This window comes from Bradyrhizobium guangzhouense, assembly GCF_004114955.1.
Taxonomy (GTDB): Bacteria; Pseudomonadota; Alphaproteobacteria; order Rhizobiales; family Xanthobacteraceae; genus Bradyrhizobium; species Bradyrhizobium guangzhouense.
Genome location: NZ_CP030053.1, coordinates 6,184,256 through 6,241,470 on the forward strand (window position 1 = coordinate 6,184,256; position 57,215 = coordinate 6,241,470).

Annotated in this window: 52 protein-coding genes, 1 tRNA gene and 1 pseudogene (2 of these 54 running past the window's edge); 16 read left to right on the plus strand and 38 right to left on the minus strand. The window is 62.4% G+C overall.

Annotated features, from left to right (window positions below; translation table 11 throughout):
* Window positions 1-310, plus strand: partial view of a hypothetical protein gene (locus tag XH91_RS29465; protein WP_128953844.1) — the 3' portion only. The gene continues 38 nt to the left of window position 1, outside the view; 310 of the gene's 348 nt are visible here — the last part of the coding sequence; its start codon lies beyond the left edge, outside the window; it ends in the stop codon at window positions 308-310.
* Between the two features lie 183 nt (window positions 311-493).
* The gene (locus XH91_RS29470) at window positions 494-1,402 is read left to right on the plus strand and encodes a hypothetical protein (protein WP_128953845.1); all 909 of its coding nucleotides are present in this window, start codon (window positions 494-496) and stop codon (window positions 1,400-1,402) included.
* Window positions 1,403-1,635: 233 nt separating this feature from the next.
* Here XH91_RS29470 and XH91_RS29475 read toward each other — a convergent pair whose 3' ends face one another.
* From XH91_RS29475 to XH91_RS29500, 6 genes are all read right to left on the minus strand, one after another.
* Complete coding sequence (locus XH91_RS29475; RefSeq protein WP_206736845.1) at window positions 1,636-2,712, minus strand: DNA cytosine methyltransferase; 1,077 nt, start codon at window positions 2,710-2,712, stop codon at window positions 1,636-1,638.
* Window positions 2,709-4,490, minus strand: a complete 1,782-nt coding sequence (locus XH91_RS29480) for an ATP-dependent nuclease (RefSeq protein WP_128953846.1) — start codon at window positions 4,488-4,490, stop codon at window positions 2,709-2,711. Before XH91_RS29480 ends, XH91_RS29475 begins: the two co-directional genes overlap by 4 nt.
* A gap of 542 nt (window positions 4,491-5,032) precedes the next feature.
* A complete protein-coding gene (locus tag XH91_RS29485) occupies window positions 5,033-5,878 on the minus strand; it encodes a DUF4435 domain-containing protein (protein WP_128953847.1) in 846 nt (281 codons plus the stop codon).
* 1 nt (window position 5,879) lies between these two features.
* Window positions 5,880-7,205 (minus strand): AAA family ATPase, encoded by a 1,326-nt coding sequence (locus tag XH91_RS29490; RefSeq protein ID WP_128953848.1) that lies wholly within the window; start codon window positions 7,203-7,205, stop codon window positions 5,880-5,882.
* Window positions 7,206-7,312: 107 nt separating this feature from the next.
* Window positions 7,313-8,419 carry a pentapeptide repeat-containing protein gene (locus XH91_RS29495; protein ID WP_128953849.1) on the minus strand — a complete coding sequence of 369 codons (1,107 nt, stop codon included), beginning with the start codon at window positions 8,417-8,419 and terminating at the stop codon, window positions 7,313-7,315.
* Window positions 8,412-9,230, minus strand: coding sequence for a hypothetical protein (locus XH91_RS29500; RefSeq protein ID WP_128953850.1), 819 nt, complete (start codon window positions 9,228-9,230; stop codon window positions 8,412-8,414). Before XH91_RS29500 ends, XH91_RS29495 begins: the two co-directional genes overlap by 8 nt.
* Before the next feature lie 164 nt (window positions 9,231-9,394).
* Between XH91_RS29500 and XH91_RS29505 the strand changes: the two genes are divergently transcribed.
* Window positions 9,395-10,123, plus strand: a complete 729-nt coding sequence (locus tag XH91_RS29505; protein ID WP_128953851.1) for a recombinase family protein — start codon at window positions 9,395-9,397, stop codon at window positions 10,121-10,123.
* A gap of 283 nt (window positions 10,124-10,406) precedes the next feature.
* On the opposite strand, the gene XH91_RS29510 is transcribed toward XH91_RS29505, so the two are convergent.
* The 6 genes from XH91_RS29510 to XH91_RS29535 all read right to left on the minus strand — a co-directional run bounded on the left by XH91_RS29510 (window position 10,407) and on the right by XH91_RS29535 (window position 17,356).
* Complete coding sequence (locus XH91_RS29510) at window positions 10,407-12,362, minus strand: adenylate/guanylate cyclase domain-containing protein (protein ID WP_128953852.1); 1,956 nt, start codon at window positions 12,360-12,362, stop codon at window positions 10,407-10,409.
* Between the two features lie 45 nt (window positions 12,363-12,407).
* Window positions 12,408-13,061, minus strand: coding sequence for a hypothetical protein (locus XH91_RS29515; RefSeq protein WP_128953853.1), 654 nt, complete (start codon window positions 13,059-13,061; stop codon window positions 12,408-12,410).
* Between the two features lie 334 nt (window positions 13,062-13,395).
* Entirely contained in the window at window positions 13,396-14,808 is a 1,413-nt protein-coding gene (locus XH91_RS29520; RefSeq protein WP_128953854.1) for a hypothetical protein, read from the minus strand.
* A 1-nt stretch (window position 14,809) separates the two neighbouring features.
* A complete protein-coding gene (locus tag XH91_RS29525; protein ID WP_128953855.1) occupies window positions 14,810-16,435 on the minus strand; it encodes a tyrosine-type recombinase/integrase in 1,626 nt (541 codons plus the stop codon).
* 85 nt (window positions 16,436-16,520) lie between these two features.
* A tRNA-His gene (locus tag XH91_RS29530) sits at window positions 16,521-16,597 on the minus strand.
* Between the two features lie 327 nt (window positions 16,598-16,924).
* Window positions 16,925-17,356 carry a phasin gene (locus XH91_RS29535; protein WP_128953856.1) on the minus strand — a complete coding sequence of 144 codons (432 nt, stop codon included), beginning with the start codon at window positions 17,354-17,356 and terminating at the stop codon, window positions 16,925-16,927.
* A 605-nt stretch (window positions 17,357-17,961) separates the two neighbouring features.
* Between XH91_RS29535 and XH91_RS29540 the strand changes: the two genes are divergently transcribed.
* Window positions 17,962-21,510 (plus strand): PAS domain S-box protein, encoded by a 3,549-nt coding sequence (locus tag XH91_RS29540; protein ID WP_128953857.1) that lies wholly within the window; start codon window positions 17,962-17,964, stop codon window positions 21,508-21,510.
* Between the two features lie 197 nt (window positions 21,511-21,707).
* Here XH91_RS29540 and XH91_RS29550 read toward each other — a convergent pair whose 3' ends face one another.
* The 3 genes and pseudogenes from XH91_RS29550 to XH91_RS29565 all read right to left on the minus strand — a co-directional run bounded on the left by XH91_RS29550 (window position 21,708) and on the right by XH91_RS29565 (window position 25,293).
* On the minus strand, window positions 21,708-23,681 hold the full coding sequence (locus XH91_RS29550) for a methyl-accepting chemotaxis protein (protein ID WP_128953858.1): 1,974 nt from the start codon (window positions 23,679-23,681) through the stop codon (window positions 21,708-21,710).
* Window positions 23,682-23,809: 128 nt separating this feature from the next.
* Window positions 23,810-24,333 (minus strand): annotated as a pseudogene (locus XH91_RS29560) (aromatic-ring hydroxylase C-terminal domain-containing protein); the annotation flags it as partial.
* A gap of 6 nt (window positions 24,334-24,339) precedes the next feature.
* Window positions 24,340-25,293: a LysR family transcriptional regulator gene (locus XH91_RS29565; protein WP_128953860.1), complete on the minus strand. Its 954-nt coding sequence runs from the start codon at window positions 25,291-25,293 to the stop codon at window positions 24,340-24,342.
* Between the two features lie 318 nt (window positions 25,294-25,611).
* Here XH91_RS29565 and XH91_RS29570 point away from each other — a divergent pair, with 318 nt between their 5' ends.
* On the plus strand, window positions 25,612-26,463 hold the full coding sequence (locus XH91_RS29570; RefSeq protein ID WP_245477248.1) for an alpha/beta hydrolase: 852 nt from the start codon (window positions 25,612-25,614) through the stop codon (window positions 26,461-26,463).
* 123 nt (window positions 26,464-26,586) lie between these two features.
* Here XH91_RS29570 and XH91_RS29575 read toward each other — a convergent pair whose 3' ends face one another.
* The 11 genes from XH91_RS29575 to XH91_RS39070 form a co-directional block, all read right to left on the minus strand.
* On the minus strand, window positions 26,587-27,759 hold the full coding sequence (locus tag XH91_RS29575; protein WP_128953861.1) for a thiolase family protein: 1,173 nt from the start codon (window positions 27,757-27,759) through the stop codon (window positions 26,587-26,589).
* Between the two features lie 202 nt (window positions 27,760-27,961).
* A complete protein-coding gene (serA, locus tag XH91_RS29580; protein ID WP_128953862.1) occupies window positions 27,962-29,551 on the minus strand; it encodes a phosphoglycerate dehydrogenase in 1,590 nt (529 codons plus the stop codon).
* Between the two features lie 116 nt (window positions 29,552-29,667).
* A complete protein-coding gene (locus XH91_RS29585; RefSeq protein ID WP_128953863.1) occupies window positions 29,668-30,840 on the minus strand; it encodes a phosphoserine transaminase in 1,173 nt (390 codons plus the stop codon).
* 79 nt (window positions 30,841-30,919) lie between these two features.
* A complete protein-coding gene (locus XH91_RS29590) occupies window positions 30,920-31,126 on the minus strand; it encodes a hypothetical protein (protein WP_128953864.1) in 207 nt (68 codons plus the stop codon).
* 158 nt (window positions 31,127-31,284) lie between these two features.
* Window positions 31,285-31,749: a GNAT family N-acetyltransferase gene (locus tag XH91_RS29595; protein ID WP_128953865.1), complete on the minus strand. Its 465-nt coding sequence runs from the start codon at window positions 31,747-31,749 to the stop codon at window positions 31,285-31,287.
* Window positions 31,750-31,766: 17 nt separating this feature from the next.
* Window positions 31,767-32,357, minus strand: a complete 591-nt coding sequence (locus tag XH91_RS29600; RefSeq protein WP_128953866.1) for a glutathione S-transferase family protein — start codon at window positions 32,355-32,357, stop codon at window positions 31,767-31,769.
* 73 nt (window positions 32,358-32,430) lie between these two features.
* Complete coding sequence (locus XH91_RS29605) at window positions 32,431-33,327, minus strand: outer membrane protein (protein ID WP_128953867.1); 897 nt, start codon at window positions 33,325-33,327, stop codon at window positions 32,431-32,433.
* 184 nt (window positions 33,328-33,511) lie between these two features.
* Window positions 33,512-34,348 carry an outer membrane protein gene (locus XH91_RS29610; RefSeq protein WP_164933644.1) on the minus strand — a complete coding sequence of 279 codons (837 nt, stop codon included), beginning with the start codon at window positions 34,346-34,348 and terminating at the stop codon, window positions 33,512-33,514.
* 238 nt (window positions 34,349-34,586) lie between these two features.
* Window positions 34,587-35,837 (minus strand): MFS transporter, encoded by a 1,251-nt coding sequence (locus XH91_RS29615; RefSeq protein ID WP_128953869.1) that lies wholly within the window; start codon window positions 35,835-35,837, stop codon window positions 34,587-34,589.
* A 247-nt stretch (window positions 35,838-36,084) separates the two neighbouring features.
* Window positions 36,085-37,428, minus strand: coding sequence for a phosphoglucosamine mutase (gene glmM / locus XH91_RS29620; RefSeq protein WP_128953870.1), 1,344 nt, complete (start codon window positions 37,426-37,428; stop codon window positions 36,085-36,087).
* 220 nt (window positions 37,429-37,648) lie between these two features.
* Window positions 37,649-37,816, minus strand: a complete 168-nt coding sequence (locus tag XH91_RS39070) for a hypothetical protein (RefSeq protein ID WP_164933645.1) — start codon at window positions 37,814-37,816, stop codon at window positions 37,649-37,651.
* A gap of 116 nt (window positions 37,817-37,932) precedes the next feature.
* Between XH91_RS39070 and XH91_RS29625 the strand changes: the two genes are divergently transcribed.
* Window positions 37,933-39,069 (plus strand): alpha-hydroxy acid oxidase, encoded by a 1,137-nt coding sequence (locus XH91_RS29625; RefSeq protein ID WP_128953871.1) that lies wholly within the window; start codon window positions 37,933-37,935, stop codon window positions 39,067-39,069.
* Window positions 39,070-39,205: 136 nt separating this feature from the next.
* Here the strand turns inward: XH91_RS29625 and XH91_RS29630 are convergent, their stop codons facing one another.
* From XH91_RS29630 to XH91_RS29655, 6 genes are all read right to left on the minus strand, one after another.
* On the minus strand, window positions 39,206-39,811 hold the full coding sequence (locus XH91_RS29630; protein ID WP_430648563.1) for a single stranded DNA-binding domain-containing protein: 606 nt from the start codon (window positions 39,809-39,811) through the stop codon (window positions 39,206-39,208).
* 94 nt (window positions 39,812-39,905) lie between these two features.
* Window positions 39,906-40,532, minus strand: a complete 627-nt coding sequence (locus tag XH91_RS29635; protein WP_128953873.1) for a hypothetical protein — start codon at window positions 40,530-40,532, stop codon at window positions 39,906-39,908.
* Window positions 40,533-40,588: 56 nt separating this feature from the next.
* Window positions 40,589-41,428 carry a shikimate dehydrogenase gene (locus XH91_RS29640; RefSeq protein ID WP_128953874.1) on the minus strand — a complete coding sequence of 280 codons (840 nt, stop codon included), beginning with the start codon at window positions 41,426-41,428 and terminating at the stop codon, window positions 40,589-40,591.
* A 312-nt stretch (window positions 41,429-41,740) separates the two neighbouring features.
* Entirely contained in the window at window positions 41,741-43,789 is a 2,049-nt protein-coding gene (locus XH91_RS29645) for an elongation factor G (RefSeq protein WP_128953875.1), read from the minus strand.
* A gap of 192 nt (window positions 43,790-43,981) precedes the next feature.
* The gene (locus tag XH91_RS29650; protein WP_128953876.1) at window positions 43,982-44,464 is read right to left on the minus strand and encodes a DUF992 domain-containing protein; all 483 of its coding nucleotides are present in this window, start codon (window positions 44,462-44,464) and stop codon (window positions 43,982-43,984) included.
* Between the two features lie 163 nt (window positions 44,465-44,627).
* Window positions 44,628-45,830: a pyridoxal phosphate-dependent aminotransferase gene (locus XH91_RS29655; RefSeq protein WP_128953877.1), complete on the minus strand. Its 1,203-nt coding sequence runs from the start codon at window positions 45,828-45,830 to the stop codon at window positions 44,628-44,630.
* A gap of 543 nt (window positions 45,831-46,373) precedes the next feature.
* Between XH91_RS29655 and XH91_RS29660 the strand changes: the two genes are divergently transcribed.
* The 6 genes from XH91_RS29660 (at window position 46,374) to XH91_RS29680 (ending at window position 50,296) form a co-directional block, all read left to right on the plus strand.
* On the plus strand, window positions 46,374-47,024 hold the full coding sequence (locus XH91_RS29660; protein ID WP_128953878.1) for a glutathione S-transferase family protein: 651 nt from the start codon (window positions 46,374-46,376) through the stop codon (window positions 47,022-47,024).
* Between the two features lie 155 nt (window positions 47,025-47,179).
* Window positions 47,180-47,356 carry a hypothetical protein gene (locus XH91_RS39075; RefSeq protein WP_164933646.1) on the plus strand — a complete coding sequence of 59 codons (177 nt, stop codon included), beginning with the start codon at window positions 47,180-47,182 and terminating at the stop codon, window positions 47,354-47,356.
* 73 nt (window positions 47,357-47,429) lie between these two features.
* Window positions 47,430-47,588, plus strand: coding sequence for an HIG1 domain-containing protein (locus XH91_RS29665; RefSeq protein ID WP_128953879.1), 159 nt, complete (start codon window positions 47,430-47,432; stop codon window positions 47,586-47,588).
* Window positions 47,589-47,717: 129 nt separating this feature from the next.
* On the plus strand, window positions 47,718-48,530 hold the full coding sequence (locus XH91_RS29670; RefSeq protein ID WP_128953880.1) for a PAS domain-containing protein: 813 nt from the start codon (window positions 47,718-47,720) through the stop codon (window positions 48,528-48,530).
* 117 nt (window positions 48,531-48,647) lie between these two features.
* Window positions 48,648-49,103: a GNAT family N-acetyltransferase gene (locus XH91_RS29675; protein ID WP_128953881.1), complete on the plus strand. Its 456-nt coding sequence runs from the start codon at window positions 48,648-48,650 to the stop codon at window positions 49,101-49,103.
* 251 nt (window positions 49,104-49,354) lie between these two features.
* Window positions 49,355-50,296, plus strand: a complete 942-nt coding sequence (locus XH91_RS29680; RefSeq protein WP_128953882.1) for an aldo/keto reductase — start codon at window positions 49,355-49,357, stop codon at window positions 50,294-50,296.
* A gap of 18 nt (window positions 50,297-50,314) precedes the next feature.
* Here the strand turns inward: XH91_RS29680 and hmuQ are convergent, their stop codons facing one another.
* From hmuQ to XH91_RS29695, 3 genes are all read right to left on the minus strand, one after another.
* Window positions 50,315-50,638: a heme-degrading protein HmuQ gene (hmuQ, locus tag XH91_RS29685; RefSeq protein ID WP_128953883.1), complete on the minus strand. Its 324-nt coding sequence runs from the start codon at window positions 50,636-50,638 to the stop codon at window positions 50,315-50,317.
* Between the two features lie 85 nt (window positions 50,639-50,723).
* A complete protein-coding gene (locus XH91_RS29690; protein ID WP_164933647.1) occupies window positions 50,724-51,941 on the minus strand; it encodes a DUF1501 domain-containing protein in 1,218 nt (405 codons plus the stop codon).
* 2 nt (window positions 51,942-51,943) lie between these two features.
* Complete coding sequence (locus tag XH91_RS29695) at window positions 51,944-53,515, minus strand: DUF1800 domain-containing protein (RefSeq protein ID WP_128953885.1); 1,572 nt, start codon at window positions 53,513-53,515, stop codon at window positions 51,944-51,946.
* 114 nt (window positions 53,516-53,629) lie between these two features.
* On the opposite strand from XH91_RS29695, the gene XH91_RS39525 reads away from it, so the two are divergent.
* Entirely contained in the window at window positions 53,630-53,836 is a 207-nt protein-coding gene (locus tag XH91_RS39525; RefSeq protein WP_128953886.1) for a cysteine-rich CWC family protein, read from the plus strand.
* A 19-nt stretch (window positions 53,837-53,855) separates the two neighbouring features.
* Here the strand turns inward: XH91_RS39525 and XH91_RS29705 are convergent, their stop codons facing one another.
* The 3 genes from XH91_RS29705 to XH91_RS29715 all read right to left on the minus strand — a co-directional run bounded on the left by XH91_RS29705 (window position 53,856) and on the right by XH91_RS29715 (window position 55,677).
* The gene (locus XH91_RS29705; protein WP_164933648.1) at window positions 53,856-54,554 is read right to left on the minus strand and encodes a glutathione S-transferase family protein; all 699 of its coding nucleotides are present in this window, start codon (window positions 54,552-54,554) and stop codon (window positions 53,856-53,858) included.
* Between the two features lie 116 nt (window positions 54,555-54,670).
* The gene (locus XH91_RS29710; protein ID WP_128953888.1) at window positions 54,671-54,901 is read right to left on the minus strand and encodes a hypothetical protein; all 231 of its coding nucleotides are present in this window, start codon (window positions 54,899-54,901) and stop codon (window positions 54,671-54,673) included.
* Window positions 54,898-55,677, minus strand: coding sequence for a sulfite exporter TauE/SafE family protein (locus XH91_RS29715; RefSeq protein ID WP_128953889.1), 780 nt, complete (start codon window positions 55,675-55,677; stop codon window positions 54,898-54,900). The genes XH91_RS29710 and XH91_RS29715 overlap by 4 nt, the downstream gene beginning before the upstream one ends.
* A gap of 161 nt (window positions 55,678-55,838) precedes the next feature.
* On the opposite strand from XH91_RS29715, the gene XH91_RS29720 reads away from it, so the two are divergent.
* The 3 genes from XH91_RS29720 to XH91_RS29730 form a co-directional block, all read left to right on the plus strand.
* The gene (locus XH91_RS29720) at window positions 55,839-56,753 is read left to right on the plus strand and encodes a LysR substrate-binding domain-containing protein (RefSeq protein WP_128953890.1); all 915 of its coding nucleotides are present in this window, start codon (window positions 55,839-55,841) and stop codon (window positions 56,751-56,753) included.
* A 111-nt stretch (window positions 56,754-56,864) separates the two neighbouring features.
* Window positions 56,865-57,089, plus strand: coding sequence for a hypothetical protein (locus XH91_RS29725; RefSeq protein WP_128953891.1), 225 nt, complete (start codon window positions 56,865-56,867; stop codon window positions 57,087-57,089).
* A 59-nt stretch (window positions 57,090-57,148) separates the two neighbouring features.
* On the plus strand, window positions 57,149-57,215 hold the beginning of the coding sequence (locus XH91_RS29730) for a hypothetical protein (RefSeq protein WP_128953892.1). It continues 164 nt past the right edge of the window; only the first 67 of its 231 coding nucleotides appear in the window; its start codon is at window positions 57,149-57,151; the stop codon falls past the right edge of the window.

A 57,215-nucleotide genomic window follows, 5' to 3' on the forward strand; every position in this document is an offset into this window, starting at 1 on the left:
GCCGGTCGGCGAAGGCGCTGGTGTGGTCGAGTTCGGCCCTGACGGGACACTCGTCGGCGGCGATTCCACATTTGCCTATGCGGGACACTGGACGCAACAGGGCGAGCACTTCAAAGCCAGCCTTTCCGCCCGACGCGTATCGCCGGGGCCGCCCGGTGTCTTCGGATTGGATGAGATCGACATCGTGGTGGCGGGACGGTCGGTGGATGGCTCGTCGACGTTGTGCACGGGATTTGCGAAGCAATCGCCCGGCTTGAGGCTCGAAGTGGAGTTGGTGCGGATTGTTGGCGATCATGGCGAAGGTGCGTAAATCGGACTTAGCCGGCGTTTGCACGTGCTCGGGAGGATCGGGAGTTAAGGGTTCTCGATCCGGCAATCACGCTTGAACCGGGACTGACCTGTCGTCGACAAATTGGCTGCATACGCGCGTTGCTGATGGCACAACGCCCGCTATCTTGCGCTCGGTCGATGATTGAACGGACGGAGACGGATCTTGCGCCTGCCATGGCCGCTTCTGTTCGGATATGCCGTCGTCAACAATTGGTTCGTGACCATACCGCTGGCGCTCGCGTTGGCATTTTCGGCCTGGTATGGCTCGCCCTGGATCGACGGACTGCGCTTTGTATTGATCGCTTGCGCCGCCTTTCTGACATTGCCATTTCCCGCGGCCGGCGCCCTCTATCTCTACCAAAGCTACGACGCAACCAGATACTGGCGCACTCTCGAGACCGCCGAGACCGTCGCTGATTTGCCTTTGCCGGCCGGCAGCAAAATCCAGTTCGCCGACAAGGCGCATTCCATCGTCGTCTTGATCGAGCTGCCGCAGGTGACCGAGATTCTCGGCATGCGGCTGACAGGAACTCTCAAGCCGTGGAAGAGACAAGGCAATGACGTCACGCATTGGGGAGGCGATCTCCACGGCTATCAAATCATCGACGGATTGCCATGCAAGGGTGGACCCTACGCGAATGACCGCTTCGGCGGCGTGCTGTTCGATAAGGCCGGGACACTCCACCGCTTCACGCTCGGTGCGCCGCACGAGCTGCTCGGGCTGAAGCTGCCGGCCCACACCACGATCCGGCGCGGCAACGACATGGAGCCCTGGACCTTTCTTCTCTCGGCGGGCGAAGCCTACATCCCGTTGCTGGACACGATGGCCCCGGTCGGAGTTACGCTGGAGGTTGCGGATGACGGCCGGCTGGTTCGCATCCGCTCGGGACACGGCCAGACCATCGTCCTTCGCGGTGCGCCCTTGAACAGCGGGAGCTTCGAGGTGCGGGGCGACACCGTCGTCTCACAGCTCGCCGAACCATTCGCCGTCGCTGGAGACATGCGACCGGCCGGCACCTCGGTGCGGATCGGTTTGGATACGGGCGAGATGTCGGTCATGAGCGAGCGATGAGATCTCCCAGTGTCGGGTGCATGGCGAATAACGAATAACGGTGAACGGCACGACAGAATTTTGTGGACTGTCACCGTAATCACAATTTGTGAGGAGCGCGCCAGACAATCAGCTCAGGCTTTGTGTCCTTCCCTTTGACCCGAGACATAAGAAGGCTTCGCTTGGGATCTACCCCTTCGAGCCTCGCCGCCATGAAACTCCCCAACCTCTGGGTCGAGCGCAAATCACCGTTCTCAAGCTTTCAAACGACGCTCCACAGACTTTGGCGAGAGCAAGCTGTATTTTTTTGCATGCAGCAAGAAGCATTTGCCAATCTGCCTGGCCATTAGCGGCGGCACCGCGTTCCCTACTTGCTCGGCCTTAGATGAGGCCGTACCGACAAACCTGTACTTGCGAGGAAACGTCTGCAGGCAGGCAGCTTCGCGGATCGTGATGGCTCGGTGTTGTTCTGGATGACCAAACCGACCGTTTGAATAGCTTATACATCGCGTCGTAAGCCCGGACGCTGGACGGTCCCATGCTAGACGTCCGTAGACATCAGAGTGCCCGTCGTGCCCCCGATGGCAGTCGAGCCAAAGCTCGTCAGGCCAGCTTTCTCTCCCTCCGCCTTCAGGTGTAGCGACAATCCTCCGCATATTGGTGTCGGAGAGCGTGGCGGCCCAGTGATCAGGATCGCGAGGATGCACCGCTCCCGCATTCACTCGCGGAAGATCGCCGATCCAATCGCGAACAGTAGCATAAGGCCGACGACCTGGCCCGTGGGTTGCTTTTGGTAACGCAATTGCGCTGTGCTTGCTTGCTATAAGAATTAGGCGATCTCTCTTCTGGGGTACTCCAAACCACAGAGCCGGCAGCACTCCCATGGATGTGCTGTAGTTGTGTTGTTTGAGAAACTGAACGAACGAGTAGAGAGGTCCATCCTCCCCCTCGCTCACGCGCTGCATGCCTGGCACGTTTTCCACGAGTATAAAGTCCGGCAACCAGCGATCGACAAAGCGCTCAAACTCTGCCAAGAGCGTCCGTCGCGGATCGTCGGACGTCATATGACGATTTTGCTTAGAAAATGGCTGACATGGAGCACATCCGCTAAAAAGGATTGGGCGAGTTCGACCAACGAAAAGCGGAGCGAGTGCTTCAACAGAGATCTGGCGGATGTCTCGTTCAATAAATCTGGCGTTCGGAAAGTTGGCCCGAAAAGTAGCCGATGCGCTCGGATCATTGTCGAGCCCAAGCACGATCTGAAGGCCGGCCTGCTCCAAGCCGGTGCTGGTTCCTCCACATCCAGAGAAAAAGTCGACCACGTCAATCACGAGGATCTCTCAACAGCTTTTCTGGCCAATTCTCTAATCGCTTCGAATACCGGGTGACTCGTCGGGATCGTAGCCAATCGTCTCCTTTGCGTAGACAAGATGTCGTTCCCGTCAAGCGGCTGAAAATGCGCCAGAGCCAAATCTTGACGTGTCAAGTCATCAAATGCCTTCTTGAAGTCATTGTTTATCACCTGAGGTTCAATTCCGGTTTTTTGCATGTTTGTCCAGATGAACTCCTCTGGCGAACTGACGGGCAGATACTGAACACAATTGCGACTCCAGTCGACAATTGTGCGGACCGCATTTTCGATCTGGGTTTGATTTCCACCGCTGTCGCCCCCATCAACGTTTATCTTGATAGTCGTGCCAGCAACCTCGCGCAGCTGCTTGTGCAACTGAGGGAAATCGTGGGCCGAAACGGTGTTGGCGGGCGGGAGCGGCTTTACTGGCGATTTGTCGCCATCGAGCAACACAACAACGTCCTTTCGTCCTTCGGCCGAAAACACCGGCACGTAATGTCCCCATATCGTTTCCGCACCACCTGGAAAAAATCTAGTCTGGAATTGGCTAGCAAAGGCTTCATCGAAGGAAAGCGCTCGATGGACAAGATGCTCCGCCAAGATGTCTTCGACAACAATCTGTATGCGGCCAGCTATCGGCTCCCCAATATGGAAGAACGCCTCATTAGCGGCAGCTTTCTGACTAGGGATGATGTTCTTTCCTGTCTTGTGATCGACTAAGATTACTTTGATGGCTTCTGGTGGCAGATGCCGGATGATGGCCGGGGAGTGGGTCGAGACGACGACCTGATGCTTGTGTTTCTTGATCTGCTCGAAAACAAATTCGACCAGCCTTTCCTGCGCACCTGGGTGCAATGAGACCTCCGGTTCATCCAATAGGATCAAAGAGGTCGGCTTCGCACCTAGGATGTCAATGACGAGCCGTACAACAGCGAACTCGCCACTGCCTGCAAAAGCCTCCGTGTAATTCAGAGCAGAGGTCTTGAGCACACATGTCGCTCCGGCCACGTTAAAGAACGTGTGACGTAACCACCTAATCTCCGTATAGGTCCGACCTAGTATTTTGGAGACAGCAGCAACTTCGGCGGGACTGAGGCTCCTATTCTCCTGAATTCTCTCCGAGCCGTGCCAGCTGTACGTCGTGAGGTTGTAGGAGATCGCCCTCTTCAGAAGCGGGGATCGGCGCCTTATAAATTCTTTGCGGTCTTGAAAGTTGGAGCCTGCACCGTAGTAAAAACTTCGATCATAGGCACTCAAGGTTTGCCGAAAGTCGATGTAGACGACCGGTTTATCTATCGTATCCCATCGAGTTTTTCCTTTGTTACCCGGCGCCGCAGCGGGATCGAAAGGCTCCATATCGTAGCGCCTGATCGGACGCGATGGCTCCCAATAATCCGGATTGTTCTGAATGTTCACGCGTGTCTTTAGAACCTCGACAATTTTTTGAACGCCGGGATGAAGATAACCGTAGACGAAGCACGGCTTGTCGTTCCCTCGGTCGCTAATCTCGTCGGTGCTCGTTGAAAACCAATAGAGCCCAAGACTGCTTTGCCCTGGCGTGCTCTGGATGGCTCGCAAAACCGAACTTTTGTTCGTCCCGTTCATGCCAACGATGGCAGTAAAGGGAAACAGGAAATCGATCCGAGTATTCTGTTCCAAATTGCGGAAATAGGGGAACCTGATGTGCCGGACGAACGGCTCCAGTTTGTTCGTCAACATAAGCTGACGGACGGCTTCCCTATCCGACTCGAAGGTCATTGGTTTTCCCCCCGCGAGAAATAGCGGGAAGCAACTTAAAGCAGCAAGCCAATTTCGGTTTGTTCTGTGGATGAGCGCTCTTGTCGTAGCGGCTATCTAAATCGCTACCCAAGAGGGTCGGACAAATCAGGTACGATGCTAAGAGTTTGAAATCATTGGTACAGTTGGGTGGGTACCGCCAATAGCCAGCTTCGGCTTTGAAAAACTTGACGAATTTGCGCTCTCTCGCGCCGGCTTTGTAGCAGCCTTTTGTATTTGCGCAAGACGATGCCAACGATACCCCGACAGCGCCGACGTTGATTTCGTTCCCAATCAAGCCAACGTGGGCAGCGTTTGGGATGACAAAACTATGCAACCGGCATTCTCAATCCCGAAGCGTCAACCTTACGTCTTTCGCACGCATTGAACCTGAAATGGCTCCGACCGACGCAGGTTTTTGCCTCACGAGCCTTCACATAAGCAGCAGCCGCGGCGGCCAAAATCCAGTCTCTGAGAACGAAACGAGGGGGACGGCACGTCTTTCGCGATTTGTGAGCCCCAGCTCAATGCAAAATACGAAATGGATCGTTACGTTGCTCCCAAGCCCTAATCTCCGCGTAAACTTTTGTCTTCGAGAAATCCTCGCGTGAGAAACCTAGGCGCAACTTCGACTCAAGCTCTGGCACCGAACAGTGAACGGCGTTTCTCGAACCGATCACGGATTGAAGTGCAACCCCTAGCGCAGCGATGAGATCGTGACCGCAAACAAGGTGATTTAGGTCCACCTCTGCAAAAGTGAAGTTCGTTATGAACGCTTTCGCCTCATCGAGCCCCGTGTGCTTGTTCGAGTGATCAAATACTTCTTTGACAATTTCGTCCAAATCAATCTCGAGCTTCCTCCCGAGGAACCTATACTTCAAGCCCTTGAATTTGAGATTAGCGTTCGTCTTCTGCGAGTACAGCCTCAAGCAACCAAGTTGCGAGCAGGCGTGGATAAGAAAGGCACGAACGGTTGTCGTCTGCTGAAGCTTCTTAATTTTATCTTTCGAGCCGTCTTCAATCAGGAGTCGATCCAAGGCGGAGGAATTGAACAGAACAACTTCGAAATCGTGGAAATCACTCTGAACAATATTCGGGGACGTAAAAGTCGTTTCAAGTATAGCCGCAAAATCAGCATCAACGATTGCGAGTACACCTCGAAGACCGCTTTGATCGACCAAATCGATGGTCAGCAGAACATTTTCCTTCCCAAAACAGTTCACCAGGTTGCTTATGTCGACCTCCAGCAAACCTTCAAAGAGCCGGACATCAGAGTCGCCTTCTAGCAAGACAATTGACGACTCTGGGGTCTGTGTTCGCAGGAACAACACTTCGGCAGCCAGTGCTTCAGGCGTAATATCTTCGAACATGCTATTTCGAGGCCGGTGCTTTGAGAGTTTCGATCAAACCCAAGCTACCGCTTGCTAGTTGCGGCGAATGCGTCGCCAAAATTACGTCCATCGGAGCAAGCGAGATGATCTGCTTCAGGTCAGGCAGCACATGTTTCTGCCAAGCGATGTGAAGGGATATCTCCGGCTCATCGATCAACAGCAGAGAGTTTGGCTTAGTCTTGAAAAGCAGCTCGTAGATCAACACCAGCTCGTGCTGTTCTCCAGAGGACAGATCATTTGGCTCCAGCGACTCTCCTCTGAAGTCGATCAGCACGAAGCCCTTGTCCTTGTCCAAAGCGAGCTGCTTGAATTGAAAGCGCCTATTGATAATGCCCAAAAAGGTTTCGATTTTCGCCAATAGCTCGTTGAAGACTTCCAGCTTTTGAACGGAGTCAAACAAGTAAAGCGTCAAGATGCGACGGGTGTTGTGGTCGAACGCAACAGGGGACAACACCGTGTCTTCTTCACCTTTGTCCAGCAGACCTGCTTTCCGCAAGCGGGCACGGAGCTTTAGCAAATCTGCCAACCTCGCGCGGAGCGGGCCTTCCGGCAACGGCTTGAACGTACCCTTACCGCGAGCCAATAGGCGATTGGGGAAAGTTTGATCCAAGGATTGGGTTATGGCTGCCGATTGTTGGATTGCGTTTTTGATCGCTTGCGACACATCCTGAGAGAAGGTGAGAACAGCAGGTATGAAGTCGATTTTTGCATCCGGACGACTACTCGTGCGATCTGAACGCACCATCAAACGCTGTGTGTCTATCAGGCGGCAGTCAAATAGTTGACGCGTTTCTTCGATCCTCTTAGGCAGAGATGCCCTGTGCGCACGCGGATAAAAATGGGCGAAGCGTTCCCAAGCCTCTGCTGGGTCAAGAACCTGTCCCGTTCTAGGATCACGAAGCAGGCGACCATCGGAAACGGCGATGTCGTATCTCAGCCGCTCTGGAAGATCCTCCAAGTTTTTCTGATCCCACGGCGACCATCTTTCAAGCTCTCCGCCGTCTAAATCAAAATAAAGGTCATAGCGTCGTTCATAGGGGCGGCGCCTGTCGTTCGTCTCAACTGTAGTTTGCTCAATCCGGACGGATCTTCCATCGCTGAAGATGAAACGAGCTACAGAAAATTCGTACTGTCGAAATACGAGAAGCGAGCCTCCAAAAAAACCCGCGATCATCTTTAGAACGGCCGTTTTACCGAACCCGTTCGGCGCATGAATGATTGTTATGCGCTCTTTGGTTCTGAACGTAATGCGGTGATTGAAGAGGCCAAAAAGGCCATCGACTTCGAAATAAGAAAGCTGGATCAATTTGCAGCACCCTCAGCCCGTCCTAGAACCTTTCTTCAACACGGCACAAGAGAAAGCAAGCTGCAATGCAACCAAATCACTACGACCTTGTGAGCAGAACTTCCTCCTTACCCACCTCTAGCCACCGCCTTGCTCAGCTCTCGGGTAAGCTCCCGTTTGAACTCGACTAGCGGCTTCCCAACCCACTCTGCCATCCATTGCGTCATAGTTTCATCGATGTGAATGCGGCCACCAGACGCCACACCTATGCGCCGAACTAACCGCCCAATGTCTTCCTCGGCAGTCAAAGGCTCGCCGATAGAATAACGGGGGATCGCAACGCGCCGCCAATGAAGCCCTTTGCCGCGCAGATACTCCGGTTGCCAATTGGATGAGCAAAGAAAAATGAGGTACAGTCGGCCAGAGATGTTTTCACGGAGCTGCTCGTAAAATCGCTTCGAGATGGGTGGGAAACCAGAAAAAATGAGCATGCTCCTGTCCTTGGCCCTGCTCCCATTCAAGACACGCATCTCTAGCTCTCTCCGGAGACCCCGAACGAATTCGCTCCGCATCTGATCATAGGTGCCTGGATGAACCCCGTCGCGGATGCGCTCTATGGCAGACTGATTGGCCCTGTATGGATAGATCCCGATATCTGCGGACTTGTTACTCGAACGCAGGGTTTCGAAGAACGACTTATCTAGCGAGGCGGGGTTCAGCTTGAATTGAGAGCGCTCTGCTTTCGAGTAAAACCAAAGCAGCTTCGTCCCAGAGGCGTGAGCATTGAAGCCTTCTTGTACATGCGAACCATCGCCGAAATGGGCACACACACGCTTAGTTAGCAGATCCTGCTCCGCGGCCGTGTGGTAAAATGCCAATACTGGCGAGGCGTGATTTTCAGTGACCGACTGAAAGATTTGATTGATGGCCCAATCGGCGTTTTGGTAACGCGAGATTGCAGTGAGCACTTCTACAAGTGGGCCAACAGGACTTCCGGTCGCGGAGCCGTCCACGCCAATGATGCTTCGGCACCTCACTTTCGTGAGGTTAGCTCCACTTAGTTCGGCTCCAGTCAAATTGAGCGTATCAGCCTTCAAGGCACCAAAATCGACGCCCGTCAGATCACAATTTTGCAGATCTATAGCCGGATCGATGCCGAAACGCTCTGCGAGCCTGCCAAAATCCTCTTCTTCAGTCTCCAACAGTGCAAATAGCGCCCTCAATGAGTCAGTCATCGCTCTTCACATCGCCTGCGAGCACTGAAGTCCAGCCTACGATTGATGACACGCCGGCTTTCTCGGTTGCTTGGTTGATTTCTCGGAGATGCTTGGCCAACAACACTTTCGCAATAGCAGTTTGGTTCGGAGACTTTTTGAAGCGGTCAATGAACGAAGCAGGAGCTTCGACATCTATCAAGACAATATCCTTCGGCAAAAACGTGAGGCGTCCTTCCACCTTTACGCTTCGTGATGTAACGCGCAATTTGCAGAGTGCCTCATCGCCGGCGTAACGCGATTGCATATAGTCATCCACCACCGCAGAGAACCGCCAGCGATTTCCTGACATCGCTACGACCGGCTCCTCACGCAAATCCGCGGTTTGAGTTTCAGTTGTCGCAGCTCGGCTATCCTTCGCAGCTCCGACGCTAAAAGCTAGACTACCTTCGCCCCGCGCAGACGCCGTTCCCTTAACACCCACTCCCAGAGAGCCCTTGCCGCTGGTGTGGCTACTCGCAACAGACGCTTGCGTATGCTGAACATGGGTCTTTGCAGAACTGGGTTTTCTATCGCCGAACCGATGCGCTGCAGGATCAACTTCACAGCCGTTGAGTTCCAAACCCAACGTCGCTCGCGCCAAACCAATCTCCACCGATTTCGACCAGTCTTCCGAAGAGACTGTCATAGTGCCAAAGCGAACATCAGCACCAAGCAGAAAGTCTTGCTCATTGGCGCCTTGAGGCACAAACAGAGCGACCTCAAGCAGTTCACCGCATCCCGCTTGCGCGATTTGCTCTAGCACAATTGGTTTCGGCTTCTTCGAGGCCACTGCTGCCCCCTCGGCCACAGGTTGTGGGACATGAGAGTATAAGACCACTGCGCAAAGAAAAGAGGCCCGGAACATAGTCATCGGAACGCGGGCGTCGGCAGATTGACAGCCAAGCCGATTGTATCTATTTCTCAGGAATAAGATACGAAAGAGGCACGCAAGTCATGGTAAAATCGTCCAAATCTGTCAAGGCATTTGCCTATCTGAGGACCTCATCAGCGGCGAACATTGGCGAGGACAAGGACAGCGGCCGTAGGCAGCTCCAAGCCATCGAAGCCTTCGCAAGACGCAGCGGTATCGAGTTGGTCGGGACCTACCATGATGAGGCTGTGAAGGGTTCTGACCCTATCGACACTCGCCCCGGCTTCGCTGGTATGCTTGAGGCCTTAGAAGCTAACGGCACCAAGACCATAATCGTCGAGACGGCCAATCGCTTCGCGCGTGACCTGATGGTGCAGGAGGTTGGCTTCGCGATGCTGAAGGCCAGAGGCTTCGACTTGATCGCCGCCGATAGCCCTACGTCGTTCCTGGACGACACGCCCACCGCACGGCTTATCAGACAGGTGCTCGGAGCCATCTCAGAATTTGAGAAGGCGATGCTCGTGGCTAAACTGAAAGGTGCTCGGGATCGGAAGCGTCGCACCGGATTGAAGGTCGAGGGACGCAAGTCCATTGGCGAGGAACGCCCCGAGACGGTTGAGCTTGCCCGCAGGCTGGCCCGCACGAGGCCGAAGGGTGGCAAACGGTCACTCAGGGAAATCTCGACCGCGCTTGCAGAGGCTGGGCACACCACGAAGACAGGAAGACCGTACGCTCCAACGGCAATCAAGCTGATGCTCGCACGGGCCTCTGGACGCGTCATCAGCGACACAGCGGAGGGACAAGGCAAATGAGCCCCCTCTGGTCGCAGCGGTGTTCAGCGCGCTCAGTCTGGTCTTCCGGCCATGGCAGGCAGACGACTGAAAAGAGCGCCGTTGAGGCTCCCTTGATGAGCCTCTCCGAAGGCACTGGATCCTAAATCGGCCAAGCCGGCGCCCCCATTTCAAAATCTTCGGCTTCAAGGGGCAAGCCGCCGCCGAGGTTCACAGGGCGCGTGGTCGCCACAGGAAGCAACGTCGTCCACGGGATCACTCGGGCAAGCCCCCTATTCGAAGCCCCTGAAGCGGGGTGTAGCGGCTATTCTGGGAGCCCAACTTCTCGGAATGCTCGAGCCATGCGCTCAAGCCAAGCGGTATCCTTTGTCAGGCACAGCTGAAGAGTGTCTCTGACCGTCAAATCTGGACGAAAGCGCAGCATTTTTGACAGCGCATCGCGGGCCTCGATCATTCGTCCTGCCGGGACAGCGTTGATGACTAAGTATGCGAGCGTGTACATGAGCGGGTGTGCTTCGACGGCCTTCATGGCCCACTGAAAGCCTGTCTCGTACTGCTCCAGAGCGTTATAGGCACACGCAAGGCCAGTCCAAGCGTAGGCTTGGTGTGGGTCGAGAGGATCAAGTCTGAGAACCCTCATGAAACATTCGATAGCCGCTTCCGCCTCACCATAATTGATCGACACCCAGCCTCTCGACATCCAACAGTAGCCATGACTGGGGTTCAGGGTCACGGCACGATCAGCAAGCTCCTTCGCCAAGTCATACTGTTGGCCGATGAAAGACAGGATATGAGCCGCTCTCGCCAACGCATGAGCGTCCTCGTGAGGCAGCGTAGCTACCTTCTGGGCCAACCCGAGTGCCTCGGACCGAACTTCCGGTGGGATGGGTGAGCCGTAGGAAATGTGTTGAAAGCAGAGGGTATAGCCAGCCATCGCGTAAGCAGCCGCGTAACCGGGGTCTAAGGTAAAAGCCTGAACAAAAAGACGGTATGCCTCTTCGAAACGCCGCTCATACCGTTGCAAGGCCATGCCCTTGACGTAAAGCTCATAGGCATCAAGGTCCGTTGTCGGCTTTGTTCTTACTCGTTCGAGTTCAGCCTTCTCTACCCAAAGAGAAACTGAGTTGACAATCTTGGCGGTCAGCGCATCTTGAAGATCGAAAATATCGCCGATGTCACCATCGAGCCTTTCGGCCCAAACATGCTTGTTGTGTGCCGCGTCGATCAGTTGAGCGGTGATCCGCAGACGGCCTCCAGCTCGCCTGATACTGCCTTCGAGTACATATCGAACTCCGAGTTCGCGTCCGACATGCCGTACATCGACGGACTTGCCCTTGAATGTGAAGCTCGAATTTCGGGCAATTACGAACAAGGTCGTGAACCGGGAGAGCGCGGTGATGATGTCCTCCGCCATACCGTCAGCGAAGTATTCCTGCTCGGGATCACCGCTCATGTTCTGGAAGGGCAACACGGCCAATGAGGGCTTGTCAGGCAGCGGGAGGGTGCCTGAGTGTTCGACCGTTGGCCCGACATCCACTACTGATCCAATCTGATAAACTCTGATCGGCTCGTCGATGTTCTTCACCTGTTGCGAACCGAGGTCTGTAAAGGTCAGCGGCAGGACTTTCCTCACTTGGTCGTAAGCAGCCCCCGAAATGCACACGGTGCCCGCCTTGGCTAACGTCTGCAGCCGTGCCGCAATGTTCACGCCGTCACCGAACAGGTCCCCTGCCCGCACCATCACGTCACCAATGTGGACACCCATGCGGAAGTTGATCCGCTTGTCGAACGGGACACCTGCGTTCGCTTCAGCCAGCGCTGCCTGAGCCTCCACCGCACACTGCACCGCATCCACTGCGCTCCCGAACTCAGCAAGAACGCTGTCGCCCGCCGTGTTGGCTATGCGGCCCCTGTTGTCACCAATGAGCTTGTCGAGGATCGTGCGTCGCTCGGTGAGCCCCTTTAGCGTGCCGACCTCATCGGTGCCCATGAGCCGACTGTAGCCCTCCACGTCCGCTGCGAAGACTGCGACGAGCTTACGGCTGACCTCGCCAAGGTCTGACATTCGCTGCCCCGATGCCACCTGTGTTGCAGGTAGTATCATTTCGCAGGCGGTAGAATGGCGCAAGGGTTCCCCGGCGAGCAGATGGCTGGAAGGATCGGACCCCTGCAATGTTCGCCGCCCTTCATGAGCCTCTCCGACACACCCGGATCCTATTTTGCCGCCCTGCCGCCCCCATTTCAAAATCTTCGGCTTCAAGGGGCTCGCCGTCGCCGAGGTGACAACAGTGCGAGCCCAGTCAGGCTAAGCTGCGGAAAACAGGTCGATGGCGGGAACGCCGAACTTTTCCGGACAATCACCGCTCTGAATGGAAAGGTAAGGACTGCGGCCTTTCAGCAGTTGCTGGACCTCCTGTTCACCGTACCCCAATTGAGCCATGTAGGTGTTCAGGCGCTTCCCAGAGGCGACGGCACGCGCCAAAAGCTGCTCAATGATGTCTCTGTCCGGATGCCGCGGCTCCAAATCAACGGCCAAATCAACATCGCCGACTTCCGGTGCATCGCTCGCATACGACCCGAACGCACGAACCCGCTTGACCCGGAAGACAAGCTCGTCTCGCTCGTTGATTTCAGTCACGCGCTCCAACATCTGTGCTACCAAGGCATCCGCTTTGGCCCGAGTGATCCGCTTAACGAACCGGGCTACACACAGGCGTGAACCAAGGGCTGTCAGGGAGTACTTTCCCCCAACTCCGCCGCCCTGCACTTCCTGCTTGGCCTCAATGAACCCGGCGTCGGCAATCGCTTGAAGAACGGTCTGGGCTTGGGCGGACGTGAGCCCCAAGTCGGCTTCTGCAGAAGCAGCGGTGATGTTGTGCCCTTGAGGGTAGTTTCGCAGGAAGTCGCGTATTTTGATCAAGGGAAGTCCGGCGAGGGTATCGTTCTTGCTGACATGCATGGTCGTTACGTCACCTCTGGGGTGCTTCTCGGAGGCCTTAGGAAGGCCCGTGGTTCAATTTTGGATACTGGGAGTCAACCAGCCGGGGCCGCAGGTGGAGGCTCAGGGGGGCCCTGCTCAGGCGGCTGAGCGTAGCACCCCACCCGGTCATTGACTTCTCGGGGTGCCTCGGGTCCACCGGAGCCGCAACCGACAACACTCCCAATGGTCATAAACTGATAAAACGTTTCCAGTGTACCTGTGTAGCTCCTCTGCCTTCTCTACCATCATCAATCACCATTCCCCCTCTCCCTTGTATCCCCCCTGTGGCTTCCCCTCTTGCCCCCCTGTCTTCTCAGGGAAGAGTTGGACGGTTGATTTTTAACAGAGGTGTTGCTTCCAACTGAGACCGAAACGTTTCCTTGAGTATCTCATGTGCTGTATCGGCTTTGTGGGCCGGTACGATCAGGCTGTCGTGGACGCTCAGGCTCGGTATCTGATGTTCCCTCTTCAACTGCAACATCGTCGTAATCATCACATTGCTTTCAAACCACATCAGACCCGCCCAGCCGTTGGTGGCATGGCGAAGTGGTTGGCCCCAAGTCTCAAGAGCGGGATACTTGGCAAGAGCCGCTTTCGTGATGGTTGAGACGCGGTGTTGCTTCAGCTCCGGGAACTTCTGAAGCATGCGCGGTGGCCATCGAACGATGGGTTTCGCATTGCCGAACGTAGCAACCATCCAAGCCTTCACTGAGCTGCGGTGCTCAGGCCCAAGGCCGGGCAGCTCATAAGGATCACCTTCGGGCAGCTGGACGCCACGCAAAGACAGGAAGATTGTGAGGTAGCTTGCCCGAATGTCTATCTCCGCGACCGGCTCACCATCGATAGTCATCTTCAGCCGTTTGTGACCGCTCATAACCTGGTAGCTGTCGGAGAAGTGCTGGCTATAGAGCCGCCCGCCCATGTTCCAAAAGAAGCTGGGATCATCGCCATTGTGGAAGATCCGCACGTAGCCATGGTGCTCACCACCGCGCAGCTTGTGTTGCGCGAAGAATTCGTTCAGCTCCCGCACATTGCCTTCGATAGCGCTGGTTATGCCATCTCTCTCGAACGGCATTGGCTTTCCCGGTGGCCTACTCGTCGCCCAGTAAGAGACTTCCTTGGCCGCTCGAAGCTCCAACACCACCTTCGGGAGGTCATACTCGAACTCGAAGTGATCATGCACGCTCGCAGGATTGACAGACCGTTCCTTCGAAAAGCACAGCAGAGCGGGTGTTGCACGAAAACGAGCCGCGAACTTTCCCCTGTCATCCCTGGAGACCTTGTGGCCGTCGATGTGTTCGAGCAGCGCGAGACGCTGGAAGCCATCCACGAGCTGCACGAAGGTTCGGAAGGAAACCTTGGCTCCCGTAAAGGACTTTGCGTGCATGCTTCGATAGACCCACGGGTTGGGGTCTGGCTCATTCTGGCCGTACGGCCGAAGAAGGTCCGCCAAGAACGCCCCAACGGCATACCTGAGTTTTTCCGTGGTGCTCTGCCGCTTGTTGGTTCGTGCACCCGTCGCAAGAGCATGCTCGTCCACCATGTTCGCTAAGGAGCTAACGAGCAGCTCGGCCTCTTCTGAGATGGGATGTGCGCGCAAGCGGGCGTGTTTCGCGGCTTGAAGTTCTTCTTGGTCGATTGAAGCTGAAGTCATTTCTTCCTGTCGTCGTGGATTTTCTTTGTTTGCCTGCGGTTGGTGCGCAAGCAGCCCCTGATGGACGACCAATTCATTCCAGAGAGTAGCGCGGGAACTTCTTTAGAGCGTCTGCCATCGCGGTCACATTGGGCGTCCCGTACTTCCGCCCTTCAGTGGCTTGTGTATGACCCGTGATGGCGTCGTTCATCTTCTCCGGTATCCCGGCTTCGTCAGCAATGCGCTTGAACGTGTGACGCCAAGCATGGTTCGGGCTGATGTGAGGATCATCGACACCCAACTCACGAACCCAAGTTCCCAGATGAGCGCGCGCGGTGTCAGACCGAGGCCGCGGGGGCTTCAGCGGATCTACAATGGGCCGTTGCGGTGTCTTGTCATTGTAGAACAGTGCACCCTTCCCAACCTGCTTGATCATCTCAATGAAACCTTGAGCAATCAGGTGTTCGTGGATGGGCACAACACGCGGCTTTCCGGTCTTGATCGTGCCGGCCTCGGGCGTCAGCTTCATTACGTAGAGGCCCTTACGATCCTCAATGTCGATCCCGCGCAACTGCGTGATTTCGCCCGGTCTTGCCCCGGAGTACGCACAAAGCCAAGGCACCCAGCGGCGAGTTCTCTCTGTGGGCGTGATAGGCTTCTCAATGGCCAAGCTGGCGTTGAGGATGATCTTTGCCTCAGCGTCCGTGAAGCTCCGGCCATCTTCTCGTGTCTGCGCCTTGCGCGGAACATCGACGCGAACTTCCTTGAACGGATTTTGTCCAATTTTCTTGTGCTCGCGCGCCCAGCCGAACACACGACGGGCAGAGGACAACCAAATCTCACGAACAGTTATGGCCTGACGTTCTTCGCCGATCAGGCCCCGTATCCAGTCGCGCGCAGCGTCCTCCGTGATGCCATTTGCGCCGACCTCGGCAAACTGGCGTTGCATCTCAAGGAACACGGCACGCCATCTGATCACCGTCTTGTCGGCGGGCTTGACCGCAAGGACGAACGCTTCAAACAATTCCCAGCAGCTCACGCCCGAAGCTCTCACGGGGCCATCGGTGAATGCCGGGAAAGTGTCCGGGTTGTCATCGCGTGAGTAGTCACCGCTCGCGCGCTTTTGCAGCACTGAGATAGCGGGCATCAAGTTGTCGCTTACGGCGTCCACGAACAGCGCATAGGCGGTCGAGTTGAGCGCCATTCCTTCGCCGGCTAGGAAGGTCGCTACGCGCGCCAGCTCGGCTACTTGCGGCCTCACCGCCTCGCGCACCTCCGGCTCCTTCGCCCACTCCCAATTACGATCAGCCTTGGAATTTTCGAGGAAGCTGTCGGGCGCCTCAGGATAGAGGACATTCCACGTGAGGTGGTCACCGAATTCCTTCCAGTATTTTACTGGACCGGGATTGGCCTCGTGTTGCCTCACGAACCAAACGTACCAGCGGCCTGCAAGAGCTATAGCGTTGAGACGAGTAAGCGGTTGACCCTCACCATTCTGCTGCGCTCGAAGCGCCGCGATGCGCGTTTCAATCTCGGCCAACCACTCGCCGTGCTGAGTCTTCGCGAAGGGAGCCGGAGTGCCTGCGGGGATGCGAAGCTGTGCTTCCCATCGGACCTTGTACAGGCGCGCGTACTCATCACGGACGTCGGCAGGGATGCTCTTGCGAGCAACGAAGCCGCCACCTTTTGCTCGAACCAGACCGACCATACGCAATGCCATTTGTAGCGCCTTTTGTATTTTGCAAGGCGCAAAAACGTCAGGTCTATCAGCAAGATACTGGAACTGCAGGGTGATTTAGCAGTGGTGGTACAGTTGGGTGGGCTCGAACCACCGACCTCCTGTTCCACAGACAGGCGCTCTAACCAACTGAGCTACAACTGCATCCTTGCGAGCCGCGCCTTGGGGCTGCCTGAAAAGGCCTGACGCCTAAGGGGGCTGGACGGGGCGGAAACTAGGTGCAACGGGGGTTTTTGGCAAGGCCGCAGAGGGTCGAAAAACCGGGGTAAATTGCGGTCTGCGCGATAAAAATCGGGGTTGATGGCGGCCGTGGGGTTGTTCTGCTCGTCTCGCCTGCTTGTGGAGAAAATCCCCCAGAGGAGAGAGCCCTCACCCGCGCCTTCGGCGCGACCTCTCCCGCAGGCGGGAGAGGTAAGAAAAACCCGGGCCTTTGGGCCCGGGTTTCCTAACTTGCTCGATCCGCCGGTTTGATCAGGCGGCCGGGTAGAACTTCGAGGCGGAGGCCTTGATCGGCTCGGCGGTCGCGCTGGCGGAACGCTGGGCGATCTCGAACAGCTCCTTGGCCTGGGCCTGAAGGGTCTCGAGCTGAGTCTTGGCGTGGCCGGTCCAGAGCTGGAACGCATCGGTCGGCGACTTCATGCCGAGCAGCTCCTGGGTGAAATCCATATGGGCCGTGGTATTGGCCTTGGCGAATTCCATCAGCTTGGCGGTGTACTCGTTCGCACCCTTTTGAACGGAGGCGAACACGGCCTCGATGGTGCCGTTGTGGGTCTCAGCCGCGTCCTTGAACTTGGCGTAGTTTTCGCGGGCCTGCGAAACGCCCTTTTCGGCGAATGCGCGCACCTGCTCGGGAACCTCGAACGGGATGATCGAGGCAGAAAACGGATCAGTCGCACCTGTCATGTTGGTCCCTCACGCTAAAGAAAAATGGAGTGAGCCTTCTGGCGCGCCCGCCGGCCAACCGGGGCCATTTCTTGTTACGAGGTGGCGGGTACGACGACTGGATACGCAGAACTACCCAAGATGGCTCGTCCAGCGCCAGTATTGTGGCTCACTAACATGTCAACATTGTGCGGCGCAATGTGATCCGCGGGTGCGTTGCGAAAATTTAATCCCAGGGGTGAGGTTCCCGGGGTGGGGCACCGGGGGTTGAGGTGCGCACGTCATTCCGGGGCCTGAGCGGAGCGAGGGAGCTCGGAATCCATCGGGCCTCGGAGACAGTGGAGAAATGGATTCCGGGCTCGCGACTTCGTCGCGCCCCGCAATGACGAAGGCGTTGTGCCGCGCCTTGCTCGTGCGGCTGACGACCTGGCTCACGAATCCTGCGGATGCAACGACGGGGCGCCTTGCGGGGTCGGTCCCATTAAGGTTATCGCGGCTTTAGGACGCCCCCGTTATGGTCCGGGCGTGGACCTGCCCGCGCCCGCGGGCGATAGTAACCCTTTCTTAAGGCTGCCATTCCCGGCGGACCTGAAGCGAAGCGTGGCGCGAGAGTCAAAGCCGGTCGGATGACGAATTCGGATTTCCAGTTGCGAGGCGTCGGCGATCCCAGGCTGTCCGTGCACGCGACGTCCCCCCTGCCGGCGTGGCTGTGGTCACCAGATGGTTCGCGCGTGCTGTGGGCCAATGCGGTCGGCGCGAAATTCTTCGGCGCTCCGAATGCGGCCAGCCTGGCGCAAAAAACCTTCGGCCCCGCCGACAGCCACCGCCGCCAGATCGTCCGCCTCGCGCACCGGCTGCCGGCAGGCGGCAGCGTGAGGCTGGAGCGGATGCGCGGCTTCGGCGCCGGGCTCGGCACGCTGATGACCTGCGCCTGCGCGCGGCTCGACTTTTCCGATGGCACCTCCGGCGTGCTCGTCACCGCGATGGACGGCGCGTCGCGCAGCATGCCGCTGGTCGAGCGGCTGCATCGTCTCGTCGACGGCGCGCGGACGCCGATGGCGGCATTCGCACCTGACGGCCTGTTCGCCGGCGCCAGCGAGGCGGCGCGCTCGCTGCTCGGCTTTCGCGATCTCGACGAGGCCGGGCTCGACCAGGCGCGCAACGAGGCGCTGGCAAAGGGCCGCGTCGAGATGCCCGTCGGCATCGGCAAGATGGTGCTGCAGCGGGTCGGCGTCGGCGCCGATGTCGGGCTCATCGCGCTGATCGAGCCGGCGACGGCGCACGTTGAGCCTGCGGTGGAGAGCGCGCCGGTCACGGCGCCTGAAATCGTGCATGCTCCCGCGCCCGACGCCGCGGCTGAGCCTGCGCCGCCTGTCGCACCAGGGCCGGCGCACGGGTCGGATTCCGGGATCGCGATGTTCGATCCGTTTGCCGAACCGGACGAGACGCCCAAGCCGGCCGAACATGCGGCGACCGAGATCGTCTCGATCCAGGACGCCGTGAAGGACGCTGAAGCGCCTGCGCCGGAAACCATCGCGCAGACGATCGAAGCCGCGCCGGAAACTCCAGTTGAAAACCCGCCCGCAGCCATCGTGCCGCCGCAAGCTACGCCGATCACGAGCGTGATGGTCGAGCCGCCAGGACACGCGGAGACGCGGTCAGCCCAAGCGGAGACACCGCGCCAGCATCCGCTGCGCTTCCTGTGGCAGATGGATGCGCAGGGCCGCTTCGTGCTCGGCTCGGACGAGTTCATCCGCCTGATGGGCGCGCACACCGCGGCCGGCTTCGGCCGGCCCTGGCGCGAGATATCAGAGGAATTTGCGCTGGATCCCGATGGCCGCGTCGCGCAGGCGCTCGAAAGCCACGACACCTGGGCCGGCATCACCGTGAACTGGCCGGCCGATGGCGGCGAGCACCTGCCGGTCGAGCTGGCCGGCCTTCCCGTCTACGACCGCGCGCGCAACTTTGCCGGCTTCAAGGGCTTTGGCGTCTGCCGCGATCTCGATGGCCTGAACCGGCTCGATGCGCTCAGGCGCTATGAGTTGTTCAGCGAGCCGGTCGCTGCGCAGGGCCTGTCGGCCGATGTGGTCGAGCCTGACTCTCAGCCTGAGCCTGAAGCGGAGGCCAAGGTGGGGCCGGAGGACAAGGCGGAGGCGCCGCCGGTCGAGCCGCCGCCCGAGCCTGAGCCGCCCATCACAACCGAACCCGAACCGCCCGCACTTTTCACCGAAGCGAATTCACACCCAACCAAGCCGGAAACGCCAGTGGAAACGCCTCCGAATGTCGTGCCATTCCGCGCACCAGGCGATCTCAGGTCGCAAAGCGACCAGAGGTCACAAGGTGACCAGAGGTCGCAAGGCGACCAGAGATCGCCGACGCTGACGCCGGTCGAGAACAGCGCGTTCAACGAGCTGGCGCGGCAATTGTCCGAGCGGCTCGAACGTGAACGCGAAACGCTCGCTTCCGCTGCGGCCGAGCCGCCGGCGGACGAGATCGCGCCCGACACGGCGATGCCGCAACAGCCCGTGATATCAGAGCCCCTGATCTCGGAGCCGCCGATTTCGGAGCTCGAAGCGCCGCCGGCCGCGGCCGAATGGCTGAGCGAGCCCGCACCGCCCGCTTACGGCCACTCAACGCGCGACCGCGCGCTGCTGGATCTCATTCCCTCAGGGATCCTGATCTACCGGCTCGATCGCCTGCTCTACGCCAATGCCGCGTTCCTTGCGCGCGTCGGCTATGCCAGCATCGCAGCGCTGGAAGAAGCCGGCGGGCTCGATGCGCTCTATGTCGAGCCGGGCGTCTCCGCTGCCAGCAGCACCTCGCAATCGGGCACGCCGGTCACGATCAGCGCGACGATCCCCAACGGCGAGCAGCCGTTGGCAACGACCGAAGCGCATCTGCACACGATCGATTGGGACGGCGCCGGCGCGCATGCGCTGATCTGCGCGCTGCCGCAGGCTGTCGTCGCCGCGCCGGTCGTCGTGGCACCGGTGGCCGCGCCGCCCGTTGCTACCGAGACCGATGTCGACGAGCCCGTCCTGTTTGCGCCCGAGCCTGACGTCGGCGATGCCGACGCGGAAGATCTCGCCGCGATCCTCGACACCACCGCCGAAGGCATCGTGATGTTCGATGCCGAAGGCAACATCCACGCCTGCAACCGCAGCGCCGAGGCGCTGTTCGGCTATGACGGCGAGGCGCTGATGCAGCAGAATTTGTTGACGCTGTTCGCGCCGGAGAGCCAGCAGATCGTGCTCGACTATCTCCACAGCCTGAAGAGCCAGGACATCGCGAGCCTGCTCGATCACGGCCGCGAGGTGCTGGGCCGCGAGAAGAAGGGCGGCGTGCTGCCGCTCGCCATGATCATGGGCCGCACCCGGCCCGACGGCCCGAACTTCTTCGCCGTGTTCCGCGACCTGTCGCAGGCCAAGAAGGGCGAGAGCGAGCTGACGCAGGCGCGGCGCCTGGTCGACGGCGCCGCCAATGCGAAAGCCGACATGCTGGCGCGGATCAGCCACGAGATCCGCACGCCGCTCAACGCCATCATCGGCTTTGCCGAGGTGATGATCTCGGAGCGTTTCGGTTCGCTGGGCAACGAGCGCTACGGCGAATACATGAAGGACATCCGCGCCTCCGGCGAGCGCGTCATCACCATCATCGACGATCTCCTGGAGCTGTCGCGGATCGAGACCGGCAAGCTCGATCTGAACTTCGCCAACCTCAACCTCAACGACCTGGTCGAGGCCTGCGTCACCGTGATGCAGCCGCAGGCCAATCGCGAGCGCATCATCATCCGCACCTCGCTCGCGCATGCGCTGCCGCAGGTGGCGGCGGATGCGCGCGCGCTGCGGCAAGTGACGATGAACCTGATCTCGAACTCGATCCGGCTCGCCAGCGCCGGCGGCCAGGTGATCGTCTCGACCGCGCTCAACGACCGTGGCGAGATCGCGCTGCGCATTCGCGACACCGGCCACGGCCTCAGCGACCAGGAAGTCGCCGCCGCCATGGAGCCGTTCCGCACCCCGCCGCCCGGCGATGCCGCGGACAATTCCGCGCTGAGCCTGTCGCTGACCAAGGCTCTCGTCGAAGCCAACCGCGCCCAGTTCAACATCAAGAGCGCGGGGACGTCAGGCACGCTGATCGAGGTGACGTTCGCACCGGTGACGGCAAGGGCGTGAGAACTTGAGTTAGGTCGATAGAGCCGCGTGCTCGCTGCAACCTCTCCCGCTTGCGGCGGGAGGTCGGCGCGAAGCGCCGGGTGGGGGCTCTCTCCTCTCGGGGGTTCTCGCGAGCGGAGATACCCCCTCCCCAACCCTCCACCGCAAGCGGGGGAGGGAGCGAGAGAGCGGCGCGTCCCTTACTGTGCGTGCAGGCTCTACGCCGCGCGCACCGTATCCAGGAACTTGCCGACCTCGAACTTCAGGCGGTTGCTGTCGCCGGACAGCGACTTCGCGGCGGAGAGCACCTGCGCCGACGCCGAGCCGGTTTCGACCGCGCCCTGCCGGACATTGCTGATATTGGCGCTGACCTCAGTGGTGCCGGCCGCCGCGCTCTGCACGTTGCGCGAGATCTCGCCGGTTGCGGCGCCCTGCTGCTCGACGGCGGCCGCGATGGTGGAGGAGATCTCGGACAGGCGCTCGATGGTGCCGCCGATGGTCCTGATCGCGCCGACGGACTCGTTGGTCGCGCCCTGGATGCTGGCGATCTGCTGACCGATCTCGCCTGTCGCCTTCGCGGTCTGCTCGGCCAGCGCCTTCACCTCGGAGGCGACGACCGCAAAGCCGCGGCCGGCTTCGCCCGCACGCGCGGCCTCGATGGTGGCGTTGAGCGCCAGGAGATTGGTCTGGCCCGCGATCGCATTGATCAGCTCGACCACATCGCCGATGCGGGCGGCAGCCTGCGACAATTCACCGACGCGATCGTTGGTCTGGCCGGCCTGGCTGACCGCCTCGCCGGCGATGCGCGCGGAGGCCTGCACCTGGCGGCTGATCTCGCTCACGGAGGCGGTGAGCTCCTCCGCGGCCGAGGCCACCGACTGCACGTTGGTGGCGGCTTCTTCCGAGGCGGCCTCGACCAGCGTGGCGAGCTCGGTCGAGCGGCCCGCCGTCGTCGTCAGCGACGTTGCGGATGCCTCGAGCTCGGTCGCGGCCGAGGACACCGTCTTGACGATCTCGCCGATCGCGCCCTCGAAATCGTCGGCCATCCTGATCATGTCGGCGCGGCGGCGCTCGGCGGCGAGCTTGTCCTGCCGGATCTTCTCCTCCGCCTCCTCGCGCGCCTTCCGCTCGGCGTTGATCTTGAAGGTCTCGACCGCCTGCGCGATCTCGCCGATCTCGTCGGGACGGCCGAGGCCGGGCAACACGATGGCGAAATTGCCGTTAGCGAGCTCGATCATCGCCGCCCGCATCGCCGACATCGGCCTTGCGACCGAACGGCCGATGAAGACCCCGAGGCCGAGCACGCCCGCTGCGATCGATGCGATCGCAATGGCGATCCAGAACTGGATGCTCTCGCGCTCGGAATCGTTCTGCTTGTCGGCCTCTATGCGGATGGTATCGACCGATTTGGAGACCTGCTCGATGACGGGCTCGACGGTCGAGAACGCCTCCGACATCGCCTTCAATTCGCTCGCGAGCTTGAGTGCGGTCTCCATCCAGGCGGAGAAGTCGCGCTGGTAGTCGGAGAGTTTTTGCCGCAGCTCGGCCTTGGCGGCATCGGGAATCGCGCCGGCATCGATGCCGGCGAGGAATTCGGATGCGCGCTTCTTCATCTCGGCGCCATATTTGGCGTCGCGTCGCAGCATGAAATCCTTCTCGTGCCGCCGCATCATCAGCATGATCACCTTGAGCGGGGCATCGTGGAGCTGATCGACCTTGGCCTCGATCTCGTGGACGGAGCCGCGCAGGCGGCCTTCGAGGCCGGAGTTCTCATCGAGCCCGAGGCGCTGCCGCTCCTCGACCACTGCGGCGAAGCGCGCCTGATAGGTCTTCAGCGATGCGTTCATCGCGTCAATCTTCTGCGCCAGGTCGGGCTTGCCGAGCGCCGCGATGTTGCCGCGGAGCGTGTCGATGTCGAGTCCGACCTGCCGCAAGATCTCGGCCTGGCGCTGCGCGCGGGCGGGATCGCTGCGCAGCAGGAAATCCTTCTCGGCGCGGCGGCCTTCCAACAACTCGGTCGCGATCCTGCTGTTGAGTTCAAAGATCGTGCGTGCTTTCTCGGCGGCGTCGCGCGAGATTCCCATCGCGCGCTCGCCGTAGAGATGAATGCCGCCGATCAGGACGACGCCGACGACGCCGATGACGCCGATCGCAGTGATCTTGTGGGTGAGCCGCAGAGAGAAAAGCCGCATCGTGATCGCAAAGCCCGTGGTGACAGATGCGGTTTATGAGGCGCTATTGCATAAAAACTTCCGTTAATTTGCGGGCACGTAGGAATACGCGCATTATGACAGAATGCACGCCAGAGTGCACACGGGACTCAAGGACATCTGCGCGTCGTGGCTTCGCCGAACCAGCGCGACGCGGCTCGGGCGGCTTCTTCATCATCGCCCGCGCCGTCGCTGGCCCAGGCGACAAAGCCGTCGGGACGAACCAGCACCGCAGCGCGCCGGCAAGATATGCGATCCGATCGCGCCAGCCGCTCGCGAGCGCTTGAAGCGATTGGCACGCGTCGAAGTCCAGCAAGATGCCTTTCGCCGACCGGAACAGTGCTCCGACCGTCGTGCCGTCAGAGAGTCCGAAATCGGGAACACTTCGCCCGACAAGCGGATGGCGACCGCCGAGATCGTAGCGGAGCGCAACGCCGCTGATGCGTTCGGCGAAATAGGTCGCGCCATCGCGCGTTGCGATGAGATCGCGGATGATCGCCTGCAGCGCGCGGGTCGCAGGCGTCGGCCGCATGATCGCGACCTGCGCGCGCGACCAGTCGAGGATTCGTGCGCCGACGGGATGTCGCTCCTGCGAATAGGAATCGAGGAGATTGTTGGGCGCGTGGCCGGAGACGCGGGGCTAATCTTCGCTCTCGAGAGAGCAAACGGTCGCGCCATCGGCCGTTGCGATCTCGCCTTGCGCGCGCAGCCTGCTCACCAGGAAATCGATGAAGGCCCGCAACTTCGGCGGCTGTAGATGGCCTCCGGGAAAGACGGCGTGAAGTTCGACACCGGGACCACACCAGCCCGGCATCACGGGTCGGGCGGTGCCTTCGGCGACGAGTTGCTGCATGATAATGTCCGTCCCCATCATAAGCCCAGCCCCGCCCAACATCGCAATCTTGAGAACTTCGGGGTCGTCCGCCTCGATCACGGGACTGATCTCGAAGTTTTCGATCGCACCGCCGTTACGCAGCGGCCAGGCGTAGCCGCTTCCACGTTGCCAGTAGCGGGTGGCCAGCGTGGAATGGCGCGGCAACTCGATTGGATGAACCGGCTCGCCGCGCCGTGCCAGATAAGCGGAGCCGGCATAAACCCGTTTGGGAAACAGCCCGAGACGACGAGCGAGCATTGAGGAATCCGCGAGCGGGGTCGGCGCGGTCAGCAGCGATACATCGATCTGCTCCTTGACGAGATCGGGCGTCTGATAGGTCAACATGAGATCGATATGCACATCGGGATAGAGCGCGCGAAAATCCCCTAGCAGCGGCGCGATCAGGCTCATCATCACCGAATAGGACGACGTGACGCGAAGCTTGCCGCGCGGCTGCCCTTGTATTTGCTCGACCGCCGATTCCGCATCCGCAAGCGCCTGCGGGATCTGGCGGCATTGCCGGAAATAGATCGTCCCGGCCTCGGTCAAGCTCAGCCGTCGCGTGGTTCGGTGAAGTAGTTGGGCCCCAAGCCGCCGTTCCAGCTCACGCACGCGCCGGCTCAACGTCGTCTTCGGCAGCTTGAGCTCCCGCGCCGCCGCGGTGAAGCTGCCGCCTTCGACGACCTTGATGAAGGCAAGCGTATCGTTCAGGTCGGCCATCGCGGATGGCTATTGTTCCGTTGTCGGCACAATAAATCCCTAAATGGGCAGCTAATCAAGCTGAGAGGCAAGCTCTACCTGGGAATGTGCCGAAAAAAGCCAATCTCGGCAGCAACCCCAGAGATTCCCCAGACCATGCGCTGTCCCCCCATCCCAGCTCTCGTGTTAGGAGCCACACTCGCCATGACTCAGATCGCAACGGCCGCCCCAGATGCGGCAACGGATCCCCGCATCGATCCGAAAGTGAGATCGTTCCTGTCCGAAGTGAACAAGGACAGCAGTCCGTTCTGGACGCGACCCGGCCCCCAGGTCCGCGCCGTGCTGACGGGCCTGCAAGGCAAAACGCCGGTCGATCTGTCCGGCGTCATCATTTCGGAGAGGACGATTTCCGAGAATGGACAGAGCGTGAAGCTCTACATCATGAAACCGGAAAAGGTCGCCGGCCGACCGCCGGTGCTGCTCTTTATCCATGGTGGCGTCTGGATCGCCGGCGACTTCGAGAACCACAAGCGGCTTGTCCGCGACCTCGTGGTCGGCTCGGGCGCCGCGGCCGTCTTCGTCGAATACACGCCAATCCCCGACGCGATCTTTCCGACCCAGGTGGAGCAGAGCTACGCCGCAGCCAAGTGGGTGACCGAGCACGGCGCCGAGATCGGGCTCGATGGCAGCCGCCTCGCGGTCGCCGGCAATTCCGTGGGCGGCGACATGTCGGCGGCCTTAACACTGATGGCCAAGGATCGCGGCGGTCCGAACATACGCCTTCAGGTTCTGCTGATCCCCGCGACCGACACCAATTTCGAGACCCAATCCTATCGCGAATTCGACACCGGCCGCTTCCTGGCGCGCGCCTTTATGCAATTCGGCTGGGACATCTACGCGCCGGACGAGAAGACACGAAGCAATCCGTATGCGGTACCGATGCGCGCGAGCATCGACCAGCTTCGCGGGCTCCCGCCGGCGCTGGTGATCACTGCTGAGAACGATCCGCTGCGCGACGAGGGTGAGGCTTACGCTCGCAAGCTCAAGGAGGCTGGCGTCGCCGTGACCGCGACACGCTACAACGGGACCATCCACGACTTCGTTCTTCTAAACGGAATCAACACCGTCCCAAGCACTCAGGCCGCACTCAAACAGGCAAGTGAAGCAATACGCGATGCGTTGAAGCCATGATCAAGGCCGGCGACTTGCCGCACGACCAAGCTGCCCGATCCGCACTGCGGAATCTTTAGGGCTTCAGTCAATCAAAAAGGGCACGGCTTACGCCGCGCCCTTTCGCATTCAACTCGCCTCGGATCAGCTGTAGATCTCGAACAGGCCGGCGCCGCCCTGGCCGCCGCCGATGCACATGGTGACGACGCCCCACTTGGCCTTGCGGCGGGCGCCTTCCTGCAGCAGATGGCCGGTGAGACGGGCGCCGGTCATGCCGAAGGGATGACCGATCGCGATCGAGCCGCCGTTGACGTTGTACTTCTCGGGGTCGATGCCGAGCTTGTCGCGCGAATAGAGGCACTGGCTGGCAAACGCCTCGTTGAGCTCCCAGAGATCAATGTCGTCGATCTTGAGGCCGTGACGCTTCAGGAGCTTCGGCACGGCGAAGATCGGGCCGATGCCCATCTCGTCGGGCTCGCAGCCCGCCGCCGCCCAGGCGACGAAGCGCCCCATCGGCTTAAGGCCGCGCTTCTCGGCGTCCTTGGCTTCCATCAGCACGACGGCGGCGGCGCCGTCGGAGAGCTGGCTGGCATTGCCGGCGGTGACGTACTTGCCCGGGCCCTTCACCGGCTCGAGCTTGGCGAGACCTTCGAGCGTGGTCTCCGGACGATTGCACTCGTCGCGATCGACCACGTAGTCGACGATGCTCTCGGCCTTGGTGGCCTTGTCGACCACTTTCATCCTGGTCTTCATCGGGACGATCTCGTCCTTGAACTTGCCGGCCTGCTGCGCGGCCGCCATGCGGCGCTGCGACTCCAGCGAATATTCGTCCTGGTATTCGCGGCTGAGCTTGTAGCGCTCGGCAACGATGTCGGCGGTGTCGATCATCGCCATGAAGATGTCGGGCGCGGTCTTGAGCAATTCGGGATCGACCCACTCCTTCGGCGAGCCGCCGCCGGGGATCGAGATGCTCTCGACGCCGCCGGCGACGATGCAGTCGGCGCCGTCGGAGCGGATCGAGTTCGCGGCCATCGCGATGGTCTGCAGGCCGGACGAACAGAAGCGGTTCACCGAGACGCCGCCGGTCGACTTCGGGAGCCCCGCGAGCAGCGCGGCCTGACGGCCGATGTTCGGCGCGCCATGGGCGCAATTGCCGAGATAGCAATCCTCGACGTAATCCTTGTCGACGCCGGCCCGATCGACCGCGTGCTTGATGGCATGGGCCGCGAGCGACATCGGCGGCGTGATGTTGAACCCGCCGCGGCCGGATTTGGCGAGGCCCGTGCGCGCGTAGGAAACGATGACGGCTTCACGCATTGTTTTCTCCCTTTCGAAAGTCTTGAACAGAGCGTTCTGGCACCATTGGTACACTGAGATAGCCGGCTGCGGAAAACAAAAACGCCGCCTCCCTTATGGGAAGCGGCGATGTTCCGTGGGTCGGAATATGTCCGTAGAAGGCGAGAGGATCCGACTTTGCCGGCTCGCTCCGTCACCCTTCCCCAGCGGGGAGAGGTGAAGATCAGAACTTGAGCGCCTTGGCCTGTTTGACCTGCGGCAGCGCCTGCACCTTGGCGAGCAGATCGGCCGGCACGGCGCCGTCGACCTCGATCAGCGCGATGGCATCGCTGCCGGGCGCGACGCGTCCGAGATGGAAGGTGGCGATGTTGATCTTGGCGTCGCCCAGAAGGCTTGCGAACTTGCCGATGAAACCCGGCTTGTCCTCGTTGGTGACGTAGATCATCGACTTGCCGAACTCCGCGTCGACGCGGATGCCCTTGATGTCGACCAGGCGCGGCTTGCCGTCGTGATAGACGGTGCCGGAGACCGCGCGCTCCTGGTGTTCGGTCGCGACGGTCACGGTGATCAGGCTCTCATAGTCGCTCTGGGCGGCGCGGACGATCTCGTCCACCACCATGCCGCGCTCCTTGGCGACGACGGGCGCGGACACCACGTTGACCTCGCCCAGCATCGGCCGCAGCAGGCCCGACAGCACCGCCGAGGTGATCGCCTTGATCTTCATTTCGGCGACATTGCCCTCATAGGTGATCTCGACCTTGAGGATGCCGCTCTCGGTGAGCTGGCCGGCGAACGAGCCGAGCTTCTCGGCAAGCGCGATGAACGGCTTCAGCTTCGGCGCTTCTTCCGCGGTGATCGACGGGAAGTTCACGGCGTTGGAGATCGCGCCCGTGAGCAAATAGTCCGACATCTGCTCGGCGACCTGGAGCGCGACGTTCTCCTGCGCTTCCGTGGTGGAGGCGCCGAGATGCGGCGTGCAGATCACGTTGGGATGGCCGAACAGCACGTTGGTGTTCGCCGGCTCCTCGACGAACACGTCGAAGGCGGCGCCGGCCATGTGCTTGGAATTGAGCGCATCGACCACGGCCTGCTCGTCGACGAGACCGCCGCGGGCGCAGTTGATCAGGCGCACACCCTTCTTCATCTTGGCGATTGCTGATCCGTCGATGATGTTCTTGGTCTTCTCGGTCAGCGGCGTGTGCAGCGTGATGAAGTCGGCGCGCTTCAAGAGATCATCGAGCTCGACCTTCTCGACGCCGATGTCCTTGGCGCGCTCGGGCGACAGGAACGGATCGAACGCGATCACCTTCATGCGCAGGCCGAGCGCGCGGTCGGCGACGATCGAGCCGATGTTGCCGCAGCCGACCACACCGAGCACCTTGCCGGTGATCTCGACGCCCATGAAGCGGTTCTTCTCCCACTTGCCGGCCTGGGTCGAGGCGTCGGCTTGCGGAATCTCGCGGGCCAGTGCCAGCATGAGAGTGATCGCATGCTCGGCGGTCGTGATCGAATTGCCGAACGGCGTGTTCATCACGATGATGCCCTTGGCCGTGGCGGCCGGAATCTCGACATTGTCGACGCCGATGCCGGCGCGGCCGATGACCTTGAGGTTGGTGGCCTTCTCCAGGATCTTGGCGGTCGCCTTGGTCGCTGAGCGGATCGCGAGGCCGTCGTAATTGCCGATGATCTCGGCGAGCTTGTCCTTGTCCTTGCCGAGGTTGGGCTGGAAGTCGACCTCGACGCCGCGGTCCTTGAAGATCTGCACGGCGGCGGGAGAGAGCGCGTCGGAAATGAGCACTTTGGGTTTGGTCATGGGAATGATCCTCTGCCCTCCCTGATGGAAGGGTTGGCGTTCGACCGAGATAGGGTGATGTCTTGAAGCGACTTCTGCCCCTCCCCGTCAGGACGGGGAGAGGTAAGAAAGTAAAATCAGGCCGCCTTGGCGAGCTGCGCCTTGGTCTCGGCGAAGGCCCAGTCGATCCACTGCGTCAGCAGCTCGACGTCCCTGGCCTCGACGGTGGCGCCGCACCAGATGCGCAGGCCCGCAGGAGCATCGCGATAATACGCGAAGTCGTAGCCGGCACCTTCCTTCTCGACGAGGGCGACGAGCTTCTTGGAGAACTCGGCTTGCGCGTCGTCGGACAGCGAGGTGATCGCGGGGTCGGTGAACTTCAGGCACACCGAGGTGTTGGAGCGGATCGCCGCGTCCTTGGCCAGGAAGTCGATCCACGGCGTCTTCGCCTTCCAGTCGGCGAGCACCTTGGTGTTGGCATCGGCGCGCGCGATCAGCGCCTTGAGGCCGCCGATCGACTTGGCCCAGTTCAGTGCGTCGAGATAATCCTCGACGCAAAGCATCGACGGCGTGTTGATGGTTTCGCCGACGAAGATGCCTTCGTTGATCTTGCCGCCCTTGGTCATGCGGAAGATCTTCGGCAGCGGCCAGGCCGGCTTGTAGGTCTCGAGCCGTTCCACCGCACGGGGCGACAGGATCAGCATGCCGTGCGCGGCTTCACCGCCGAGCGCCTTCTGCCAGGAGAAGGTGACGACATCGAGTTTTGCAAAATCGAGCGGCTGCGCGAAGGCGGCAGACGTCGCGTCGCAGATCGTGAGACCTTCGCGGGTCGCGCTGATCCAGTCGGCGTTCGGAACGCGCACGCCTGAGGTGGTGCCATTCCAGGTGAAGATGACGTCGCTCGCAGGATCGACCTTGGAGAGATCGGGAATCTCACCGTAACCAGCGTTCAGCTTGGTGACGTCCTTGAGCTTCAATTCCTTGACGATGTCGCTGACCCAGCCCTCGCCGAAAGATTCCCAGGCGAGCGTGGTGACGGGGCGTGCCCCGAGCAGCGACCACAGGGCCATCTCGACCGCGCCGGTATCGGACGCCGGCACGATGCCGATGCGATAATCCGCCGGCACTTCAAGCACTTCGCGCGTCAGATCGATCGCGAGCTTGAGCTTGGTCTTGCCGACCTTCGCGCGATGCGAACGGCCGAGCGCTGCGTCTTTGAGATTTTGGGCGTTCCAGCCGGGGCGCTTGGCGCAGGGGCCGGAGGAAAAATGCGGCACGGTCGGCCGCGAAGCGGGCTTCGCTACAGTCATGATCTACCCTTCCAGATAGTAAGCCTCCCGTTGGGGGGAGGTGTCCCGCCGGGGCTGATACGGGAAACGGGAAGGTCAGTCAAGAAAGTTCAGGAACCTCACGGGGGAGTGATGGTTCGTCCGCGGCAATATCTGGGGATACGACGGGCGCCAGCGCGTTCAGCAAGTCCGTGGCCTCACTGATCAATTGCGCGGCGCGGCGGCGGCTGCCGACCTTCAAAATGCATTTGTCATTGGCCTGCACAACGTAGCCGTTGCCGACCTTGATCATGGAATAGCTTGTCATTGAAATCCCCGAACCGACCGAGCCCGGTGTCTGACGCTTGCGTAGCACCGTTCGTTCCTCGGTCCACGTGAACGACCGAGGGTTAGTTTATCAGCTGTTAAGATGAACGAACGCGCGATCCGATTTGGCAGGCGACACAATGCCCGCCGTGGTCTGCGTCAAAAGCGGACAGTCATGCCGACATGACTCGCCGAGAATCCGAGCCGCTTGTAGAAGCGCTGCGCGTCGACGCGGCTCGCATGCGTCAGCAATTCGACGAGAACACAGCCGCGCGCCTTTGCTTCGGCGACCGCCCATTGCACCAGCTTTTCGCCGATGCCGCGGCTACGGCAATCGGAGGCGACGCGAACATCTTCGAGCAAACCGCGGATGCCGCCTTGCGAGCTGATGCCGGGCAGAAGTGCGAGTTGCAGGCAGCCGACCACCCTGCCCTCGCTCTCGGCAACCACGAGCTGGAGATTGGGATTGCGCTCGACCCGTTCGAACGCCTCGTAATAGACCTCAGGCAATGGATCTTCCAATCGCTCGCGGGCGCGGCCGAGATGGTCATCGGCGAGCATCCCGATCATCGCCGCGACGTCCTCGCGGCGTGCGGGGCGAATGGAAACGGACTCATCATTCATCGACGAATGCTCCAGGCTCAGCGCGTCGACGGAAGGCCGAGAAACGCCTCGGCCTCGCCGACCCAGCGGCGGACGGCCGCGTAACGGCCGAGATCGAAGCCACCTTCATGCGCGACACGCGTATAAGCGAGCAGCGAGACATCGGCGAGCGAAAATGCCTCACCGGCCAGGAAGCGGCTCGCGGCCAGATGCGCCTCCATGCGGTCCAGCGCCGCGTAGCCCCGCTTGACCTTGTCAGGGTCGAGCTCGGAGGCTGACTTGCCGAGATAGACCATCTGGAAACGACATACCGCGACATAGGGCTCGTGGCTGTACTGCTCCCAGAACAGCCATTCGTCCATCTTGGCAGCGGCAAAGGCATCGCGCGGAATCAGTGCGCTGTCGCGGCCGAGGTAGCGGATGATGGCGTTGGACTGCGCCAGCGTGCGTCCGTCGTCGAAGGCGACGGTCGGCACCTGGCCGGCGCCGTTCATTTTCAGGAATTGCGGCGTGCGCGTCTCGCCCTTGCGGGTGTCGACCTCGATCCAGCGATAGGGCAATGCGAGGTGATCGCACACCCATTTCACCTTCAGACAATTGCCGGAATTGCTGTCGCCGTAAATCTGCATTGCCGCCGCCCATGTGAGGCGACAGAGCATCAGGCCGTAGCCGACCTGTCAACCGCGACGCAGCGAAGCTATGTCAGAACTTGTAGCCGAGCCCGACGCGCGCATTGTTCAGCGTCACCGAGGTGTTCATGACCGGGGAGAATCTGACATATTCGTATTCGACGCGGGCGAACAGACCATCCCAGATGCAGTATTCGACGCCGAGACCGGCGGTCCAGCCAACGGCAAAGGCGTTGGTCCGGCGCTGAATCTGCGACTGCGACTGTGCCGGAACCGGTTGCGGGGATCCGAATGTGGTTTGCGTCAACGAGACGGTGTTGACGACAACCGTATTCGTCACGTCCTGACGCAAATCCACCGTGCTCGTCACCGAGCGGGACACGTCCATGCGGCCAACCGCAGCGCCTGCGAAGACGTAAGGCATGAAATCGCCGCCGTCCCAGCCGACGCGGCCGCGCAGCGAGATCATGTCCTTGACCTTCGCCGCGGCGGTACCGGTCAACGTCACGTCGTAATTGTCGGTGACGTTTGCGGCGTGCGAATCGCCGGGCGGATTGACGATCGTGAGTGAGTTGGACCCCGTCGTGAGCGTCGAGAGATTGTTGAAGTAGCTGTAGGTGCCCTCGAGACCGAGAATGGCATCGTACCATTGCCAATTGCGGCCGACGAAGGCGCCGAAGTTGGAGCTCTGCGTGTTGGTCTTGTTCATGAGCGACCAACTCGCGGTCGGCTGCTGCAGCACGCTGTCGCGGAAGATGAAGTTGGTCAGGCCAACGACGCTTTGGCTGAAATCGGTCGCGTCGGTCGTATAGCCGCCGTTGACGCCGACATAGGCGCCGTCCCAATTGTGGGTCGTCTTGGACAGACCGTCGGTGAAGCCGCCGCGCAGGACGGGCAGATCCGGCATGTCGGCCGCGTGTGCGGCGGACACAGATCCGAACACCGCCACAACCAACCAAAGCCTACGCATTTGCAACGCTCCATCGAACTCGAACTCTTCAGCGTGATCATGGCTCGTTAACCTTAACCAATGGTTGCGTCTGAGGTTTTCGGCCCCTCTCGCCATGAAAAATATGCAAAGCAAAACGGCGCGGGATGATCCCGCGCCGTTAAGAAACGTTAAGCGATGAGGCTTGAAGCGATAAGGCTTGCGATCAGCCCTTGGTGACGAGCGGCGGCGGCACGTAGGCCGGCGGGCTGTTGAGCTCCCAGCGCACGCCGAGCTTGATGTCGTTCGAGGTGATGTCCTTGACCTTGATGGTCGTGGGGCCGGAGATGCTGCCGTCAAACGCACGGAAGTTGCCGGGCGAAGCGTCGCCGAGGTTCATGTAGCTGTAGGCCAGTTCGACCGTGAAGCCGGGGTTGACCTTGTAGGCGAGACCGGCGTGAGCGGCCCAGGCGAAGTTCCACTTCCCGTTGGTGTCGAAATAGGTGACGCTGTTGGACAGCGCGCCACCGGTGTAGCGGACGCCGTTGTCCTGGAAGCTCGAGAGCTGGTTGTAGGAACCGCCGACACCGGCGCCGATGAACGGCGTGACGCACCACCAGGTGCCGAGATCGACATAGGCGTTGGCCATGACGACCCACTCGGATTTGCTGCCGGTATAGGTATTGGCTTCGACGTCTGCCGGGCCGAGAGCCAGGCTCTGCGACCCGTGCAGATTGGACTTGCCGCGATACTGGCCGGTCACGTCGGTGCGGAACCAGTTGTTGAAGCGATAGCCGACGCCGACGTCGAACAGCGGCGAGGAGTCGAAGCCGAGGCCCGCGGTCGTGGTCGGGAACGTCGCCGAAGCCGCGCTGTCGATGCTCTTGGCGCTCTGGTTGGTCATGCCGATGTCGCCGCGCAGATACCAGCCGCCGAAATCGGCGGGCGGAGCGGGCGGCGCGTACATGGGGGGCGGAGCCGCGATCGGCATATCGGCGGCGAACGCCATCGACGAGATCAGAGATGCCGCACCCGCGGCAAGGAGAGACTTAACGCTACGCATTGGCTTCGTCCTTATGGCCGGTGAGGCAAAATGCAGATGCCTCACGTTCTGGAAACTCACGAGCCGGACGATGGCACCAAATGCTTAAGCGCCACTTAACCCTAATTTTTAAGGTTGATTTTTTCTGATCGCACACGCGGATGCGGCGCAAGCGTTGCAAAAATGCGGCAGGTGAAGCGCTTCCCGCGCCGCAAATGCTAACGATCTATGAAGCCGCAATGCAGCGAAAGAAGATTTGTTAACGCCTGTGCTGAGGCAACTTGGGCAGGAAGACCGCGAGCAGCCCGATCGCCGGCAGATAGGCGCAAACCTGGTAGACGAACGCGATGGAGGTGTGGTCGGCGAGCTTGCCGAGCACGGCGGCCCCCAGGCCCCCGATGCCGAAGGCGACACCGAAGAACACGCCCGAGATCATGCCGAAGCGATGCGGCACCAGCTCCTGCGCGAACACGATGATCGACGACGTCGTCGAGGAGATGATCAAGCCGATGATCACCGACAGCACCGCGCTCGCGTAGAGCCCGGCATAGGGCAGCGCCAGCGTGAACGGCAGCGCGCCCAGGATCGAGATCCAGATCACGATCTTGCGGCCGAAGCGATCGCCGAGGGGACCGCCGAAGAACGCGCCGACGGCATTCGCCGCGAGGAAGATGAAGAGATAGATCTGCGCCGTTTGCGTCGACACGCCAAAGCGGTCGATCAGATAGAAGATGTAATAGCTCGACAGGCTCGAGACGTAGAGCTGCTTCGAGAACAGCAGTGCCACCAGCACGAGCAGCGCGAACGCGACGCGGCGTGAGCTTGGCGCGTCAGGATGAGCCTGAAGCGGCGCAAACTTCTTCGTGGTGATCTGCGGCGCGTACCAGCGACCGATGCGCCAGAGGATGACGATCGCAAGGAATGCAATCGAGGAGAACCAGGCGATGCTACCCTGCCCGAACGGCACCACGATCAGCGCGGCCAAGACCGGGCCCATCGACGTACCAAAGCTGCCGCCGAGCTGAAACACCGATTGCGCAAAACCGTAGCGGCCGCCCGAAGCGAGCCGCGCGATGCGCGCCGACTCGGGATGAAACACCGCCGAGCCGAGACCGACCAGCGCAGCGGCAAGGAGGATGACGAGATATTGGTGCGCAGCACTGAGCAGCAGCAGGCCGAAGAAGGTCGAGGCCATGCCGATCGACAGCGAGTAGGGCTGCGCTTTCTTGTCGGTGAAGTGACCGACCACTGGCTGCAGCAGCGAGGCCGTGAACTGGAAGGCCAGCGTGATCATGCCGATCTGCGCGAAGTCGAGCGCGTAAGTGTCCTTCAGGATCGGATACACCGAGGCGATCAGCGACTGCATGGTGTCGTTGAGGAAGTGCGAGAAGCTGATGCCGGCGAGCACGACATAGGCCGGCCCCGCGGCTTTGGCGGCCATGGGCGCGACGTCGCCGACGACGACGGGCTCGGTCAGTGTTTCCTCGGAGACGACGACAGGCTTGTTCAATGCAGCATCCCGGCGCGGCGAACCGCGGCGACTTGCTCATTACGATGCGGGCGGCGCTTGAACCACCGTCAATCGCAAATGGCTGGGATGCGCGGGACCTCTCCACAAGTCCGGAATCGTAGGGTGGGTTAGCGTCAGCGTAACCCACCTCTTTTGTTTCCACGGTGGCAGAAATGGTGGGTTACGCTCGCGGATCGCGCTTCGCGCGACCGCAAGCTAACCCACCCTACGGCAGTGCGCTTGGAGCTCAGGCCGCGGCCTGGCCCAGCGCCGAGACGATGGTGTCGACGACGTCCTCGACCAGGATGCGGTCCTCGCCTTCGCCCATGACGCGGATCACGGGCTCGGTGCCGGAGGAGCGGATCAGCAAACGGCCGTGGCCGTTGAGGCGCTTCTCGCCGTCGGAGATCGCCGACTTGACGTCGGAATCGTCGAGCGGCTTGCCGCCCTTGTGGCGGACGTTCTTGAGGATCTGCGGCAGCGGATCGAAGCGGTGGCAGACCTCGGAGACCGGGCGGCGCAGCTTCTGCACCACGGCCAGCACCTGCAGCGCGGCCACGAAACCGTCTCCGGTGGTGGCGTAGTCGGACAGGATGATGTGGCCGGACTGCTCGCCGCCCAGATTGTAGCCGCCGCTCAGCATCTGCTCGAGCACGTAGCGGTCGCCGACCGGCGTGCGCACGAGATCGAGCCCCTGCCCTTTCAGGAAACGCTCGAGGCCGAGATTGGACATCACGGTCGCGACGATGCCGGGACGCGACAGGCGGCCGTCTTCCTTCCAGCTCTGCGCGATCACCGCCAGCAGCTGGTCGCCGTCGACGACATGGCCGCGCTCGTCGACCAGGATGACGCGATCGGCATCGCCATCGAGCGCAATGCCGATGTCGGCGCGCATCTCGCGCACCTTCTTCGACAGCGCGTCCGGCGAGGTCGAGCCGCAATCCTTGTTGATGTTGAAGCCATCGGGTTCGACGCCGATCGGCACGACGTCGGCGCCCAATTCCCACAGCGCTTCCGGCACCACCTTGTAGGCGGCGCCGTTGGCACAATCGATCACGACCCGCAGACCCTCGAGCGACAGATCGCGCGGCAGCGTGCGCTTGGCGAATTCGATGTAACGGTCATGCACGCCGTCGATACGGCGGGCGCGGCCGAGGCTCGCGCTCTGCGCCAGGCGCTTCTCGATCGGCTCGTCGAGCAGCTGCTCGATCTGCTTCTCGACGTCGTCGGACAGCTTGAAGCCCTGCGGGCCGAACAGCTTGATACCGTTGTCCTCAAACAGATTGTGCGAGGCCGAGATCATGACGCCGAGATCGGCGCGCATCGACTTGGTCAGCATCGCCACCGCCGGCGTCGGCATCGGGCCGACCAGCAGCACGTCCATGCCGACCGAGGTGAAGCCTGCGACCATCGCATATTCGATCATGTAGCCGGACAGGCGGGTGTCCTTGCCGATCACGACCCGGTGGCGGTGGTCACCGCGCTGAAACGCAAGGCCGGCGGCCTGGCCGACCTTGAGCGCGAGCTCCGGCGTGATCAGTCCGTTGGCGCGGCCCCGGATCCCGTCCGTCCCGAAATATTTGCGGCTCATATCGTCCCCCACGCAACAACCAGGGACCCCCTACACAACCTCCGGGTGCCCGAACAGGCCCCGCATCCCTGATTTGCTGGGGGTCTTATAAGCCTTACACGGCTAACTTGGCTTCAAAAAATATGATGAATCATTACGGAACCGGGAACCCGGATTCTCCGGTAACTGACTGTTAACATTATATTTCCGCTTTTGGCGGCGGAACGAGGCGGAACCGGGCTCACGCCTTCCGCTTCACATGGCCATCCTCCCGGCTCGGCGCCGGCTGGGTGACGTTGACGGGGTCGGAGCCCGGGAAGGTCTCCTCGAGGCCCTCTTCGAGCGCGTCGTCGAGGTCCTGCTTTTCCTTGATCTCATCCGGCGAAGGCCCCGTGTGCGGCTTGGTCATGGTCCCTCTCGCAAACGATTTGGCTGCGCATCCAACCATGCTAGATGACCCCTAAACCTTCCGATGCAAGACATCAGAGACAAGACATCAGAGACAAGCCGGGCCGGGGAACGTTCATGAAGCATATTACCTGTATCGACGATCTTCGCGCGCTGCATAAGCGCCGTGTGCCGAAGGCGTTCTTCGACTATTGCGACCGCGGCTCCTATGCCGAGGAAACGCTGCGCGCCAATCGCGAGGACATGCAGGCGATCAAGTTCCGCCAGCGCATTCTGGTCGACGTCTCCAAGCGCGACACCTCGACCACGATTTTGGGCGAGCCCTCGACCATGCCCCTGATGCTGGCGCCGGTTGGCCTGCTCGGCATGCAGCACGGCGACGGCGAGATCCACGCCTGCCGCGCGGCGCAGGCCGCCGGCATCCCGTTCACGCAATCGACCATGTCGATCTGCTCGATCGAGGACATCGCCGCCGCCGTGGACAAGCCGTTCTGGTTCCAGCTCTACGTGATGAAGGACCGCGGCTTCATCAAGGATCTGATCCAGCGCGCCATCGCCGCCAAGTGCAGCGCGCTGGTGCTGACCGTCGACCTGCAGGTGATCGGCCAGCGCCATGCCGACATCAAGAACGGCATGACGATCCCGCCGGAGTGGACGCTGTCGAAATTCCTGGATTTCGCGACCAAGCCGGCCTGGGTCTCCGGCGTGCTGCAGGGCAAGCGCCGCACCTTCGGCAACATTGCAGGCCACGTGAAGAACACCGAGGACCTCAACCGCCTCGCCGAATGGACCGCCTCGCAGTTCGACACCTCCTTGAACTGGAAGGACGTCGAGTGGATCCGGAGCATCTGGCCGGGCAAGCTCATCATCAAGGGCATCCTCGATGTCGAGGACGCCGAGGAAGCCGCCAAGACCGGCGCGCAGGCGCTGGTGGTGTCGAACCATGGCGGCCGCCAGCTCGACGGCGCGCCGTCCTCGATCGAGGTGCTGCCCGAGATCGCGGATGCGGTCGGTGACACCATGGAGATCATGTTCGACGGCGGCATCCGCTCCGGCCAGGACGTGATGCGCGCGCTCGCGCTCGGCGCCAAGTCGTGCATGATCGGCCGCGCTTATGCCTATGGCCTGGGTGCCGGCGGCCAGGCCGGCGTCGCCAAGGCGATCGACATCATCCAGAAGGAGCTGCTGACCACGATGGGCCTGTGCGGCGTCAACAGGATCGACGAGATCGACGATCACGTGATTGCGGTGTGAGCCGCAACGACGGTGCCGTTTCCCGCTCGTCGTTCCGGGATGGTCCGAAGGACCGGACCTCAGGTGCGCAATTGCGCACCGGGGAACCTCGAGATTCCGGGTTCGCGCTTCGCACGCCCCGGAATGACACTGCGTGTCACATCGGCGGGGTTAGGCCGTCACGGCCGACATTCACGCGGTTGGCTTCCAGTGTGCCGTCGTCCTTCTTCGCCGCGCCGAAGATGATCAGCTTGACGCCGGGCTTCACTTCCGACTTGTCGCTGGCGACGAAGGTGACGATCGGCGTATCAGGCGGCACCACGACCTTCTTCTCGCCGTCCTTGTACTTCACCGTGATGTCCTGGCCGTCGGTGCCCTTCACCGTCTGCGCCACCGTGGCGTTGGTCATGGTGGAATTGGCGCGGGCATCCCAGGGGCGGGAACCTTCGGCGGCGCCGCGCTGGTTTTCCGGAAAGATGTGGACGGCAATGGCCTTCTGCGTGCCGTCGGGCTCGGGCATGGCGGTGACGCCGATATAGGAGCCCTCCTTGATCTCGGAGAGCTCGGTCTTCACCACGGCGAAGACGGCGACGTTGTCGGTCATCTTCACCTTCACATCGCTGCCCTCGCGCGTCTTGATGCCGAGCATGTTGCCGTCGACGCTCTCGATGGTGCCACGGATGCGGACCATCGGCGCCTGCTGCGCCGAGGCGGATGATGTGACGAGACAGGCGACGAACGCAGCCGCGACGGCACGCGGCATCCAGTTCTTCAGCTTTTGCATGATTGTCCCCTCGGGAAGTTGCGGCGATCAACGGCAAACCCCGTGCGATCGCCGCTATTCCCCGAAATCCCGATCACATCGGCGGGGTCAGGCCGTCACGGCCGACGCTGACGCGGTTGGTCTCGAACGAGCCGTCGGGCAATTGCTTCATGAAGGCGATGACCTTGGCGCCGGCCTTCAGTTCCGACTTGTCGCCGGGAACGAAGGTCACGACCGGTGTCATATCGGAGACGAACACCTTCTTCTCGCCGTCCTTGTACTTCACCAGCAGCGTATGGCCGTCATTGCCGACCACGCTCTCCGACACCGTGGCGTTGGTCATGCTGGAATTCGGCTTGAGATCATAGGGCCGCGAGCCCTCGCCGGTGCCGCGCATGCTCTCCGGAAACACATGCACCTCGACGGCATTGTTGCCGCCGTCAGGCCCCGGCACGGTGGTGGCGCCGACGAAGGAGCCGACCTTGATGTCGGCAAGCGAGATCTTGGTGACGCCGACGACGCGCGCGTCGGAGGCGATGTGCAGCTTGACGTCCTCGCCGCTGCGCGACTTGACCTGCAGGGTGTCGCCATCGACGCTCTCGATCGTGCCGCGCACGCGCGTCGGCACCGGCGCCTTTTGCGCGACGGCGGCAAGAGTGGACGCCGCCACCATCGCAACAGCGATGAGCGGACGTGTGAAACTGGCACGTTGGATCGTCATTGATGTCTCCGATTGTCCCCACCGGGATAGAACGCCGGAGACGGCGCACTATTCTCTCAAGTCTTTGTGAGATCGGCCTCGACCAGCGCGCGGAGCTCGGCGGTCACTTCAGGCCGTCGGCCGAACCACAGCTCGAAGCCGCGCACCGCCTGGTGCAGGAGCATGCCGAGCCCATCGGCGGTCCTGAGCCCGCGGGCCCGGGCGGCCGCGAGCAGCGGCGTCACCAGGGGAACGTAGACGAGGTCGGCGACGACGGCGGCTTCCGGCAGCCGCGCCACATCGACCTCGAGCGGGGGCTGGCCATGCATGCCGAGCGAGGTCGTGTTCACGAGAAGCTTGGCGCGCGGCAGCAGGTCGTTGATCCCGTCCCAGGCCAGCGGATGCACGTTCGGCCCGAACTGCGCCGCAAGGGCCTCGGCATGCGCCAGGGTGCGGTTGGCGAGATGGACGTGCGTGAAGCCGCGTTCGAGCAGGCCGAACACGACCGCGCGCGAGGAGCCGCCTGCCCCCAGCACCAGCGCCTCCCCGGCCTTGTCCCAGCGGTGCGCGCTGGCGTCGAGATTGCCGAGAAAGCCCTCGACATCGGTATTGGTCGAGCGCAGCTCGCCATCTTCGAACCACAGCGTGTTGGCCGCGCCCACGGCCTTGGCGCGCGCGTCGGGGGTCGACAGCTCGAGCACGCCGACCTTGTGCGGAATGGTGACATTGGCGCCGACAAAGCCGCGCAGCGACAGCCGCAGCACGAAATCGCGCAAGTCATCGGGCGGAACGGCCTCGATGACATAACCGCCTGCGATGCCGAGCGTGCGCAGCCAGTAATGATGGATCAGCGGCGAGCGCGAATGCGCGGCCGGCCATCCGATCAAACAGGCTGCGGGAGCCTTGGGCGTGGTCATCCTTCCCTCGGGTCGTGTTCGAGGGCGATCCATTTCGCGTCCGGCCGGTCCTGTCAAGCGCACCGGCGCCACAGTGCCGATCGGGCCGCTAGCTCACGGTCTCGTCGGCCATGAGGATGAGATCAGGGTTTTTGGCACAGGGCAGCTTCCACGGCGTCATTGCGAGGAGCAACGCGACGACGCAATCCAGAATCCCGCCGCGGAAGGACTCTGGATTGCTTCGCTCCGCTCGCAATGACGAGGAGGAAATGGGCTCGCCTCGCATCTCCCTCTCCCGCGGGTGCAGGAGAGGGAGTGCGGTGTCTTACAGCATCACGCCGCGTGCTGATGCGCGGCGATGATCTGGTCGGCGGCACGGCCGGTGACTTCGGCCATGTGGTCGAACTGGCGCGTGAAGCTGCCGGCGCCAGCGGTGGCGGAACGCAGCTCGACGATCAGCTCGCCGATCTCGGCTTCCGGCATCATGGCGCGGACGCAGTCCCACCCGCTCCAGCCGTCGCGGGTATCGAAGCCGAGGATCTGGCCGCGCCTTGCCGACAGGATCGCGTTGATCTTGGCGGTGGCATCGGTCGGACAGACGATCTCGACCACGTGGATCGGCTCCAGCAGCACCGACTGGCATTGCGGCAGGCCTTCGTTGAGCCCGACCCGCGCCGCCGTGCGGAAGGCGAGGTCGGAGGAATCGACGCTGTGATAGGAGCCATCGGTCAGCGTCACCTCCAAATCGGTTACGGGGAAGCCGAGCGGACCGCGCGCGAGCCCGTCGACGACCCCCTCTTCCACCGCGCCGATGTAGTTGCGCGGCACCGCGCCGCCGACCACCTTCTCGGCGAACCTGAAACCCTCGCCGCGCGGCAGCGGCTTGATATCGAGCACGACGTCGCCGAATTGGCCGTGACCGCCGGACTGCTTCTTGTGGCGGCCGCGCTGGACGATCGGCTTGCGGATGGTCTCCTGGTAGCCGATCGCGGGCGGATGCGAGGCGATCTTGACGCCGAAGCGGTCGCTGAGCCGCTCGCTGGCGACGCGCAGGTGCATCTCGCCCTGCCCCCACAGCACCGTATCGTGGGTCTGGGCATTCTGCACGATGACGAGGGACGGATCCTCCTCGTGCAGCCGCATCAGGGCCTGGCCGAGCTTGACGTCGTCCTTGCGGTCGGTGGCCGCAACCGACATGGCGAGCACGGGCGGCGTCGGCTCCGAGGCTTTGAGCGCAGCCGGCGCGGTCTTGCCGCTCGAGACGGTGTCGCCGGTCTTGACGGCATCGAGCTTGGCGAGCGCCACGGTGTCGCCGGCTTCGGCCGAGGCACGCTTGCTGTCGTAAGCGCCGCTCACGGCGAGGATGCCGGAGATGCGGCTCGCACCGCCGGAGGAGGATTGCAACGTGGCGCCGTCGTCGAGATGGCCGGCGAGCAATCGCGTCAGCGACAGCTTGCCGCCGTGCTGCGAATGCAGCGTCTTGAAGACGAAGCCGAGCGCATCCTTCGCGGACGGCGCACCGAGACGTTTTGCGGTCTCGGCGATGCCGGGCGCCTCGTGACGCAGCGCCTTCATCAGGCGCAACACGCCGTTTTCGCGCAAGGCCGCACCCAACAGAACGGGGCAGATCAGCCCTTCGCGCAATTCGCGGGCGAGGTCGTCGAACACGGCATCGCGCGGCGGCTGGATGTCCTCCAGCAATTGCTCCATCAGCGCGTCGTCGTGATCGGCGAGCTTCTCCAGCATCGAGAAGCGCGCCTCCTTCTCGCGGCCGAGATCGTCCCCCTCGAGCGCGATCACTTCGGAGGCCTTGTGCTCGCGATAGACGAACGCGCGCTCCAGCGCGAGATCGACGAAGCCCTCGATCAGTTCGCCCTTCCAGATCGGAATCTGGCGCAGCACCAGCGGCACGCGCGAGGCGGGCTGGAGCATCGCAAGCGTCTCGCGGATGCGCTTGTTGGCGCGGTCGATCTTGTTGAGGAACAGGAAACGCGGGATCTTCAGCTCCTCCAATTCGCGCAGGATGATCTGAAGCTGCGGCAGCTTCTTCTCGTCGGCCTCGCACACCACGATGGCGGCGTCGACCGCGGGAAGCGCGGCGCGCATGTCGTGGGCGAACTCGACGGAACCGGGACAATCCAGGAAGGTGTAGCTGTCGCCCATGAAACTGGTGGTGGCGGCAGTGAGCCCGACGGTCATCTTGTGATGACGGGCCTCAGGCGTGGCGTCGCCCACCGACGTACCGGCGTCGACGCTGCCGGCGCGCGGGATCGCGCCCGTCCGCGCCAGGATCGCTTCGAGAAGTGTGGTTTTACCTGATTGGAAAGGGCCCACCAGCGCGATGCACCGTGGACCTCGGGGACTTCTGACGTCTTGTCCCATTTCGCCGCCTCCTTGGTGTGGAGCTCGGCCCGTGATTGGGTCGGCAAACGCAGATGCTCTGCCCGTCCCCGAGATTTGGCAAGCGTCAAACGTCGCTGCGGTGCGTCGTCAGTTCGTTGGTACCGCTATCGCTCGATGTTCCACCTCTCCTCGCCGGGAAGAGGTGGAAGCAGCACCGCCGTTGAGGCGACGTTAACGACCCGGACGCAGTTCCAGGCTTTCGAGTCCGGCCGCGACGTTGAGGCCGACCTGGCCCTGCACGCTGAGCGGCTGGAGCGCGATCGAATTGTTGGAGCCGCCGACCAGCACGTTGCCGCCGAGGCCGACGCCGACCGAGGCGCTGCCCTGCGCGCCCGCGTAATTGCCGGAGAGATCGCCGGGGCCGAGCCGGTCGACCGGCGCGAACACGCCCCAGGCAAGCGTGGTTTCCTGGGTGATGCCGAGGTCGAGGCCAACCTTGCGAATGGTCGCGACGTAGCGGTCCTCCGCCAAGCCCTCGGCACGCAGCACGCAGCCGAGGTTGGTCACCGATCCCACGATGAAGCCGATGCTGGCGCCGCCGCGGCATTCGAGCACGCCGACCCGGACCATCCGCTGCTGCTGCGCACTGCCGCCCACGACGGAGGCCACGAGGCTCGCGACAGTGAGCCCGGCGAAGATGAACGAACGGCGCATGAATGTCTCCGAGGATGAAATGTGATGCGAGCAGAGAGGGCACGGCAGGAAACCGCTGGGCGTTCTATGCCACAATAGTCGTAGACGTGCCAGATCGCGCGGACGTGAAAGAAAAAGGGCCCGCTTTGCGCGGGCCCTTCATATCGGATCGCACCTGCGAGCTTTACCGCAGATTGCCGCAGAAGCGCTGGATGCGCTTGCAGGCGTCTTCGAGGTCCGAGGTCTTGGTGGCGTAGGAGATGCGGAATGCCGGGCCGAGGCCGAAGGCCGAACCCTGCACGACGGCAACGCCTTCGGTCTCCAGCAGCTCGGTGACGAACTGCTCGTCGTTTCCGATCACATTGCCCGACGGCGCCTTCTTGCCGATCGTGCCGGCGCAGGACGGATAGACGTAGAACGCACCCTCGGGGCGCGGGCACTCGATGCCGTTGGCCTGGTTGAGCATGGAGACGACGAGGTCGCGGCGCTCCTTGAACACCTTGTTGTTGGCGGGAATGAAATCCTGCGGACCATTCAGCGCCTCGACCGAAGCCCATTGCGCGATCGAGCACGGGTTCGAGGTCGACTGCGACTGGATGGTCGACATCGCCTTGATGAGCTGCGCGGGACCGCCGGCATAGCCGATGCGCCAGCCGGTCATGCAATAGGCTTTCGACACGCCGTTCACGGTGAGCGTGCGGTCGTAGAGGCTCGGCTCGACCTGCGCGACGGTGGTGAACTGGAAGTCGTCATAAACTAGATGCTCGTACATGTCGTCGGTCATCACCCAGACATGCGGATGCTTGACCAGGACGTCCGTGAGCGCCTTCAGCTCGGCGCGCGTATAGGCCGCGCCGGTCGGGTTCGACGGCGAGCACAGGATCACCCATTTGGTCTTCGGCGTGATCGCGCGCTCGAGCGCTTCGGCGCCGAGCTTGAATCCGGTCGCGGCGGTGCAGACCACCGGCACCGGCTCGCCGCCGGCGAGCGCCACCATTTCGGGGTAGCTGACCCAGTACGGCGCCGGGATGATCACCTCGTCGCCCGGATTGATGGTCGCCATCAGCGCGTTGTAGAGCACCTGCTTGCCGCCGGTGCCGACGATGATCTGGTTCGGCTTGTAGGCGACGCCGTTCTCGCGCTGAAACTTCGCGATGATCGCGTCCTTCAGCTCGGGGATACCGTCGACCGCGGTGTATTTGGTCTTGCCGGCCTCGATGGCGCGGATCGCCGCCAGCTTGATGTTGGCGGGCGTGTCGAAGTCGGGCTCGCCGGCGCCGAGGCCGATGACGTTGCGGCCCGCCGCTTTCAGCGCGCGTGCTTTATCCGTGACCGCGATGGTCGCGGACGGCTTCACACGGTCGAGCGCAGCGGCAAGGAAGGGCATCGTCATCTCCTGACAAGCGTCGTGAACCCTTTGGCCTCACGACTCTGATTGTGGGAATGCAGGCACCCTAAAACGTGTGCCGCTGCACCGCAAGAAACTTCGGCCCGATCCCGCAAAAGTTTACGAATTTCGCGCGGCTGAAGCCCGGACTCTGGCAATTTTCCGCAACTTTGCCGGGCAAACCCCTCATATCCGGCAAGGCTTGTCCTCGGAGCAATTTTGAAGCCCGCAGGCGCCACAAGGCTGACGGCGCCCTGACGCGCAAGAGCTGCGGTCAAGGCGGAGCGAGGTCGCGACCCATCACCGCTTTGCACACGATTACGCGATGCGATCAGTCGTGCATGTTGACGCAAGCGTGACCTGATTTGCAGCGCCGCGCGAACATGATCTTTCCCGGCGTTGCAGTGCGGTAGGGTTTTCGAGTTTTTCTATTGCCGAGCCCTTGCGGCGGATTCGCATCGGCATCATTGTTTAGCCGCGGTCCGGGGCAACATGCACCGCACCTTTCCGTTCTTTGCCCGTCCCTGGAATCGAACTCCCAGAATGTACAAGCTCTATTCGATGCAACGCTCGGGCAACAGCTACAAGGTACGCCTTGCGCTGGCGCTGCTGAACGTACCTTACGAAGCGATCGAGGTGGACATTCTGCGCGGCGAGAGCAAGACGCCGGACTTCCTGGCGAAGAACCCGTCCGGACAAGTGCCGCTGCTCGAGGTCGGCGATAACAGGTATCTCGCCGAGTCCAATGCCATCCTCTGGTATGTCGCCGTCGGCACGCCGCTGGCGCCGGAGAACCGGATCGATCGCGCCGAGGCGCTGCAATGGATGTTCTTCGAGCAGCACGCGCTCGAGCCGAACATCGGCGCGGCCTATTTCTGGCTGTCGCTGGTCAAGGGCGGCCGCGACCTGCAGACCCATGCGCTGGAGGACTGGATGGAGCGTGGCTATGGCGCGCTCCAGGTGATGGAGAACCACCTCAAGACCAGCGACTACTTCGCTGCCCGCCAGCTCACGGTCGCCGACATCGCGCTGTACGGCTACACCCACCTCGCCGACCGTTGCGACTTCGACCTTCAGCCCTTCCCGGCGATCAAGGATTGGCTGAAGCGCGTCGAGGCCGCCCCCGGTTTCGTCGCCATGGACTGGCGCCCCGCCGACATCGACGATCCCGCCAGCATCGCCGCGGGCGCCTGAAATCGGGAGCGACGTTAAGAAATAGCGGGCATGGCGTTAACCTTTGCCCAAATCCCGCCATGTTCGACGCGATCGCCGCCCCAATATTGCCGGTTGAAATTGTGAAGCTGTTTGGCGTCGCGGGTGATTCGCTCGCACGTTGAAGGATTTAGACCATGATGCGGGCGTCCGGCACGGTCGGCTTTCAGGGCCAAACCGATACCGTCTCGTCTTCCCGGCTGACCAACGCGGTCGCGGCCTCGCTCGCCGTCGCCGCCGTCTCGCTGTGCCTGATCGTCACCCTGACAGTGCTGTCGACCAAGGCGACCATGGCGATGGGTCTGCCGGTCTGATCCCCGTTTCATCCCTCGTCACCTTCAAGGTGCCGCGCGGCCCCGCGCCTGATGGCATCGCGGCGGAACAGTGATGAAATCGCCTGTGATCATCGTTGCAATCACCCTGACGGCGGCGATCCTGGTCGCGGCGTCGCTGGTGCTTTTCGTCGGCACCCGCAAGGCCGCGGGGACGTCGACATGGAACATGCCCGTGCAGCAACAGCGCCTGATGCACGCGCATTTGGTCTAAAATCATCCGAAAGCTTTGAGCGAGCTCGCAAGCACCGCTTAAGCGCGCCGCGCGAAATCGCCTTGCGCTCGCGCAACCATCGGTCAGTCTGACCGCCTTATCTCGTTCAGGGAGGATTGAGCGAGGCTCATGCGGTTCGGATGGCGTGCCATCTCAGGTCCCGTGCTGACGGCAGCGATTGCGCTGCTGGCGATCCTGCTCGATCGCCATGCTCCCGCTCCCTCGCTTGCGCCGCTGTTCGTCGGCATCGTGGCGCTGGCCGGTTCGCTCTCGGGCTTTGCATCCGCACTCGGCAGCGCCGTCATCGCCGTGATCGGCGCGGCGCTGCTCGCGCTCAGCCATCGCACGGCGCCGGGCTTTGCCGCCAGCGATCTCGCGCGCCTCTGCCTGCTCGCGCTGACGACAATGGGAACCGCGGCCATCACCGGATTGATGCGCGAGCGGCTGCTCGATTCCTTTGCTGCCGAGCGGCGCAACCATGCCACCGCGGCACGGCTGTCGGCCGCGCTCGACCAGGTCGATATCGGCATCGTGCTGCTCGATGCGGAGACCCGCGCCGAATTCATCAACCGCGCATTCCGCGATTATTTTGCGCTGCCTGACGAGATGGCCGATGACAAGCCGCCCTTCATCGCGCTGATGTATCACGGCCGCGACACCGGTGCGTTCGAATTGCCGGAGGACGAACTCGGCGTCTTCATCGCGCGGCGGATGGAAACGGTGCGGACCGGCGACGCCACGCCGATCAACATCGCCTTGCGCAATGGCGAGGTGCTGCGTTTCGTCTGCACCGCACTGCCCGATGGCGGCCGCATGTTGAGCTACACGCCGGTCACCGACCTCGTGCGCCACACCGACGCGCCTGAACGCGCCGACTATTATCGCGCGGTGCGCGATCCCACGGGGCGGAAGCTGATCCGCTATTTGCGCGTCGCGGAGTGAGCTCGTGGTTCACCTCTCCCCATCGGGAGAGATGACAAGCGAGAGCGCGATTGATCAATGCGCCCAGCATCCCGTATGAAGGATGCCTCATCGCATCGTCGACTTACGGATTCCCAGATGTCGCTCACCATTCGCTCCGTCACACGGCAGGACTACGATCAATGGCTGCCGCTGTGGGACGGCTACAATGCCTTCTACGGCCGCTCCGGCCCGACCGCGCTCGCGCCCGAGATCACCGAGATGACCTGGCAACGCTTCTTCGATGCCTACGAGCCGGTGCATGCGCTGGTCGCCGACAGCGACGGCAAGCTGCTCGGGCTGACGCATTATCTGTTCCATCGCAGCACCACGGCGATCCAGCCATCGTGCTATCTGCAGGACCTGTTCACGCTCGAGGCCGCGCGCGGCAAGGGCGTCGCTTCCGCACTCATTTACGGCGTCTACGAGCGCGCAAAACTCGCAGGCTCGCCGCGCGTCTACTGGCAGACGCACGAGACCAACACCACCGCGCAGAGCCTGTACGACAAGGTCGCCGAGCGCTCCGGCTTCATCGTCTATCGCAAGATCTTCTGATTTTGAGAGGCCTGTGGATAACTCCTGATGTCACCGGCGCGTTACACTCCGGGATTATCTTGCAATCGCGTCTGATCAGGCCCCCCGTCACCGATCAAGCGCCCCAAGCGGTCCCCGTCAGTCGCCGCGTCTGACAGGGGCCGCATTTTTTTGCCTGTCCCTGTCGGCATAGCTGCAACGCGACCAGGCGCTTGCCGCAGCAGTGCACGGCGGTCACAATGGCGGCCTGCTCTCGTTCGACAGGACCTCCCATGGAAATTCGCAATCTCGGCGGCTCCGGCCTGCGCGTGTCCGCGGTCGGGCTCGGCTGCAACAATTTCGGCCAGCGCACCGATCTGGAAACCTCCCGCAAGGTGATCCATCGGGCGATCGACCTCGGCATCACGCTGTTCGACACCGCCGACATCTATGCCGGCATGGGCGGCTCGGAGACGGTGCTCGGCACGGTGCTTGGCGACCGCCGCAAGGACATCGTGCTCGCCACCAAATATTCCAAGCCGATGGCGGCCGACGGCACCAAACAGGGCGCCTCGCGCCGCTACATCATGAATGCGGTCGAGGCCAGCCTGACGCGGCTCAAGACCGATTACATCGATCTCTACCAGCAGCATGATTACGATCCGCTGACGCCGCTGGAAGAGACGCTGCGCGCGCTCGACGATCTCGTCCGCCAGGGCAAGGTCCGCTACATCGGCCATTCCAACTTTCCGGCGTGGCGGATTGCGGAAGCCGAGTTCACCGCGCGTGCGATGAATGTCAGCCGCTTCGTCTCGGCCCAGGACGAGTACAGCCTCGTCGTCCGCGACATCGAGAAGGATCTGCTGCCCGCCGCGCAGGAGTACAAGCTCGGCCTCTTGCCGTTCTTCCCGCTGGCGAGCGGTCTCCTGACCGGAAAGTACCAGCGCGGCGCGGTGGCCCCCGCCGACACCCGCTTCGGCAAGGTGCCGGCGCTGCGGGACCGCTATGTCACGCCGCACAACGAGGACATCGTCGAAAAGCTCCAGGCCTTCGCGAAGGCGCGCGGCCATTCCATGCTCGAGCTTGCCTTCTCCTGGCTCGCGGGACGACCGCAAGTGTCGAGCGTGATCGCCGGCGCCACCCGCGTCGAGCAGGTCGAGCAGAACGTCAAGGCGATCGCCTGGCAACTCACGGCCGAGGACCTCGCCGAGATCGACAGCATCACGAAGGGGTGAACTTTCGGGTGCGGCGCGCTAGATGGCGCCGCGTCCGACCGTCTGCATCACCTCAAAACCCTCGAACTGGGGATGACCGAGGTAGAGCGGCTTGTTGCCGCCGGCCCGGGCATGCGCCGCGCGAAACGCCTCCGATTTGGTCCATGCGTCGAACGCGGCGTGGTTCGCCCACACCGTATGTGAAGCGTAGAGCGTGTGGTCCTCGAGCTCCGGCCCGCGCAGCAGATGGAATTCGACGAAGCCCGGCACCTTGTCCAGATGCGTGTCGCGCGAGAGCCAGACCTGCTCGAAGTCGGTCTCCGATCCCTTGGCGACACGGAAGCGGTTCATGGCGATGTACATGGGCGAGGTCTCCTGATGCTGCTCCACTATCTCGTCATTCCGGGACACGCCGCAAGGCGTGGGCCCGGAATGACGGCGACGGCTGTCAAGCCACCAGCCCCTTCATCGGCCTTGCGCTGGCGCTGTCCGGGAACACGGTCTGGGCCAGGACCTGATCCGACAGGCCGAACTGGCCCTGCAGCACGCCCTTGATGACGGAGCGGAGATCTGTGGTCGGCTTGAGGTCGCGGCCTTCATAGAGGTTGGCGGGCTTGAGGCCGGGCCAGTCGGAGATGACGCGGCCGCCTTTCACGGCGCCGCCGGCGAGCAGCGCGATAGTGCCGGTGCCGTGATCGGTGCCGTCGGTGCCGTTGATGCGCGCGGTGCGGCCGAACTCGGTGGCGACGACGACGATGGTGTCGCGCCAGCGATCACCAAGACCGCTTTCGAATTCGGCAAGTGCACTGTCGAGACCGCCGAGCAGGAAGGCGAGGCGTCCGACCGGGCCGCCTTCGTTCGCGTGCGTATCCCAGCCGTCGAAGGCGAGCGCGGCGATGCGCGGACCGTCATCGGCGGCCATCAGCTTGGCCGCGCCGCGCGCGACCTGCCGCATCTGCGCGGCCTGGTTACCCGGCTTCGGCTTCATGTCGTCGCCGCTCGCGGCCTTCTCCAGCTGCAAGCCCTGCGTCAACGCCGAGCCGAGCGCGGGATCGCGATGACGGTAGAGATCGACCAGCCGCATCGCGGTGTCGTCATCGGCCTGCGGCAGCGCGACCGGCGCCCAGCCGACGGTCGGCGCCGCGCCGCGCAGCACCAGCGGCGTGGTGGGACCGACCGCAAGCCCGCTCGACACGCGCTCGCCGCGCGGCAACGCTTCGAGCGCGCGATTGAGCCAGCCGGACTGTACGCGGCCAGGTCCCGCATAGCCGCTCTCGAGCACGTCCTGGCCGTCGAAATGCGAGCGGTCGCGATAGGGCGTCGAGACGGCGTGGATCACCGCGGCATGCTGATCCCTGTACATGCGCGCAAATTCCGGCATCGCCGGATGCAGCGCGAAGAAGCCGTCGAGCCTGGTCGCAGCATGCGCGCCGTCCGCCGTGAGCGCGATCGAGCCGTGCAGGCCGGCATAATCGGGGTCGCCGATCGGCGCGACGGTAGCGAGCCCGTCGAGCGCGCCGCGCAGGATCACGACGACCAGGCGCGGGTCGCGCCCGTCGGCGGCACGCGCGAATTTCGGCAGGTACGCCCAGGCCGCGAAGGCGGCGCCGCCGAGCAGAAGACCGCGGCGCGACGTGAGGAGCCGGTTTTCGACGCAGTCGATCATCATCATCTCCTCTGGATTTCAGGCGACATCAACAGCAGAGCCAGCGCCTGCTGGCGCGATTCCGCGCGCTCGATGGTTCTGCGCGTTTCGACGGAAGCCGCATCGGCCGCGGCGAATTCAAGAAGATCGAGCGGATCGATGTTGGGCCCGAGCCGCGCGCCCATCTGCGAGGCGATGTCGAGCCGGAGCTTCATGCCCTCGGGCGCGGCCCATGCCGCTGCGGTGTCGGGGAAGCCGTTGGGTCCCGCCGGCGTCCACAACGGCTGGCCGAGCAGGTTCAGGCTGCCCAGATAGAAACCGGGATCCTCCGGCACGCGCGCCAGCAGCCGGCCGCTCGCGACCAGGAAATCGTAAGGCGAGCGCATCTTGGTGAGCGGCGCCTTCCAGGCCTCGTCTGAATCAATGAGAGCCGTCGCCAGCGCCTTGAGGTCGCCGTCGGTCCTGACAAAGACATCGCGCAAGCGCGCCACCAGCGCCGGCGGTGGATCGTCGGCAACGAAATGCCTGACGAATTTCGTGGCGATGAAGTTTGCCGTCGAGGGATGGCGCGCGATGTCGGCGAGGGCGGCTTCGCCCTGCGCCAGGCCGTTGGCCTCGTAGGTCCTGCCGAGCAGCAGCTGCGGTCCGGGCTGGTGCGCATTGGCGTTGAAGGCGAAAGAGCCGGGCGCGCCGAGCTGGCCCTTCCGGCCGGCAAAGGTCCAGCCGGTGATGATGCGCGCAAGCGAGGTGACGTCGCCTTGCGTATAGCCGCCGCCGACGCCGAGCGTATGCAGCTCCATGATCTCGCGCGCGAGATTTTCGTTGAGCCCGCGCTTGCGGTTTTGTCCGGCGCGCGAGTCCGGTCCGAGCGATTGCTGGTTGTCGAGAAAGAACAGCATCGCCGGATGCTGCTCGACCGCCTTCAGCATGTCGGCGAACCGGCCGAGCACATGCGGCCGGATCGCCTCGCGCTCGAACGCGCCGGCCCACATCCGCGCCAGCTCGCCCTTGCTCGCGGAGATGCAGAAATGATTGGACCAGAACACCACCAGGCGTTCGGTGAAGCCGCAATCGACCAGCATCGCGCGCTGCAACCGCGCCAGCGCTTCGGTGCGAAACGTCTTCTGGATCACGTTGAGCGGCTGCTTTGCAGCCGGGGCTGCGGCGGCATTGGGCTGCATGGCCTCGGGCTTCATCGCGCCGTCGGCGGACTTGTTGTCGGCAGCTTTGGCCTCCGCCATCTGCTGACCCGATATCTCGCTCGCCACCGTGTTGAGCGAGAGATTGCGCCGCAACTGGTTCTCGGACTTCTGGTTCGCGGGCTGCGGCACCGGCGCTTCGGTCGGCGCTGCGGCCTTGGCGGCCTCGCGCGCCTGCTTGACCTCGTCCTGATAGGCGAACACGGCTTGGGCGAGTTGCGGCGTCGATTGCAGGCCCGGCGCCTCCAGCAGCGCGCCGAGCGGACGCGCCAGTTCCGCCTTCACGAAGCCACGAGGATCGGAGGCCGCATTGACGAGATCGCCGGATGCACCGCCGCGCGGCCCGAAGCCGAAGCGGTTCAGCGCGACGAGAGCGGCTTGGGAATCGCGGGCCATCGATTTGTCCTCCGCGCCTTGCCGTCAGCTTCCATGGTCGATGCGCGGCGCGTAATATAGCGTGGCAACAGATGAACCCGACATGAAAATGACGGCAGAGCTTCGACGTAAATCATGACAAATTCGAAAGAAATCACGATTTCGCAACCGGCCCCGCGTCGCCTTGCCTGTTCCCGATGTGGCACCGAGTTCGGCTGCGATCTGTCGGGCCAGTGCTGGTGCGCGGAGGAAACGGCCAAGCTGCCGATGCCGGCGAAGGGCGAGGATTGTCTGTGCCGGGAATGCTTGCGGAAAGCGGCGGAGGAGGCGGCAGTTTCGTAGGGTGGCCACCCTACGAAGTCTACACTGCATACCCCGGCGATGTCCGCGCCATGCCGTCGAACGCATCGAGCAGCTTCTCGCGCCAGGCATAGACGGGATCGTCGGCCTCGAGCAGCCTGAACGGGCTCACCACGCGCGCCCATTGGAAACCGCCGAACACGATGTAGTCGGCATAATCAGGCGCATTGCCGCCGATGAAGGGCTGCGTCTTGAACGTCTGCCGCATGATCTCCAGCGACTTGCGGAACGCGACGACGCCGCTGTCGCGGCTCGCCATGATCTCTTCCAGCCTCTTGCCGCCGAAGCGCGCCTCGCGCGACGAGCGGAAATAGGCGGCATCGACCTCGGACAGATTCTTCGGGATGTCGGCGATGATGAGCGGAAAGATGCCGCCGACGATGGCGATGTCGCCCCACGCATTGATCATGCGCGCCATGGCGCGGCCGCCCTCGCCGCCGAACAGCGACGGGCTGTCGGGAAAATTGTCTTCGAGATATCCCGCGATCGCCCAGGAATCGACCACGGGCCTGTCATGATGCAGCAGCACCGGAACCTTCTCCGAGCCGTGCGGTGCGATCGCGCTCTTCTCGGTGAAACGCCAGGGCAGCGATTCAGCCGTCAGCCCCTTATGCGCCAGCGCCATGCGCGTGCGCCAGCAATAGGGGCTGAAGGGACGCGAGGCATCGGTGCCGACGAGTTCGTAGAGCTTGAGGGACATATTGTTTTTTCCGTCGTTGCGAGCGCAGCGAAGCCATCCAGACTGCCGCCGCAGAACCATTCTGGATTGCTTCGCTTACGCTCGCAATGACGTTGTGGAGAGAGAAGCGCCCTGCGTCACCGCCCGTTCGCGCGCAACAGCTTCTCGCCGTCTTCCGTCACCGCGATGACCAGGCCGAGGCCGGGCAGCGTCTCGCGCGCGACGAAGCCGCGGTCGGCGGCGTCCTCCCAGATGGTGAGGCGCGGGCACGAGGTCTTCCAGGTCGAGATCACCTCGGCATAGGCGCGCGGCTCGCGCGCGATCCATTCGACGAAATCCAGCACCAGCGGGTCGGCCTTACAGCTCATTGCAAACCTCCCTTGGTAAAGGCGGCGAGCACCGGCGTGCGCAGGAAGAGCCAGCCGCCATAGGCGATGTAATAGCAGGCGATGGTGGTGATCAGCTTGTTGGACCAGGCGATGAATTGCTGGTCGGTCATGGCCTCGAGAATGCGCCGCGCCAGCGTGGTGCCGAGCATCGAGGCTAAAATTGCGACGCCGGCCAGAACCGGATCGAGCGAGCCGGCCTGGTCGACGATGCCGCCGAAATAGATCAGCTTGGTGAAATGGCTGACGAGCTGGCACATCGATTTCGTCGCCACCTTCTCGCGCCGGCCGAAATTGCCGCCGAGGAAGAAGGTGTCGAGCAGCGGGCCGGAGACGCCGGTCATCAGCATCAGGCCCATGCAGATCGTGCCATAGACGGTGCCCTGCCAGAGACGGTCAGGATCGGGCTTGATATTCGACGGCAACAGCCGCGCCATGAACGGCGTGGCGCCGAGCATCAGGAGCGCCGTCGGCTTGTCCGGCACGTAGCGGGTCAGCGACCATGCGCTGAGCGCGATGGCAGCGCCGACCATGTAGTTCGCGACCGGCCGCCAGCGGATATGCGCCCGCCACAGCAAGGCGCGCCAGCCGTTCGAGGCCATCTGCGTGATCGCGTGCAGCACCATCGCCGCCGGCAGCGGCATCAGCGCCAGCAGCACACCGATCAGGATCAGCCCGCCCGCCATGCCGAACAGCCCCGACAGGAACGCGGTGGCGACCATCAGCAATCCGAGGGCAGTGATCATGATGGGCGTCACGTGGGTTCTCCTGGGATGACTCGGAAAGTTAGGGACGCGGGCTGCTCATTCACCTTCGGGCCCCACGCGGGGAGAGGCGAAGGGGAAGGTGCCTCGCTTGCCCCGTTCGCGCAAACTGAGTTATCTTGGCCTTGCATCAGCTTTCCTGAGGGTGATTGGATTTGCGGCGGCTGCTCTTTCTCAACGGCATCAAGGCATTCGAGGCGGCGGCCCGGGGCGGCAGCTTTGCTGCGGCCGGGATCGAGCTGAACGTCTCTGCCGCCGCCGTCAGCCGCATGGTGCATCTGCTGGAAGAACGGCTCGGCGTCGCGCTGTTCGAACGCAAGGCCAACAAGCTGGTGCTGACGCAGGCGGGCCGGGCCTATCAGAGCGGGCTGACGCCGATCTTCGATGCGCTCGCCAGCCTCACCGCGCAGGTGACGGCGCCTGCAAGCGTTCGCGTGCTCACCATCGGCGTCGGCCACACCTTTGCGATGCGCTGGCTGATCCCGCGGCTGTCGGAGTTTCGCAGCGAAGAGCCCGACATCGAGGTGCGCTTCACCACCGGCGGCGCCGAGGTGCCGTTCGGCGAGGACTGGAGCTGCGGCATCAAGCTCGGCACCGGCGACTGGCCGGGCCTGGTCGCCGAGCCGCTATTCGCGGGCGATTTGACGCCGGTCTGCGTGCCCCGCCTCGCCAGCGGCCTGAAGCGACCGGCGGATCTCAGGGGGCCCGGCCTGATCCGCGTCACGCACTCGCCGGAAGACTGGCCGATCTGGCTGAAGGCGGCGGGCCTCACCCGCATCAATGCGCGCGGGCCCGAGTTCCAGTTCTACGGCCAGGCGCTGCAGGCCGCGGTCGACGGGCTCGGCGTCGCCATGGGCATCCGGCCCTATATCGACGACGACCTCGCCGCCGGGCGCCTGGTGGCGCCGTTCGACCTCTCGGTACCCAAGGGCATGCGCTGGTACCTGATCTATCGCAGTTTTCAGACCGAGCAGCGCGACTTCGCCGCGTTCCGCCGCTGGATCATGCGCGCGGCCGCGGAACCCGCGACCCGTCCGCGGCGGGTTGGCCGCACTGCCGGGCGCGGCTGATCGCTCGACCGTTCGGCTGAAAAAGCCGGCCTGATGTGAACCGCTTCACATATCGAAATCAGCAATCGTGGTCCTCTAACCCTCCGACATCCGTGCATTTGGGGACTACCAATGACGACCCTCTACGACGGCTTTGACATCGAATCCTTCGAAGCTGGCAAGGGACTGTGGCACGCCCGTATCCGGCGCGCCGATTTGAGCCCGCTTGCCATCGACGGCGTGCTGTTTCCGACCATGGAAGTCGGCTTCGCCTGGCCCGATCCGGACGCGGCGATCGCCGACGCCAAGCATCACATCGACCGCTTCCGCCGGCACGCCGACGACATCGACGAATAGGCCAGCGAGACGGCAACAGGACTGAAGGACATCGCGGCACAGCAGGGGGACACCCGACCATGTCAGTGACCGAATTCGAAGACGGTGGGCGGCCGCGAATCTATTCGCGCAAGGTGCTGTCGATCT

What these genes read in the sequence shown, in the direction of transcription:
- XH91_RS29535 (WP_128953856.1), bottom strand. Translation starts at nt 17,356, where the DNA reads ATGACAGGTGCGACTGATCCGTTTTCTGCCTCGATCATCCCGTTCGAG.
- XH91_RS29675 (WP_128953881.1), top strand. Translation starts at nt 48,648, where the DNA reads ATGTCGCTCACCATTCGCTCCGTCACACGGCAGGACTACGATCAATGG.
- XH91_RS29680 (WP_128953882.1), top strand. Translation starts at nt 49,355, where the DNA reads ATGGAAATTCGCAATCTCGGCGGCTCCGGCCTGCGCGTGTCCGCGGTC.
- XH91_RS29480 (WP_128953846.1), bottom strand. Translation starts at nt 4,490, where the DNA reads ATGACCTTCGAGTCGGATAGGGAAGCCGTCCGTCAGCTTATGTTGACG.
- XH91_RS29665 (WP_128953879.1), top strand. Translation starts at nt 47,430, where the DNA reads ATGAAATCGCCTGTGATCATCGTTGCAATCACCCTGACGGCGGCGATC.
- glmM (WP_128953870.1), bottom strand. Translation starts at nt 37,428, where the DNA reads ATGAGCCGCAAATATTTCGGGACGGACGGGATCCGGGGCCGCGCCAAC.
- XH91_RS29605 (WP_128953867.1), bottom strand. Translation starts at nt 33,327, where the DNA reads ATGCGTAGGCTTTGGTTGGTTGTGGCGGTGTTCGGATCTGTGTCCGCC.
- XH91_RS29625 (WP_128953871.1), top strand. Translation starts at nt 37,933, where the DNA reads ATGAAGCATATTACCTGTATCGACGATCTTCGCGCGCTGCATAAGCGC.
- XH91_RS29505 (WP_128953851.1), top strand. Translation starts at nt 9,395, where the DNA reads ATGGTAAAATCGTCCAAATCTGTCAAGGCATTTGCCTATCTGAGGACC.
- XH91_RS39075 (WP_164933646.1), top strand. Translation starts at nt 47,180, where the DNA reads ATGATGCGGGCGTCCGGCACGGTCGGCTTTCAGGGCCAAACCGATACC.
- XH91_RS29695 (WP_128953885.1), bottom strand. Translation starts at nt 53,515, where the DNA reads ATGGCCCGCGATTCCCAAGCCGCTCTCGTCGCGCTGAACCGCTTCGGC.
- XH91_RS29540 (WP_128953857.1), top strand. Translation starts at nt 17,962, where the DNA reads ATGACGAATTCGGATTTCCAGTTGCGAGGCGTCGGCGATCCCAGGCTG.
- XH91_RS29640 (WP_128953874.1), bottom strand. Translation starts at nt 41,428, where the DNA reads ATGACCACGCCCAAGGCTCCCGCAGCCTGTTTGATCGGATGGCCGGCC.
- XH91_RS39525 (WP_128953886.1), top strand. Translation starts at nt 53,630, where the DNA reads ATGACAAATTCGAAAGAAATCACGATTTCGCAACCGGCCCCGCGTCGC.
- XH91_RS29710 (WP_128953888.1), bottom strand. Translation starts at nt 54,901, where the DNA reads ATGAGCTGTAAGGCCGACCCGCTGGTGCTGGATTTCGTCGAATGGATC.
- XH91_RS29660 (WP_128953878.1), top strand. Translation starts at nt 46,374, where the DNA reads ATGTACAAGCTCTATTCGATGCAACGCTCGGGCAACAGCTACAAGGTA.
- XH91_RS29550 (WP_128953858.1), bottom strand. Translation starts at nt 23,681, where the DNA reads ATGCGGCTTTTCTCTCTGCGGCTCACCCACAAGATCACTGCGATCGGC.
- XH91_RS29655 (WP_128953877.1), bottom strand. Translation starts at nt 45,830, where the DNA reads ATGCCCTTCCTTGCCGCTGCGCTCGACCGTGTGAAGCCGTCCGCGACC.
- XH91_RS29630 (WP_430648563.1), bottom strand. Translation starts at nt 39,811, where the DNA reads ATGCCGCGTGCCGTCGCGGCTGCGTTCGTCGCCTGTCTCGTCACATCA.
- XH91_RS29670 (WP_128953880.1), top strand. Translation starts at nt 47,718, where the DNA reads ATGCGGTTCGGATGGCGTGCCATCTCAGGTCCCGTGCTGACGGCAGCG.
- XH91_RS29590 (WP_128953864.1), bottom strand. Translation starts at nt 31,126, where the DNA reads ATGACAAGCTATTCCATGATCAAGGTCGGCAACGGCTACGTTGTGCAG.
- XH91_RS29705 (WP_164933648.1), bottom strand. Translation starts at nt 54,554, where the DNA reads ATGTCCCTCAAGCTCTACGAACTCGTCGGCACCGATGCCTCGCGTCCC.
- XH91_RS29690 (WP_164933647.1), bottom strand. Translation starts at nt 51,941, where the DNA reads ATGATCGACTGCGTCGAAAACCGGCTCCTCACGTCGCGCCGCGGTCTT.
- XH91_RS29515 (WP_128953853.1), bottom strand. Translation starts at nt 13,061, where the DNA reads ATGCATGTCAGCAAGAACGATACCCTCGCCGGACTTCCCTTGATCAAA.
- XH91_RS29610 (WP_164933644.1), bottom strand. Translation starts at nt 34,348, where the DNA reads ATGCGTAGCGTTAAGTCTCTCCTTGCCGCGGGTGCGGCATCTCTGATC.
- XH91_RS29635 (WP_128953873.1), bottom strand. Translation starts at nt 40,532, where the DNA reads ATGACGATCCAACGTGCCAGTTTCACACGTCCGCTCATCGCTGTTGCG.
- XH91_RS29645 (WP_128953875.1), bottom strand. Translation starts at nt 43,789, where the DNA reads ATGGGACAAGACGTCAGAAGTCCCCGAGGTCCACGGTGCATCGCGCTG.
- XH91_RS39070 (WP_164933645.1), bottom strand. Translation starts at nt 37,816, where the DNA reads ATGACCAAGCCGCACACGGGGCCTTCGCCGGATGAGATCAAGGAAAAG.
- XH91_RS29585 (WP_128953863.1), bottom strand. Translation starts at nt 30,840, where the DNA reads ATGACTGTAGCGAAGCCCGCTTCGCGGCCGACCGTGCCGCATTTTTCC.
- XH91_RS29595 (WP_128953865.1), bottom strand. Translation starts at nt 31,749, where the DNA reads ATGAATGATGAGTCCGTTTCCATTCGCCCCGCACGCCGCGAGGACGTC.
- XH91_RS29565 (WP_128953860.1), bottom strand. Translation starts at nt 25,293, where the DNA reads ATGGCCGACCTGAACGATACGCTTGCCTTCATCAAGGTCGTCGAAGGC.
- XH91_RS29525 (WP_128953855.1), bottom strand. Translation starts at nt 16,435, where the DNA reads ATGGCATTGCGTATGGTCGGTCTGGTTCGAGCAAAAGGTGGCGGCTTC.
- XH91_RS29600 (WP_128953866.1), bottom strand. Translation starts at nt 32,357, where the DNA reads ATGCAGATTTACGGCGACAGCAATTCCGGCAATTGTCTGAAGGTGAAA.
- XH91_RS29725 (WP_128953891.1), top strand. Translation starts at nt 56,865, where the DNA reads ATGACGACCCTCTACGACGGCTTTGACATCGAATCCTTCGAAGCTGGC.
- XH91_RS29650 (WP_128953876.1), bottom strand. Translation starts at nt 44,464, where the DNA reads ATGCGCCGTTCGTTCATCTTCGCCGGGCTCACTGTCGCGAGCCTCGTG.
- XH91_RS29575 (WP_128953861.1), bottom strand. Translation starts at nt 27,759, where the DNA reads ATGCGTGAAGCCGTCATCGTTTCCTACGCGCGCACGGGCCTCGCCAAA.
- hmuQ (WP_128953883.1), bottom strand. Translation starts at nt 50,638, where the DNA reads ATGTACATCGCCATGAACCGCTTCCGTGTCGCCAAGGGATCGGAGACC.
- serA (WP_128953862.1), bottom strand. Translation starts at nt 29,551, where the DNA reads ATGACCAAACCCAAAGTGCTCATTTCCGACGCGCTCTCTCCCGCCGCC.
- XH91_RS29485 (WP_128953847.1), bottom strand. Translation starts at nt 5,878, where the DNA reads ATGTTCGAAGATATTACGCCTGAAGCACTGGCTGCCGAAGTGTTGTTC.
- XH91_RS29495 (WP_128953849.1), bottom strand. Translation starts at nt 8,419, where the DNA reads ATGACTGACTCATTGAGGGCGCTATTTGCACTGTTGGAGACTGAAGAA.